Consider the following 57,671-nt stretch of genomic DNA (forward strand, 5'->3'; position numbering starts at 1 on the left):
AGCGACACCCCCGTCATCACCCTGGACGCCCGACGCCGCGACAGCGCCAAGAGCGCCCTCATCACCCTCGTCGAACACGCCCTCCTCGCCCGCCTTCGGTGAACCGGGGGCGCCGCCCGACGACGCACCACCCCACCACGCACGGCCGCGCGGCGCGGCCCGCGGACCCTCCGGTCCACGGGCCGCGCCGCGCCGTCCCCGCCCGGTGCTACACGGCGTCCGGCTCCAGGCCGGCCCGCAGCAGGCCGTGGGTGTAGGCGTCCTCCAGCGCCAGCCAGGAGGCGGCCACCACGTTGTCGGCCACCCCGACGGTGGACCAGGTCGCGGTGCCGTCGGCGGTGTCGATCAGCACCCGGGTCTTGGAGCCGGTGCCGTGCTGGCCCTCCAGGATGCGGACCTTGTAGTCCACCAGCTCCAGTGCGGCCAGCTGCGGGTAGATCCGCTCCAGCGCGGTGCGCAGCGCCCGGTCCAGCGCGTCGACCGGGCCGTTGCCCTCGCCGGTGGCGATCATCCGCTCGCCCTTGGCCCAGAGCTTGACCGTCGCCTCGTTGCCGGTGGTGCCGCCCGGGCCCTGCTCGCTGATGGTCCGCCACGACTCCAGGGTGAAGAAGCGCTCGCGGCGGCCGCGCACCTCGTCGCGGAGCAGCAGCTCGAAGGAGGCGTCGGCGGACTCGTAGGTGTAGCCGAGGCTCTCCTGCTCCTTGACCTTGGCGACCACCCGGCCGGCGAGGTCCCGGTCGGTGGAGAGGTCGTAGCCGAGCTCCTTGCCCTTGAGCTCGACGGAGGCGCGGCCGGCCATGTCGGAGACCAGCATCCGCATGGTGTTGCCGACCGTCTCCGGGTCGATGTGCTGGTACAGGTCCGGGTCGACCTTGATCGCCGAGGCGTGCAGGCCGGCCTTGTGGGCGAAGGCGGAGAAGCCGACGTAGGGCTGATGGGTGGAGGGGGTGAGGTTCACCAGCTCGGCGATCGCGTGCGAGATCCGGGTCATCTCGGCGAGGCTGCCGGGCGGCAGCACCCGGCGGTCGTACTTGAGTTCCAGGGCGCCGGCCACCGGGAAGAGGTTGGCGTTGCCGACCCGCTCGCCGTAGCCGTTGGCGGTGCACTGGACGTGGGTGGCGCCGGCGTCGACCGCGGCCAGGGTGTTGGCGACGGCGCAGCCGGTGTCGTCCTGGGCGTGGACACCGATCCGGGCGCCCGGCTTGTAGGTGGCGCAGTCGGCCAGGACGTCGGCGACGATCTCGCGCACGCCGGAGGGCAGCATCCCGCCGTTGGTGTCGCAGAGCACCACCACGTCGGCGCCGGCCTCGTGGGCGGCGCGGACCACCGAGAGCGCGTACTCCCGGTTGGCCCGGTAGCCGTCGAAGAAGTGCTCGCAGTCGATGAAGACCCGGCGGCCCCGGGAGCGCAGGTAGGCGACGCTGTCGCGGACCATCTCCAGGTTCTCGTCGAGGGTGGTGCGCAGCGCGAGCTCGACGTGCCGGTCGTGGGACTTGGCGACCAGGGTGATCACGGGGGCGCCGGAGTTCACCAGCGCGGCCAGCTGCGGGTCGTCGGCGGCGCTGCCGCCGGCCCGCCGGGTGGCACCGAAGGCGACCAGCTGCGCGTGCTTGAGCTCCAGCTCCTCGGCGGCGCGGGCGAAGAACTCGGTGTCCCGGGGGTTCGCGCCGGGCCAGCCGCCCTCGATGAAGCCGACGCCGAACTCGTCCAGGTACCGGGCGATGGCCAGCTTGTCGGCCACCGTGAGGTTGATGCCCTCGCGTTGGGCGCCGTCGCGCAGGGTGGTGTCGAAGACGTGGAAGGCGTCGTCGGGGAGGTTGGTCGCCTGGGTCATGACCCTGGGTTCTCCGTTCCGGGAGGTCGGTTACTGCTCTGCCGGTGCTGATCCGGCTCCACTGTCCAGCATCCCGCGCGCGCCCGGTGTCCCTGGGCCCCTTGTGGGGGCCTGTGGCCGGTCCGGGGAAACAAAAAGACCCCTCGCGGGTGCGAGAGGTCTGCGCGCGGGTCTGGACGCTGGTGGTCGCCCCGCATCGGGTGGTGCGGTGGCGGTCACTGCGGACCGGCGCGCCTGCTGCTAATAATCAGCGACAGCGAGGACACGCTCGCAGTGTAGGCACATCATCCGTACCGCGGCCCGCCCGTCTCGCGATCCGGGACGGGCGGGCCGTGGCGGCGGAGTCAGACGATCTTGTGCAGCCAGCCGTGGGTGTCGGGGGCCTGGCCGCCCTGGATGGCGAGCAGGGCGCGGCGCAGCTCCATGGTGACCGGGCCGGGCTCGCCGGCGCCGACGGTCCAGTCGCCGCCGTTGGACTTCACCGAGCCGACCGGGGTGATGACGGCGGCGGTGCCGCAGGCGAAGACCTCGGTGAGGGTGCCGTCGGCGTTGCCCCGCTTCCACTCGTCGGTGGAGATCCGGCGCTCCTCGACGGCGTGGCCGAGGTCCCCGGCAAGCTGCAGCAGCGAGTCGCGGGTGATGCCGGGCAGCAGCGCGCCGGACAGCTCGGGGGTGACGATCCGGGCGTTCTCGCCCTCGCCGAAGACGAAGTAGAGGTTCATGCCGCCCATCTCCTCGATCCACCGGTGCTCGGCGGCGTCGAGCCAGACCACCTGGTCGCAGCCCTTGGCGGCGGCCTCGGCCTGGGCGACCAGGGAGGCGGCGTAGTTGCCGGCGCACTTGGCGGCGCCGGTGCCACCGGGGGCGGCGCGGACGTAGTCCTCGGAGAGCCAGACCGAGACCGGCTTGACGCCGCCGGGGAAGTAGGCGCCGGCCGGCGAGGCGATGATCATGAAGAGGTAGGAGTTGGCCGGGCGGACGCCCAGCCCGACCTCGGTGGCGAACATGAACGGGCGCAGGTAGAGGCTCTGCTCCGGCTCGTTCGGGACCCAGGCCTGCTCCTGCTGGACGAGCAGCTCGACCGCCTCGACGAAGGTCTCGACCGGCAGCTCGGGCATGGCCAGGCGGCGGGCGGAGGCCTGGAAGCGGGCGGCGTTGGCCTCCGGGCGGAAGGTCGCGATCGAGCCGTCGGCCTGGCGGTAGGCCTTGAGGCCCTCGAAGATCGACTGGCCGTAGTGGAGGGTCATGTTGGCCGGGTCCATCTCGATCGGCGCGTAGGGCGCCAGCTGGGCGTCGTGCCAGCCCACGCCCTCCGTCCAGCGGATGGTGACCATGTGGTCGGTGAACACGCGCCCGAAGCCCGGGTTGGCCAGCCGGGCCTCGCGCTCCGCCGGGGAGAGCGGGTGGGCGGAGGGCTTGAGGTCGAACGTGATGGGCGCCTGGGTGGGCGTGCTCATGGCTGTGTGTCCTTCACCGTGGGGTTGGTCCGGGCCGCTCCGCCGGGTGAACGTTCCTCCCCTCGCGGGTGGAACGGACGCACGACGGCACGGCCCACTGTCGATACTCGCATCCAGAGGGCCGTGCCGAACAGCCGCGGACTCCTTGGAGATCCGCAAGCTGCCGTTATGGGGTCCGGCCCGGTGGGGGCCGGAACACCGTCTGTCGGGTTCCGGCCTCCTAGGCGGATACTCGGGCGGCCAGCGCGTCGCCGACCTGGGTGGTGGTACGGGTCCCGGTGCGCTCGGTGAGGTCCGCGGCGACCGCGTCCTCGATCCGGGCGGCCTCGGCGGGGTAGCCGAGGTGGTCGAGCAGCATGGCGACCGACAGCACGGTGGCGGTCGGGTCGGCCTTGCCCTGGCCGGCGATGTCCGGCGCCGAGCCGTGCACGGGCTCGAACATCGACGGGAAGGCGCCGCTCGGGTTGATGTTGCCGCTGGCGGCCAGGCCGATCCCGCCGGTGACGGCGGCGGCCAGGTCGGTCAGGATGTCGCCGAACAGGTTGTCGGTCACGATGACGTCGAACCGCTCGGGCTGGGTGACGAAGAAGATGGTCGCCGCGTCGACGTGCAGGTAGTCGGTGGTGACCTCGGGGAACTCCCGGCCGACCTGCTCGAAGATCCGGGTCCACAGGTGGCCGGCGTGCACCAGCACGTTGTTCTTGTGCACCAGGGTCAGCTTCTTGCGCGGACGCGCCTGGGCCCGGCGGTAGGCGTCGCGCACCACGCGCTCGATGCCGTACGCGGTGTTGAGGCTGACCTCGGTGGCCACCTCGTGCTCGGTCCCGGTGCGCAGCGTGCCGCCGTTGCCGACGTACGGGCCCTCGGTGCCCTCGCGGACGACCACGAAGTCGATCCGCGGGTCACCGGCCAGCGGGGACTTCACCCCGGGGAAGAGCCGCCCCGGACGGAGGTTGATGTGGTGGTCGAAGGCGAACCGCAGCTTGAGCAGCAGCCCCCGCTCCAGCACGCCGGACGGCACGCTCGGGTCGCCGATGGCGCCGAGCAGGATCGCGTCGTGGGCCTTGAGCTCCGCCAGGACGCTGTCCGGGAGCGTCTCACCGGTGCGGTGGTAGCGCCGGGCCCCGAGGTCGAACTCGGTGGTCTCCAGCTTCACATCGGCGGGAAGCACGGCCCCCAGGACCTTGAGACCCTCGGCCACCACTTCCTGGCCGATACCGTCACCGGGGACGACTGCGAGACGAATCGTGCGAGACATGCTCGGAGGCTACTCCGGTGTCCCACAGCCTGACATCCGCCGTCCGCCATTCGGACAAACCGGCCACTCGGTCACGTGAGGGGCGTGCGCAGATCGGCGCACGCCCCTCAGCAGGCACTACGGCAGGGGCAGCACCTGGCTGCGGTCGGCCTCCGGGTTGAGGTGGTGGAGGAGGAGCAGACGGGAGCGGTCACCCTCGGGGTGGCGGATGTCGAGGACGGTGGCGGGGTGGACGGGGGCGGCGACGGCGGTGGGGCCGCCGGGGCCGGTGCGGATGTCGACGGCGGGGTGGAGGACGTCGAACGGGAGGGTGGGCCGGATGCCCTGCAGGCCGATCGCGGAGAAGGCCTCGGCCGGGTCGGGGGCGCCGGAGCCGGTGAGGCCGGTCCACAGGGCGTAGCGGACGGTGCTGTGCCCGGGGCCGATGCCCGGCAGCACGGCCAGGCGGACCGGCAGGACCACCGCGTCGGAGTCCAACAGGGCGGTGTCGGTGTCGCCCCACCGGGCGTTCAGCGGCTGGACGTCCAGCTCGGCGCCGGTGCGGGCGTCCAGGGCGCGGGCCACCAGGACGTCGCTGCCGCGCAGCCGGTCGGCCTTGACGATCACATCGGTGGCGCCGTCCCCGTCGGTGTCCAGCGCGGCCCGGACGGCGAACAGCCCGACCGGGGTGGCGGCCGGCGCCCACACCCGGGCGCCGAGGTAGAGCCGGCCCTCGGCGAGCGGGTCGCCGGCGACGGCGGGCGCGTCGCTGGCGGCGCCGACGGCCCGCAGGTCGGCGGCCCGGTCACCGGCGTGCTCGACGCAGAGGTCCTGGAGGTGCTCCGCCTCCCCGGTGCTCCCCTCCGGGACGATGCCCGCGCCGGGTCCGACCGCCGCCCCGCTGTCCGGCGGGCAGTCGGCCCAGCGGGCGCCCTCCCCGCCGAGCGCGAAGGCGCTGACCAGGCCGGGCCCGCCGCCGGGGGCGTCGGAGCCGGTGAGGACGGCCAGCGCGCCGGTGCGGGTGGTGCGGACCGGGGCGGTGGCGGCCAGCTCGGAGGCGGCCCGCGGGGCGGCGAACAGCGGTACCCGCAGCCCGGGCGCGGCCGGGTCGTCCGGGGTGAGCAGCAGCCGGCCGGAGAGCTCGGCGCGGTAGCTGCGGGCCCGGCCGCCCTGGAGGGTGGCGGTCGTCGGGTCGGGGACGCGGCCGAGCGCGCCGGGCACCCGGAGGGTGACCCGCACCCGCGCGGCGCCGCCGGGCGGGATCTCGACCCGGTCGGGCGCGAGCTCGAAGCGGGCGCCGGGCACCTCGGTGGCGGCCGCGTAGCCGGTCCGGTAGGCGACCGGGGCGGCGGAGAGGTTGCGCACCTCGACCTCGCGGACCGGGGCGAGCGGGCCGGTGACGGCGACCGGGCCGAAGGAGACGCCGACCGCGCCCTCGACCGCGCCCTCCCCCGCCGCGTAGGCGACGGCCGGGGTGCGCACGGCGCGGTCCACGGCGGCCCGGCCGGCGCCGGTGCGCTCGGGCCCGTAGACGGGGCCGGTGCCGCCGTCGCCGAGCCAGGTGTCCCCGGCGGTGTTCATCAGCGCGGCCTTGACCTGCTCCACGGTCCAGTCCGGATGGACCGCGCGGACCAGCGCGGCCAGCCCGGCGACGTGCGGGGTGGCCATCGAGGTGCCGTCCTCGCGCTGCCCGCCGGTGCCGCTGGCGACCAGGGCGGACCAGATGGTCTCGCCGGGGGCGGCCAGGTCCGGTTTGACGACACCGGGCACGCCGATGCCGCGCGAGGTGAAGTCGGTGAGGGTGTCGAGCCGCTGCGGCTGGTCCTGGGCGGCGGTGCCGTGCAGCGGGTTGCCGGGCGCGGCGAGGCGGACCCGGACCGTACCGGCGGCGGCGGCCGCGCGCAGCCGTTCGCCGTCGGCGCGGCCGAGCAGGGCGAGCGGCACCCGGTCGTTGCCGGAGATCTCCGCGAGGTGGTCGTCGTCGGCCGCCAGCAGGGCGCCGATCGCGCCCGTCTCGGCGACATGGTCGGCGCGCGGGCCCGAGCCGCAGGCGCGCTCGGACTCGCGGGTCTTCCAGGCGAGCACCGCGATCCGCCCGGCGAGCCGCTGCCGGTCGGCCTCGGAGAAGGCCGTGCAGCCGTCCGGCTGGTCGGCGGGCAGCGCGAGTTCGCCGGCCACGTCGGCGGTGGACCAGTCCCGGTAGCGGGCGCTCCAGTGGGCCGGGAGGACACCGGCGAGCGGCGGCGGGTCGAGCACGGTGATGCCGTCGGCGTCGCCGTGCGGGTCGACGGAGGCGGCGACGGCGACGGCCCGGGCGGCGGTGCCGGGGCTGCCGCCGATGCCGTACACGTCGCCCTCGTTGCCCGCGGCGGCGACCACCACGGTGCCGAGGGCGGCGAGCCGGTCGACGGCGAGCGCGTCGGCGTCGTCGGTGGAGCCGAAGCGGCTGCCGAGCGAGAGGTTGAGGACGTCGAGGCGGTCGCTCGGGTCGCCGTCGCCGTCCGGGTCGGCGGCCAGGTCGAGGGCGTGGCCGAGCTGGTCGGTGGAGCCGTCGCAGCCGAAGACCCGGATCGCGTACAGCTGGGCGCCGGGCGCGGCGCCGGGGCCGACCTTGAAGCCGGCCGGGTCCAGTCCGGGCCGGTAGGGGCCGCGGTAGGGCTGCCCGTCGGCGGTGACGCCGAGGCCGGCGGCGGTGCCGGCCACATGGGTGCCGTGGCCGTTGCGGTCGCAGTCGATCGGGTTGTCGTCGGGGCGCGGGTCGGGCTGGTACTGCGGGGCGTCCGGGTCGGGCTGGTAGTCGTCGCCGACCAGGTCGCGGCCGCCGATCACCTTGGCGCTGGGGAAGAGCCCGGCGGGCGCGGGCCGCGCGCCGTCGACCGACCGGAACGCCTCCTCGGTGCCGGGGCCGCCGAAGTCGGCGTGGGTGTAGTCGATGCCGCTGTCGGCGACGCCGATCCGCACGCCCTGCCCGGTGGTGCCGGAGGCCCCGGCGTCGGCCGAGCCGGACGCCCAGACCGCGGGCGCGCCGGTCACCGGCACCGAGTGGGCGTTGTCGCGCCGCTTGCGGACGATCGGGTGCACGGCCGCGACCCCGGGCAGGGCGCGCAGCGCGGGCAGCCGGCCGGCCGGCGCGCTCACCGCGAGGCCGGTGACCAGGGTGCGGGTGCGGTAGAGCTCGCGGGCGCCGGGCACCGCGCCGTGCACGGCGTCGGCCAGCCGGTCCAGCGCGGTGGAGGCACGGGCCCGCTGCTCGGCGCCGGCCCGGGCGGCCTCCCGGCGGACGGCCTCCGGGGAGCGCCGCTGCCGCCGGGCCTCGTCGCCGGCCCGCCGCCAGACGGGGGCGACGGGCTCGGTGGCGAGTTCCAGCAGGACGGGAACGGGCGGCTCGGCCGCGGGGGTCGCCGGCGGGGCGCCGGCGGCCGGGGCGGCGCCGGTGAGCAGCGCCGGACCGGCCAGCAGGGCCAGCGCGAGGCCGATCCGGGCGAGCGGCCGGCGGACGGTGGGACGACGCATGGGGTCCTCTCCCCCGGCCGGGGGAACTGATCCGCATCCGGTGCCGCTGACGCCCGCCCGCGCGGCCGTCGATCACCCTTCCGGGGGTCCCAAATTAGGAATATCGCGCCGGTCGGGGCGAGCAACCTCCCCCGAACGGTGGCAAGTTGCATCCCTTGGAGTGACACTCCGTCAGCCCGTCCGGCCCAATCGGCGGATGAACGCCACCATGGACCGAAGGGGGCTCAGTGGTGGCCGGTCACGCCGCCGTTGTCCCGGCGGTCCAGCGCGCGCTGGAGCGCGGCGGCGGCGAAGGGGTTCCGCTCGGCGGCCCGGCGGCGGCGCGGGACGCGGGTCTGCGGGGCGGCGGGGGCGGAAGCGGCGTGGCGGTCGGCGGTCGGGGGCATGCCGGGGCTCCTTGGTTCGATACGCGCCGTGGGAACGGACGCGGCGGTGGGGAGGAGGGGGGAGGTACACCGGGCGGGGGTCGCCTGCCCATCGGGCGTACGGGCGCGCACGGGCCGCGCATCCTGGCTACAGGGGCGGCACACCGTACGGCTTCCACCACCGTAAGGCCCCGGTCCGGCGGTGTCTGCACGAATACTTGGATTTCCTACTATCTGAGACGACGGTCACCCGGAGGAACGCACCAGGGCCCGGACCGCCGTACGTGCGGCGGTCCGGGCCCTGGTCAGGGACGGTCTGCGGGGCTTCGCGGGGCTCAGGCGCCCAGGTCGACCGAGCGGGCGAAGCGGGCGCCGATCTCGGCCGCGATGGCCGCCAGCACCTCCTGCGGGATCTCGCTGTCCACGGTGAGGGAGGCCAGCGCGCCGCTGCCCTCACGGGCGACCTGCATGCCGGCGATGTTGATGCCGGCGTCGCCGAGGTGGCGGCCGAGGACGCCGACCACGCCCGGGCGGTCCTCGTACTTGAAGAAGGCCATGTGGTCGGTGAGCGCCACGTCCACGTCGAAGGCGTCCACGCCGACGATCTTCTGGACCTGCTTGGGGCCGGCCAGCGTGCCGGAGATGGCGATCTCCTCACCGTTGGCGAGGGTGCCGCGCACGGTGATGACGTTGCGGTGCTCGGGGCTCTCGCTGGAGGTGGTCAGCCGCACCTCCACGCCGCGCTCCTGGGCGAACAGCGGAGCGTTGACGTAGGACACCGTCTCCGCCACGACATCCTCGAACACGCCCTTGAGGGCGGACAGTTCGAGCACCTTGACGTCGTGCTGGGTGATCTCGCCGCGCACCTCGACGTCGAGCCGGACGGCCACCTCGCCGGCCAGCGCGGTGAAGATCCGGCCGAGCTTCTCGGCCAGCGGCAGGCCCGGGCGGACGTCCTCGGCGATCACGCCGCCCTGGACGTTGACCGCGTCCGGCACCAGCTCGCCGGCCAGCGCCAGGCGCACCGAGCGGGCGACCGCGATGCCGGCCTTCTCCTGGGCCTCGTCGGTCGAGGCGCCCAGGTGCGGGGTGGCCACCACATTGTCGAGCGCGAACAGCGGGGAGTCGGTGCACGGCTCCTTGGCGTACACGTCCAGGCCGGCGCCGGCCACCCGGCCGTCGCGCAGGGCGCTGAGCAGCGCGTCCTCGTCCACGATGCCGCCGCGGGCGGCGTTGACGATCCGGACGGTCGGCTTGACCTTGTGCAGCGCCTCGTCGCCGATCAGGCCGATGGTCTCCGGGGTCTTCGGGAGGTGGACGGTGATGAAGTCCGAGACCTCCAGCAGCTCCTCCAGCGAGACCAGCTTGACGCCCATCTGCGCGGCGCGGGCGGCCTGGATGTAGGGGTCGTACGCGACGATCTTCATGCCGAACGCGGACATCCGCTGGGCGACCAGCACGCCGATCCGGCCGAGGCCGACGACGCCGAGGACCTTCTCGCTCAGCTCCACGCCGGTGTACTTGTTGCGCTTCCACTCGCCGCCCTTGAGCGCGGCGTTGGCCGGCGCGATGTTGCGGGCGACGGAGATCAGCAGGCCGCAGGCGAGCTCGGCGGCGGTGACGATGTTGGAGGTCGGCGCGTTCACGACCATGACGCCGGCCTTGGTGGCGGCGGAGACGTCCACGTTGTCGAGGCCGACGCCGGCCCGGGCGACGACCTTGAGCTTGCGCGCGGCGGCCAGCGCCTCGGCGTCGACCTTGGTGGCGGAGCGGATCAGGACGGCGTCGACGTCCGCGATGGCGGTCAGCAGCTCGGTGCGGTCCGCGCCGTTGCAGTGGCGGATCTCGAAGTCGGGGCCAAGGGCGTCGACCGTGGCGGGCGAGAGCTCTTCGGCGATCAGAACTACGGATTTGCTCACGACAGTGTGTCCTTAACTGTCCGGTTCCCCCGAGCACGAAGGTGGCGTGGAGGGCGGGGGAAGGTGGCATGCCGCGTAGGTAGACGCACGACGCTGTGGGCCTGACGCGCACTCGGAAGTGTATCGACGGGCTGGATGTCCGGCTGCTCCCGTCCGGCGAAATCACCCGGACGGGAGCAGCCTAGTTGTACAAGGGCGTTACAAAATCGAGAGGGTCCGATTCAGTGCGCCCCGGGGGTCGCTCAGGCCTCTTCCTTGACCCAGCTCATCAGCTTGCGCAGCTTCTTGCCGGTGGTCTCCAGCAGGTGGTCCTCGTCGGCCTTCTTGTACTCGTTGTACTTGGGCAGACCGGCCTTGTACTCGGCGATCCAGGTGTTGGCGAAGGTGCCGTCCTGGATCTCGGCGAGGACCTTCTTCATCTCGGCCTTGGTGGCGTCGGTGATGATCCGCGGGCCGGTGACGTAGTCGCCCCACTCGGCGGTCTCGGAGACCGACCAGCGCATCTTCTCCAGGCCGCCCTCGTACATCAGGTCGACGATGAGCTTCAGCTCGTGCAGGCACTCGAAGTAGGCGATCTCCGGCTGGTAGCCGGCCTCGACCAGGGTCTCGAAACCGGCCTTCACCAGGGCGGCGGTGCCACCGCAGAGGACGGCCTGCTCACCGAACAGGTCGGTCTCGGTCTCCTCGGTGAAGGTGGTCTTGATGACGCCGGCCTTGGTGGCGCCCAGGCCCTTGGCGTAGGACAGCGCCAGGTCGAAGGCCTTGCCGGAGGCGTCCTGCTCGACGGCGACGATCGCCGGGACGCCGCGGCCCTCCTCGTACTGGCGGCGGACCAGGTGGCCCGGGCCCTTCGGGGCGACCATGCAGACGTCGACGTCGGCCGGCGGCTTGATGAAGCCGAAGCGGATGTTCAGGCCGTGGCCGAAGAACAGGGCGTCCCCGGCCTTCAGGTGCGGGGCGATGTCCGCCTCGTAGACGTCGGCCTGGATCGGGTCCGGGACCAGGATCATGATGACGTCGGCCTCGGCCGCGGCCTCGGCGGGGGTGACCACGCGCAGACCGGCCTCCTCGGCCTTCTGGCGGGACTTGGACTCCGGCTTCAGGCCGACCCGGACGTCCGCGCCCGAGTCGCGCAGGGACAGCGCGTGGGCGTGGCCCTGGCTGCCGTAGCCGATGACCGCGACCTTGCGGCCCTGGATGATGGACAGGTCGGCGTCGTCTTCGTAGAACAGCTCGGCCACGGGGGCACATCTCCTTGCGAGTGGTTTGCCTGGGTCTGCGTCGGTTCCTACCGTATGCGGACCCGGTGATGGGGCGGTGCTTCAGGGGGTGCCGTGCGCCAGCGCGCCGTTGGAGGGGCGGTGGTGGGCGACGGGCGGGTGGGACAGGACCGCGGCGCGTCAGGCGCTGCGGTCGAGGGCGCGCAGCGAGCGGTCCGTGATCGAACGGGCGCCGCGTCCGATGGCGACCAGGCCGGACTGGACCAACTCCTTGATGCCGTAAGGCTCCAGCATCCGGAGCATGGCCTCCAGCTTGTCCGAGCTTCCGGTGGCCTCGATGGTCACCGCGTCCGGGGACACGTCGACCGTCTTGGCGCGGAACAGCTGGACGATCTCGACGATCTGCGACCGGGTCTCGTTGTCGGCGCGGACCTTCACCAGGACCAGTTCCCGCTGGATCGCAGCGGACTGGTCGAGTTCGACGATCTTTATCACGTTGACGAGCTTGTTGAGCTGCTTGGTGACCTGTTCCAGCGGGAGGTCCTCGACGTTGACCACGATGGTCATCCGGGACACGTCCGGATGCTCGGTGGGTCCGACGGCGAGGGAGTCGATGTTGAAGCCCCGACGGGAGAACAGCGCGGCGATCCGGGCGAGCACGCCGGGCTTGTTCTCGACCAGGACGGACAGGGTGTGCTTGGACATGGGTCGTGGGTTCCCTTGGTCGTTCCGGAAGGGGCTCAGTCGAGGTCGTCGCCGAAGTCGGGGCGCACCCCGCGGGCGAACTGGATCTCGTCGTTGCTGGTGCCGGCCGCGACCATCGGCCAGACCATGGCGTCCTGGTGGACGATGAAGTCGATGACCACCGGGCGGTCGTCGATCTCCATCGCCTGCTTGATCACCGCGTCGAGGTCCTCGGGGCGCTCGCAGCGCAGGCCGACGCAGCCCATCGCCTCGGCGAGCAGGACGAAGTCGGGGATCCGGGTGCCCTGGGCGGGCGGCTCGATGCCGTCGTGGCCGGGGCCGGCGTGCAGCACGGTGTTGGAGTAGCGCTGGTTGTAGAACAGCGTCTGCCACTGCCGGACCATGCCCAGCGAACCGTTGTTGATGACCGCGACCTTGATCGGGATGCCGTTCAGGGCGCAGGTCACCAGCTCCTGGTTGGTCATCTGGAAGCAGCCGTCGCCGTCGATCGCCCAGACCGCGGTCTCCGGGCGGCCCGCCTTGGCGCCCATCGCGGCCGGCACGGCGTAGCCCATCGTCCCGGCGCCGCCGGAGTTGAGCCAGGTGCCCGGCTTCTCGAACCGGATGAACTGCGAGCTCCACATCTGGTGCTGGCCGACGCCCGCCGCGTAGATGGCGTCCGGGCCGACCAGCCGGCCGATCCGCTCGATGACCTGCTGCGGGGAGAGCTGGCCGCCCGCCGGGGGCTCGTAGCCCAGCGGGTAGGTCCGCTTCCACTCGTCGAGCCGCTCCCACCAGTCGCCGTAGTCGCCCTTGTGGCCGGCGTCGAACTCGGCCTGGACGGCGACGATGAGGTCGGCCAGCACCTCGCGGGCGTCGCCGACGATCGGCACGTCGGCCGGGCGGTTCTTGCCGATCTCGGCCGGGTCGATGTCCGCGTGGACGACCTTGGCGTACGGCGCGAAGCTGTCCAGCTTGCCGGTGACCCGGTCGTCGAAGCGGGCGCCGAGGGTGAAGAGCAGGTCCGCCTTCTGCAGCGCGGTGACCGCCGGGACGGAGCCGTGCATGCCGGGCATGCCCAGGTGCTGCGGGTGGCTGTCCGGGAAGGCGCCGAGCGCCATCAGGGTGGTGACCACCGGGGCGCCGGTCAGCTCGGCGAGGATCCGCAGCTCGGCCGTGGCACCCGCCTTGATGACGCCGCCGCCGACGTACAGCACCGGCCGCTTGGCGGTGACCAGCATCTTCGCGGCCTCGCGGATCTGCTTGGCGTGCGGCTTGGTCACCGGGCGGTAGCCGGGCAGCGAGGTCTCGACCGGCCAGCGGAAGGTGGTGGTGGCCTGCAGGGCGTCCTTGGCGATGTCGACCAGGACCGGACCGGGGCGGCCGGTGGCGGCGATGTGGAACGCCTCGGCGATCACCCGGGGGATCTCGGCCGGGTCGGTGACCAGGTAGTTGTGCTTGGTGATCGGCATGGTGATGCCGCAGATGTCCGCCTCCTGGAAGGCGTCCGTGCCGATCGCCTGGGAGGAGACCTGGCCGGTGATCGCGACGATCGGCACCGAGTCCATGTAGGCGTCGGCGATCGGGGTGACCAGGTTGGTCGCGCCCGGGCCGGAGGTCGCCATGCAGACGCCGACCCGGCCGGTGGCCTGCGCGTACCCGGTGGCGGCGTGGCCGGCGCCCTGCTCGTGGCGGACGAGGATGTGGCGGACCTTGGTCGAGTCCATCAGCGGGTCGTACGCGGGAAGGATGGCCCCGCCGGGGATGCCGAAGACGGTGTCCGCCCCGACGGCCTCCAGCGAGCGGATGAGCGACTGGGCGCCGGTCATGGTCTCGACGACGTGCTGCGGAGCGGGAGCGTGGGCGGCCGGGGTGTCCCCGCGGCGGGGGGCTGCGGCGTGCTCAGTCATCTGCCTGTCTCTTCTCGGTTCTGGCCGGCCCGGTGGTTGCGGGCCCCGGGGGTCGAGGGATGGGGTCCCGCTTGCGGGCCGATCGCCGGCTCTGCCCCAATCGTCCCTTTCGCGGGGCCACGGGGCCAGGGGTCTTGCAGTGGTGGAACGGCGTCGGTGCAACAAAAAACCCCTCGTGCCCAAGGGCATGCGAGGGGTGGCGCGTCGGTCTGTCACGAGCGGGGCATGGCCCGCTCAGCCGACGCGCCCGCCAAGTACGAGAATTCGGGTGCGCATGGCAATGACCTTCCTCCCGTCAAGGCCCGACTGTCAAGCAGGTGGGACGGCAGTCTCGCCATGCGGACCCGCTCCCGGACCCCGGACGGCCTGGTGTTCGGGCAGGTCGGAGGGGCTGTGGTGAGCTACGACACGTCCCTGGACACCCTCCGCGCGTCCACTCGTCCGAGGGTCCGCGGCCGGATGGGCCCGCCGGGCCGACGGCGGGCCGGGCGGCCGCGGCACCGGGTAGGCGCGGCGGGCCAGCGCGCCCCGCAGTCTGGCCTCGTCCAGCGGCGCCGAGAAGGCCGAGCCCTGCACCTGGCGGCAGCCCAACTCCTGCAGCACGCCCACCTGGCGGGGCAGGTCGACGCCCTCGGCGCCGGTGACCAGACCGAGGTCGCGGCCGAGCCGCAGGGCGTGCCCGGCGAGCGTGCGGGCGAGCGCGGAGTCGCCGAGGTCGTGGACCAGCGTGCGGTCCAGCTTGAGGCCGTCGAGGGGCAGCCGGGCGAGCGCGCCGAGCGAGCCGCCGCCGGCCCCGAAGCCGGCCAGCGCGGTGGAGACGCCCAGCCGGCGCAGCGCGGCGAGCCGGCGGCCGAGTTCGTCGGCCAGTTCGTCCGGCCCCGTCCGGGACACCTCGACGATCAGCTGGCCGCCGGGCAGTCCGCTGTCACGCAGCGCGGCGGCCACCGTCTCGTACAGGCCGGGCGCGCAGAGCCGTTCGGCGGAGAGCCGGACCGAGACCGGGACCGGCGGCAGGTCGGGGCGGCCGCGGACCGACAGGCCTCGGCGCAGCGCGGCGGCGGCGACCGCCTCGCGGACCAGCCAGCGGGAGAACCGGGCGGCGGCGTCGCCGTGTTCGATGGAACGCAGGAACTCGGCGGGGGTGAGCAGCAGCCCCCGCACGGAGCGCCAGCGGGCCTGCGCCTCGACGGCGGTGACCGCGCCGCTCACGAGGTCCACCACGGGCTGGTGGAGCAGTGCGAAGCCGCCCTCCCGGACGGCCGCCCGGAGCCGCTCGTCGAGTTCGGTGCGGCGCTCCAGGTCGGCGCGCATGGCCGGACTGTAGAGCATCACCCGGCCCTTGCCCTCGGACTTGGCGCGGTACATCGCGAGGTCGGCGTTGCGCATCAGCTCGTCGGCGCCGGCCCGCGGGTCGGCGGCCGGGCCGCGCTCGGGGCTGCCGAAGGCGATGCCGATGCTGGCGGCGACGCTGAGTTCGCTGCCGCCGATCCAGTACGGCTCGGAGAGCGCGGTGCGCAGCCGGTCGGCGAGCTCCTGGACCTGGAGACGGCCGAGCGGGCCGCAGACCAGGGCGGCGAACTCGTCGCCGCCGAACCGGGCGACGGTGTCCCCGCAGCGCACGGCGCCCTGGAGCCGGCGGGCGGCCTGGACGAGCAGCTCGTCGCCGACCTGGTGGCCGGCGGTGTCGTTGACCGCCTTGAAGCCGTCCAGGTCGAGGAAGAGCACGGCGACCCCGGCGCCGGCCTCGTCCTGCGGGCCGCGGGCGGCCAGCGCGGTGCGCAGCCGCTGGGTGAACAGCGCCCGGTTGGGCAGGTCGGTGAGCGGGTCGTGGAAGGCGTTGTGCTGCAACTGGGCCTGGAGCATGACCCGTTCGGTGACGTCGCGACTGTTCAGGATCAGGCCGTCGCGGTACCGGTCGACGGTCGACTCGACGTGCAGCCACTCCCCGGCGCCGGAGCCGATCCGGCACTCCACCCGGGCGGCGGGCAGCGGTTCGGCGCCCGGGTCGCGGTGGGCGGCGAGGCGGCCGCGGGCCAGGAAGCGGCGGACCTCCAGCAGCACCCGGTCGACGTCCTCGGGGTGGATGAGGTCCAGCAGGTTGCCGCCGACCAGTCCCTCCGGATCGCGCCCGTAGACGCCGAGCGCGGCCGGGGAGACGTAGGAGAGCACGCCGTTGGCGCCGGCGATCATGATGACGTCGCTGGAGCCCTGCACCAAGGAGCGGAAGTGCGCCTCCTTGTGGGCGAGTTCCTGGGCCAGCGAGAGGTTGTCGAGCAGCATGATGCCCTGCCGCAGGATCAGCGCGAGGCCGACGGTGCAGGCGGCCGAGGCCACCACCCGGTCCAGCGAGCGCCCGCCGAGGGCGTTGTAGAGGATCCCGGCGGTGCAGACGGCGGCGGCCGCGTACGGGGTGAGCGCGCTGAAGGTGGTGGCGACCCGGCGGCGCGGCAGGCCGCCGAGCGCGGGGTGCTCGCGCAGCGGCCGGCGCCAGCGCGGGGACCACGGCGCCCAGGCGAGCAGAAGGCTGCCGGCGAACCAGCCGGCGTCCAGCAGTTCGCCGGAGTGGTAGCTGCTGCGCAGCTCGGGCGAGGTGAACAGGGCGTCGCAGAGCACGGTGACGGCGAGGCCGACCATGGCGGTGTGGACGGCGGCCCGGTTGCCGTCGCGGCCGCCGAAGCGCAGGCCGACGACCAGCGAGACGAGCAGGATGTCCAGCACCGGGTAGGCCAGGTTGAGGGCCAGCCGCAGCGGGGAGCCGGCCTCACCGGCGGCGGTGCGGCCGAGCGCGAGGCTCCAGCTGAGGGTGAACAGCGAGCCGGCCACCAGCCAGCCGTCGAGCAGCAGACAGAGCCAGCCGGCGGCGGTGCGCGGGCGCTGGGCGAGCACCAGGACGCCGGTGATGGCGAGCGGGGCGAACAGCAGGAAGGCGTACTCGGCGAGCGAGTTCGGCGGCAGCGGGGTGCGTTCGACCAGCTCGTACCAGCCCCAGGTGCCGTTGCCGAAGGCGACCATGAGCGAGGAGAGGCCGAACAGCAGCCAGGCCGGGCGGGCGTGGCCGCCGACCGTGCAGCCGTACGCGAGACAGGAGAGCGCGGCGGCGAGGGCGGCGGCGGCCAGGCCGAAGTCGCCCATGAAGACGGCGATCTGGCGCGAGCCCCAGCCGAGGGCCGCGCCGAGGGCGTAGGCGGCGCAGAGCACGCCGAGGACGGCTCCGGGCAGCTTGCGGCTGCACAGCGCCCAGCGGAGCGGCCCCGATCCGCCGCCTGCAGGCGGTCTGCCGCCCCCGGGCGCCGGCGCGGCGGCCGCGCGGACGGCGTACCGGGACACGCCGCGCGGGGACGGGCCCGGCGGGGGCCGGACGCCGGCGGGCGCACCGGTCAAGGGCGGCGGTCCGTCCGCGAGCAGGGCGGCGTCCGGTGCCTCCGGCCGTCCGGCTCCGGGCAGCACCGCGTCGGTGGAGCTCACTCGGCCTCTCCCCCTCCGGCCCGGGACCTCGCGCCCCGGTCACGGACCACCGGCCGCGCGCCTGGTGGCCGTACGCGGTGACCTGGCGCCCCGTCACCGGGGCGGTGGCCCAGGGGGCGGGGGGCCTGCCGGCCGTCCCGCCACACCGATGTTCCCGTCCGGGACCCTACACCACTTCGGTCACTCAATGACACGCACACTCAACTTAGAGTAATGGCCCTGGAGTGGGGAATTGCGCCCGATTCCACCGGAACGGGCCGGTTGGCGGGGGCGCACGGACGGGGGCTCACGCGGCGCGCACGGGAGCACGGGGCGGCGCCTGCCCGGCAGCGGCCGGACGGGCGGCGGGGCGGCCGCGGTCCGGCGGCCGCGGGGGTGGTGGGCGGACGGCCGGCGGTCAGCGGGCGGCCGGGGCCAGATCCTCCGGGAACAGCCGCAACCGGTGGGCCAGCGCGGCGGCTTCGCCCCGGCCGGCCACCGCGAGCTTGCCGAGGATGTTGGAGACGTGCACGCTCGCCGTCTTCGGCGAGATGTACAGCTCCTCGGCGATCTGCCGGTTGGTGCGCCCCCGCGCGAGCAATCGGAGCACGTCCCGCTCACGGGGGGTGAGACCGAAGGACTCCCCCGCCGGCGGCGCCCCGGCCGATGCCGGGCGGCCCGTGACCGATGTCAGACCGGCCCGATCGGCCAGCGCGTCGACCTCGGCGCGCAGCCCGGCGTCGCCCCGGGCGGACGCCAGTTCCCGTGCCTCGCGCAGCAACCCGGCCCCGGCCTCGCGGCGTCCGGCCAGCACCTCGGCCTCGCCGGCCCGCAGCAGGGCGAGCGCCAGCGGGTACGGCAGCCCGGTCGGGCGCAGCCACTCGACGGCGGCGGCCCAGTGCTCCGCGGTGTCCGCCCCCTCGGCGCGGGCCAGTTCGCCCTCCAGCAGCCGGGCCCAGCCGTGGTGCAGCGGCGCCGTCGGGGTCAGCCCGGCCGCCACCTCGGCGATCCGGGCCAGCACCCCGGCCCGGCCCTGCTCGGCCTCCGGCAGGCCCCGGCTGTCCGCCTCGACGCCGGCGCCGTCGACCAGCAGCGGGAAGAAGTCGGCCAGGTATCCGCAGGGGAAGTCCTCCGCCAGGGCGGCCATGAGCTCGGCGCGGGCCTCCAGCGGGCGGCCCGCCAGGGCGGCGGTGCGCACCGCGAGCCGGCTGATCGGCACCGAGTGCTGGATCTGGCCGACCCGGTTGGCCGACCGGGCCTGGGCGAGCAGCGCGGCGGCGCCGGCGAGGTCGCCGCGGAGCAGCGCCAGCTCCCCGCGCAGCCGGTCCAGGAACTCGGCGTGGGTGCCGGTCGGGCTGGTCAGGTCGCCCTCGGCGAGCACCAGTTCGGCCTCGTCGATCCGCCCGAGGTCCATCAGCGCCTCGGCCAGGTTCCCGCTCAGGATGGTGCCGATGTTGCGCTGCAGGCCGTTGCGGCGGGCCGCGTCCAGCCCCTCGCGGGCCAGCGCCGCGGCCTGCTCGGCCCGGCCGAGGCCGCGCTGCAGCGAGGAGAGGTTGTTGAGGCCGCGCAGCAGCAGGTCCGGGGCGCCGAGCCGGCGGGTGGCCTCGACCGCCGCGGTCAGCTGGGCCACTGCGGCCTCCGGGTCGGCGTCCAGGTCGTTGCGCAGCCCGCCGAGCGTCATCAGGGCGTGCTGCTCGACGGTGTGCGCGCCCACCTCGCGGGCGATCCGGGCGGCCCGCTCGGCGAGCACCACCAGCTCGGCGCGGGGGTTGGAGAGCATCCCGGCGCCGGCCCCGAGGGCGAACACCTCGGCCTGGACGGCGGACGGCGGCAGGTGCTCGACCAGCCGGTGCGCGTAGGCGATCTCCGCCTCGTCGCCGGAGCGGCGCAGGTGGCCGAGCATCCGGGCGCGGTTGATCCGGAACCAGGCGGCGCGGGCCGGGTGCTCGGTCTCGTCGACGAGCTGCAGCGCCCGCTTGGCCAGGCTCAGCCCGCGCTCCCGGTCGCCGCTGCGGCGGGCCGCGACCACCGCCTCGGCCAGCACGTCGATCAGGCAGAGCCGGTCGCAGTCCTCGTCGTGCCGGTCGGCGTCGCAGGAGCAGGGCGGATAGGTCTCGGCCCAGTCGTACGGGCGCAGGGTGCCGGCCAGCAGTTCGGTGGGCACCTCGTCCCACAGCTCCAGGGCCCGCTCCAGCATGCGCAGCTGCTCGGCGAAGGCGTTGCGGCGGCGGGCGGCGCGGGCCGCGTCCAGCGCGGTCGGCAGGGCCCGGGCCGGGTCGTGCGCGTGGTACCAGTAGTTGGCCAGCCGGGCCGGCCGGACGTCGGCGCCGACCAGCTGCGGCTCGGCCTCCAGGGCCTCGGCGAACCGGCGGTTGATCCGGTGCCGCTCGCCGGGCAGCAGGTCGTCCGAGACGGCCTCGCGGACCAGCGCGTGCCGGAACCGGTAGCCGTCGCCGTCCGGGTCCGGGCGCAGGATGTTGGCGCCGACCGCCGCGCGCAGCGAGCCGATCAGCCGCTCCTCGTCCTCCAGGACGGCGGCGAGCAGGGCGTGCTCGACGGTGGAGCCGCCCTCGGCGGCGATCCGCAGCACCCGCTGGGTCTCTTCGTCCAGCGCCTCGACCCGGACCAGCAGGATGTCCCGCAGCGAGTCGGTGAGCCCGGCCGAGCAGCCCTCCCGCACGGCGGTGGCCAGCTCCTCGACGAAGAACGGGTTGCCCTCGGAGCGGCGGTGGATGCGCTCGACCAGCTGCCGGTCGGGCGCGGCGGTGCCGAGGATGCCGGCCAGCTGGGCGGCCACCTCGCCGGGGCCGAAGCGCTCCAGCTCCAGCCGGCGCACGGTGCGCAGCCGCTCCAGCTCGGCCAGGAAGGGCCGCAGCGGGTGGCGGCGGTGCAGGTCGTCGCTGCGGTAGGTGGCGACCAGCAGGACGCGGGCCCGGTGCAGGGTGCGGACCAGGTAGGCGAAGAGCTCCCGGGTGGAGCGGTCGGACCAGTGCAGGTCCTCGACGGCGAGGACGAAAGTACGGTCCGCGCCGAGCCGTTCGAACAGCCTCGCGGTGTGCTCGAACAGCCGGGCCCGGCCGTACTCGTCGTTGGGTTCGCCGTCGGCCTCGCCGAAGTCGGGCAGCAGCCGGGCGAGATGGCCCTCCATCCCGGCGGCGGCGCTCTCCAGTTCGGTGCCCAGGCAGCGGTGCAGCCGGCGCAGCGCGGTGGCCAGCGGCGCGTACGGCAGCCCCTCGGCGCCGACCTCCAGGCAGCCGCCGTCGGTGGTGAGCGCGCCCCGGTCGTCCGCCAGCCGCAGGAACTCCTCCAGCAGCCGGGTCTTGCCGACACCCGCCTCGCCGCCGATCAGCACGGTCTGCGGCTCGCCGCGCCCGGCCCGGTGCAGCGCGTCCGTCAGGTCGGTGAGTTCCGGATCGCGGCCTACGAAGACGGGACTCACCGAGATCTGCTGCATGGAGGCGAGCATGCCATAGAGGCCCCGCGCGCTCCGAGGGGTTATCGCGCCCGGCGAACGCCCGGAGGGGGAGGCGCTCCCCCGCAGCGCCTCCCCCTCCATGACCCGCTCGGCACCTCGGTGCCGGTCCGTCAGCATTCGCCGGCGCGGACGGTGCGCCGCTGGGTGCGCAGTCCCACGTTCGGCCGCCACCCGGTGCGCTTGGCGGTCTTCGCCGCGCGGACCAGTCGCTGGTGCTCGGCCACGGCCTGGAGTTCCCGCTCCTGCTGCTTGATGAGCTCGTACTCGATCACGGTGGTTCCCCTCATGGGTTCTTCGTCGGTTCCGTTCGCTGAGTAGAGACTCCTCTCCCAGGGGGGTGCCGGGCATCGGCAGGCTTCCGGATCTTCCGGGGCCCGATCGCCTTAGGAGCCCGGCCCGGGGAACGACGAAGGCCCGGCCTCACCCCTTGCAGGGGGTAAGACCGGGCCTCAGGCGGCTAAGTAGGCCTTAGATCGCCTTAGACGCCTTGGAAACTCAGGCGGAGACGCCCAGCTTCTCCGGACTGCGCCTACTGTCCTTCCACGGCGAGCCGCTCCAGGATCAGGTCCTTGACGCGAGCCGCGTCGGCCTGGCCCCGGGTGGCCTTCATGACCGCGCCGACCAGCGCGCCGACCGCGGCGACCTTGCCGTCGCGGATCTTGGCGGCGATCGCCTCGTTCTCGGCGATGGCCTGGTCGACCGCGGCGCCCAGCGCGGAGTCGTCCGAGACGACGGCCAGGCCGCGCTTCTCGACGATCTCGTCCGGCTCGCCCTCGCCGGCCAGCACGCCCTCGATGACCTGGCGGGCCAGCTTGTCGTTCAGCTTGCCCTCGGCGACCAGCGCGGTGACCCGGGCGACCTGCGCCGGGGTGATCGGCTGCTCGGCCAGCTCGGTGCCGGTCTCGTTGGCGCGGCGGGCCAGCTCGCCCATCCACCACTTGCGGGCCTGGTCGGCCGGGGCGCCGGCGGCGATGGTCTCCTGGATCGGCTCGACGGCGCCGGCGTTCAGCACCGACTGCATGTCCTTGTCCGACAGGCCCCACTCGGCCTGCAGCCGCGCCCGGCGGACCCGGGGCAGCTCGGGCAGCGCGGCGCGCAGCTCCTCGACCCACGCGCGGGAGGGCGCGATCGGCACCAGGTCCGGCTCCGGGAAGTACCGGTAGTCCTCGGCGTTGTCCTTGATCCGGCCGCTGGTGGTGGAGCCGTCCTCCTCGTGGAAGTGCCGGGTCTCCTGGACGATCGTGCCGCCGTCGACCAGCACCGTGGCGTGCCGCTGGATCTCGAACCGGGCGGCCCGCTCGACGCTGCGCAGCGAGTTGACGTTCTTGGTCTCCGAGCGGGTGCCGAAGGTCTCGGTGCCGTTCGGGCGCAGCGACAGATTGACGTCGCAGCGCATCTGGCCCTTGTCCATCCGGGCCTCGGAGACGCCCAGCGAGCGGATCACCTCGCGCAGCTCGGCGACGTACGCGCGGGCGACCTCGGGGGCCCGCTCGCCGGCGCCGGTGATCGGCTTGGTGACGATCTCGATCAGCGGGATGCCGGCCCGGTTGTAGTCCAGCAGCGAGTGGGTCGCACCGTGGATGCGGCCGGTCGCGCCACCGACGTGGCTGGACTTGCCGGTGTCCTCCTCCATGTGGGCGCGCTCGATCTCCACCCGGAAGGTCGAGCCGTCCTCCAGCTGCACGTCGAGGTAGCCGTTGAAGGCGATCGGCTCGTCGTACTGCGAGGTCTGGAAGTTCTTCGGCATGTCCGGGTAGAAGTAGTTCTTCCGCGCGAACCGGCACCACTCGGCGATCTCGCAGTTCAGCGCCAGGCCGATCTTGACGGCCGACTCCACGCCCACCGCGTTGACCACCGGCAGCGAGCCCGGCAGCCCCAGGCAGGTCGGGCAGACCTGGCTGTTCGGCTCGGCACCCAGCTCGGTCGAACAACCGCAGAACATCTTGGTCTTGGTACCCAGCTCGACGTGGACCTCCAGGCCCATCACCGGGTCGTACGACGCGAGAGCGTCCTCGTAGGAGACCAGGTTCTTGACGCTCACAGCGTCCCCTTCACTCAAAAGTCTTCGGTGGTGCGGGCCCGGCCCGTACCCCTTGAACAGCGGGGTACCGGCCGGGGCCTCAGGGGCTCGGTCAGCCCAGCAGGACGTCGTCGTCGCCGAGGCGGCGCAGCTCGCGCACCAGCAGGGCGGTGCCGGTGACCAGGGCGGCGGCGCCGACCAGGGCGTTGACCAGCTTCAGGGTGTCGCTCTCGTCGCGGGCCCTGCGGACGTCCTTGACGATGGAGATCGCGCCGAACGCGCTGGTCCCGATCGACAGCCACAGCCCGGGCTTCGAGTGCTTGAAGCCCTTGGCCTTCTCGATCTTGCTCACAGTGCCGGTGCCTCCTCCAGCAGGGGGTGCCCCCACTTGTCGTTGAGTGCGGCCTCGACGGCGCCGCCCACGCGGTACAGGCGGTCGTCCGCCATCGCGGGTGCGATGATCTGCAGGCCGACCGGGAGATTGTCCTCCGGAGCCAGGCCGCAGGGCAGCGACATCGCCGCGTTGCCCGCCAGGTTGGACGGAATCGTGCAGAGGTCGGCCAGATACATCGCCATCGGGTCGTCGGCGCGCTCGCCGATCGGGAAGGCGGTGGTCGGGGTGGTCGGCGAGACCAGGACGTCCACGCCGGCGAAGGCCGCGTCGAAGTCGCGGGAGATCAGCGTGCGCACCTTCTGGGCCGAGCCGTAGTAGGCGTCGTAGTAGCCCGAGGAGAGCGCGTAGGTGCCGAGGATGATGCGGCGCTTGACCTCGGGGCCGAAGCCGGCCTCGCGGGTCAGGGCGGTGACGTCCTCGGCGGAGCGGGTGCCGTCGTCGCCGACCCGCAGGCCGTAGCGCATCGCGTCGAAGCGGGCCAGGTTGGACGAGGCCTCGCTGGGCGCGATCAGGTAGTACGCGGGCAGCGCCAGGGTGAACGACGGGCAGGAGACCTCGACGACCTCGGCGCCCAGCTCGCGCAGCAGCTCCACCGACTCGTTGAAGCGCTGCATCACGCCGGCCTGGTAGCCCTCGCCGGCGAACTCCTTGACCACGCCGATCCGCATGCCGCGGACGTCGCGCCTCCGGGCGGCCTCGACCACGGCCGGGACCGGCGCGTCGATCGAGGTGGAGTCCAGCGGGTCGTGGCCGGCGATGGCCTCGTGCAGCAGCGCCGCGTCCAGCACGGTGCGGGCGCACGGGCCGCCCTGGTCCAGGCTGCTGGAGAAGGCCACCAGGCCGTAGCGGGAGACCGAGCCGTAGGTCGGCTTCACGCCGACGGTGCCGGTGACGGCGCCGGGCTGGCGGATCGAGCCGCCGGTGTCGGTGCCGATCGCCAGCGGGGCCTCGAAGGCGGCCAGCGCGGCCGCCGAGCCGCCGCCGGAGCCGCCGGGGATCCGGGAGAGGTCCCACGGGTTGCCGGTGGTGCCGTAGGCGGAGTTCTCGGTGGAGGAGCCCATCGCGAACTCGTCCATGTTGGTCTTGCCGAGGATGACGACGCCGGCGTCCTTGAGCCGCGAGGTCAGGGTGGCGTCGTACGGCGGGATCCAGCCCTCGAGGATCTTCGAACCGCAGGTGGTCGGCACGCCCTTGGTGGTGAAGACGTCCTTCAGCGCCAGCGGGACACCGGCCAGCGGGCCCAGCTCCTCGCCCTTGGCGCGCTTCTCGTCGACGACCCGGGCCGCGCTCAGCGCGCCCTCGGTGTCGACGTGCAGGAAGGCGTTGACCTTCTGGTCGACGGCCTCGATGCGGTCCAGGTGCGCCTGCGCGACCTCGACGGCGGAGACCTCGCCCTTGGCGATGGCGGCGGCCGTGTCGGCGGCCGTGTAACGGATCAGGTCGGTCATCTCGGTCAGTCCTCCCCGAGGATCTGCGGCACACGGAAACGCTGCTCCTCGGCGGCCGGGGCGCCGGCCAGCGCCTGCTCCGGGGTGAGCGACGGCCGGACCTCGTCCGCGCGCATGACGTTGGTCAGCGGCAGCGGGTGGGAGGTGGGCGGGACGTCCTGTCCGGCGACCTCGGAAACGCGGGCGACCGCGCCGATGATCACGTCGAGCTGCTCGGCGAAGTGGTCCAGCTCTTCGGCCTGCAACTCAAGACGCGACAGCCGAGCGAGGTGGGCGACCTCCTCGCGCGTGATGCCAGGCATGCAGCGATCCTCAGGGTGAGTTCTGGTGAGGCCCGGATCCGCCTTCCGGCGGCACCGGGCCCGGGCCGGGAGCGGCCGGTCCGGCGCTCCCGTCCTCGTGGTCTGTGGTGACCATCCTATGGGGCGCGGCCCGGCCACCGGCCAACGACCAGCGGTGGGCCCGGGTCACCACCGCCGCGCGCCGCCGCGCACCGCCGCTCACTGCGGGCGGGTCGGCGCCCAACTCTGCTGCTTGGGCGCCTGGATCTCCAGCGCGGCGGCCTGTACCGCCTGGATCACCGGCGGCAGCGCGGGCTTGATCACCGGCGGCAGCCGGTCGGCGGAGGCCGCGGCGAGCCGCTCCACCGGCGGGGCGCCGGTGCGGTGCACCCGCAGCCAGGCGGTGGCCTGCTCGGCCGGCAGCGCCGCCGACACCAGCCAGCCCTGCACGGCGTCCACGCCCATGCAGTTCAGCCGCTCCCAGGTCTCGTCGTCCTCGACGCCCTCGGCGACCACGGTCAGGCCGAGCGAGTGGGCCAGCTCGACCGAGCAGCGGACCACCGCCGCGTCGTGGTCGTCGGCGACCATCCGGGAGACGAAGGAGCGGTCGATCTTCAGCTCGCCGACCGGCAGGCTGCGCAGCCGCACCAGCGAGGAGTGGCCGGTGCCGAAGTCGTCCAGGGACATCCCGACGCCGTAGCCGCGCAGCTCGGCGAGGGTGTCGGCGGCCCGCCGGGAGTCGTCCAGCAGCAGCCGCTCGGTGATCTCCAGCTGGAGCGCGTGGGCCGGCACCTGGTGGCGCACGAGGTGGCCGGCGACCCGCTGGGCGAAGCCGGGGTTGAGCACGTCGCGCGGCGAGACGTTCACCGCGACCTGCACCTGGAGGCCCTGCTCGCGCCAGTGGGCGAGCTGGCCGACGGCGGCCTCCAGCACGTAGTCGGTGAGCCTGGGCATCAGCCCGCTGGACTCGGCGAGGCCGACGAACTCGTCCGGCGAGACCCGGCCCTGGCCGGGGCGCTCCCAGCGCAGCAGCGCCTCCAGCCCGACCACCCGGCCGTCGAAGGCCACCTTGGGCTGGTAGTGCAGCTGCACCTCGCCGGTCTCCAGGGCCCGCCGCAGGTCGCCCAGCAGGCCGATCCGGTACGGGGTGTCGGCGTCCTGCGCCTCGTCGTACTGCTCGACCGAGGTGCGGCCGCGCTGCGCGTGGCCCATCGCGACGTCGGCGCGGCGCAGCAGCGACTCGGCGTCCTGGGCGTGCTGCGGGAAGACGCAGACGCCGGCGCTGGCCTCCAGGACGAGCAGCAGGCCGTCCAGCCGGATCGGCGCGGCCAGTTCGGCGATCAGCGCCTTGGCCACCTTCTCCAGCGAGTCCGGGCAGCCGATGCCGGGCAGCAGCACGGCGAACTCGTCGCCGCCCATCCGGGCCACCATCGGGCGGCCCCGGTAGTGCCGGGGCAGGCCGGCGAAGACGTCGTCGATGGACTCGCGGGTGGCGCTGCCGGCCGCCCCGCCGGAGCGCAGGGCCCGGTGCAGCCGGCGGGCGATGTGGACCAGCAGCCGGTCGCCGGCGGTGTGGCCGAGGGTGTCGTTGAGCGATCGGAAGCGGTCGAGGTCGAGCAGGATCAGACCGACGCTGTAGCCCTCGGAGTGCTCGGCGATCGACTCCTGGGCGGCGAGGAGTAACGCCTGGCGGTTGGGCAGGTCGGTCAGCGGGTCGGTGAGCTGGTCGCGCGCCCGGTCACGGGCGATCCGCCAGGCGGCGACCAGGACGGCCAGCGGCACCGCGAACAGCGGCAGCAGTTCCGCCTCGTAGCGGTAGACCAGCACGGCCAGCGGGATGAGCGGCGCCGCGCCGGCCAGCAGCACGCCGAGCAGCAGGACGGCCCCCGCCACCCCGTGCGGCGGGCGTGTGGGAGCGCCGCCGGTCGTACGATCCATAAGCCCTGTCCTCCGTCGGGCCCGCCCCGTCAGGCCGCCTAGCGGTGAGGCACCGTACCGGTACCGGCAGCCTGCCGGGCATGGAGCGGCCCCCGGAGTCCGGCTCAGCCGGTACCCCCACCCCTGCTGACACTCTGTTGCGCTCCAGGGTATGCGCGGCCTCACCCGACGGGCAGACTTTCGGACAACCGGACATACGCCACCGCGCCCCGGTGCCGCACAGTGACACGATGCCCGTAAACACTGTGCGGCACCCGATGACGTTGCATCAGGACGATAACAAGCCGGATTCGGCGCTTCCGCGCGCGGGGTCAGTCCCCGGCGGGCTCGGCGGCGGGCTCCCCGGTGGGCTGCGTCTCCCCCTCGGCCTCCTTCGCGGCGGCGGCCTTCTTCTTCGCGGGCGCCTTCTTCACCGGCTCCTCCGGCGGCTCGGCCGGCAGCCCCAGGTGCACCCGGGCGGCGGCCGACCCCTGCTCCAGCAGGATCGCGAAGCCGTCGTCGTCGAGGACCGGCAGCCCCAGCTGGACGGCCTTGTCGTACTTGGACCCCGGGTTGTCGCCGGCGACCACGAAGTGGGTCTTCTTGGACACCGACCCGGTCACCTTCGCACCCCGCGAGGTCAGCGCCTCCTTGGCGCCGTCCCGGGTGTGCCCGGCCAGCGTGCCGGTGACGACGACCGTCAGCCCCTCCAGCGGGCGCTCGCCCTCCTCCTCGGTCGCCTCCTCGGTGAAGCGGACGCCGGCGGCGCGCCACTTCTCGACGATCTCCCGGTGCCAGTCCACCTGGTACCACTCGATGATCGACCGGGCGGTGCCCGCGCCGACGCCCTCGGTGGCGGCCAGCCGCTCCTCGCTCGCCGCGAAGATCGCGTCCAGGTCGCGGAACTCCCGGGCGAGGTCCTGGGCGGCCACCGGGCCGACGTGCCGGATCGAGAGGCCGTTGAGGAACCGCCAGAGCGGACGGTCCTTGGCCTTCTCGATGTTCTCCAGCATCAGCCCGGTGTTCTTCTTCGGCGCGCCGGCGGTGGTGGCGAAGAAGAACACCTCCTTCTCCTCGCCGGTCTCGTCGTCGAGCTTGGGCATACCGGTCTTCTGGTCGCGCACCAGCACCTTGATCGGGAGCAGCTGCTCGACCGTCAGGCCGAAGATGTCGCCCTCGTTGCCCACCGGCGCCTCGGCCGGCTCCAGCGGCTGGGTCAGCGCGGTGGCCGCGACATAGCCGAGGCCCTCGATGTCCAGCGCCGAGCGCCCGCCGAGGAAGGCGATCCGCTCGCGGATCTGGGCCGGGCAGAACCGGGCGTTGGGACAGCGCAGGTCGATGTCCCCCTCGGCCATCGCCCGCAGCTCGCTGCCGCACTCGGGGCAGTGCGAGGGCATCACGAACGCCTGCTCGGTGCCGTCCCGCAGGTCGTACACCGGGCCGAGGATCTCCGGGATCACGTCGCCGGCCTTGCGCAGCACCACGGTGTCGCCGAGCAGGACGTCCTTGGCCTTGACGACCTCCTGGTTGTGCAGGGTCGCGTACTGCACCATCGAGCCGGCCACCTTCACCGGCTCGGCGAGCACCGCGTACGGAGTGGCCCGGCCGGTGCGGCCGATGCCGACCTTGATCGCGGCCAGCTTCCCGGTGACCTCCTCCGGCGGGTACTTCCAGGCGATCGCCCAGCGCGGGGACTTCGAGGTGGAGCCGAGCCGGCCCTGCAGGGCGATCTCGTCCACCTTGACGACCACGCCGTCGATCTCGTGCTCGACCGAGTGCCGCTGCTCGCCGAAGTGCTTGATGAACGCGCGCACCTCCTCCAGCGTGCCGACCACCTTGTTGTGCCGGGCGGTCGGCAGGCCCCACTCGCGCAGCAGGTCGTAGGCGTGCGACTGGCAGTCGATGTCGAAGCCGGAGCGCGCGCCGATGCCGTGCACCACCATGTGCAGCGGGCGGGAGGCGGTGACCAGCGGGTCCTTCTGGCGCAGCGAACCGGCGGCGGCGTTCCGCGGGTTCATGAAGAGCCGGATCATCGCCCGGGGCCGCTTGCCCTCCTTGGCGCGCTCCTCGTTCTCCACCCGGCGGCGCTCGTTCTCCTCCGCGAAGGAGGCGTTGAGCGCTTCGAAGGCCTCGGTCGGGAAGTAGACCTCGCCGCGGATCTCCACCAGCGCCGGGACGTTGTCGCCCTGGAGCCGGTGCGGGATCTCCTTGATGGTGCGGACGTTGGCGGTGATGTCCTCGCCGACCCGGCCGTCGCCGCGGGTCGCCGCCTGCACCAACTGGCCGTTCTCGTAGGTGAGGTTGACGGCCAGGCCGTCCACCTTGAGCTCGCACAGGTAGTGGTACTCGATGCCGGACAGCTCGGTGGCGACCCGCTCGGCCCAGGCGGCCAGCTCCTCGTCGTCCATCGCGTTGTCCAGGCTGAGCAGCCGCTCCCGGTGCTCGACCGGGGCGAACAGCAGGGTCGGCGCGCCGCCGACCTTCTGCGAGGGCGACTCCGGGGTGATCAGCGCCGGGTGCTCGGCCTCCAACCCCTCCAGCTCGCGCATCAGCGCGTCGAACTCGGCGTCGCTGACGATCGGCGCGTCCTGCTCGTAGTAGCGGGCCCGGTGGTCCGTGATCTCGGCCGCCAGCTCGGCGTGCCGCTTGCGCACCTCCGCCGGGACGTCCTCCCAGCCCTCGACAGCCACCACCGCAAGCCCTCCGTCAATCTCTCATTCCGGGTTGTCCACCAGGCTCTGGGCCGCCTTCACGCTGAGTGACAACGCGGTGCGCGCATAAGCCGGGGAGGCCCCGGCCAGCCCGCAGGTCGGTGTCACCAGCACCCGGCGGCCCAGCAGCTCCGGGGCGAACCCGAGCCTGCGCCACAACGTCCTGACACCCTGGACACTACCGGCCGGGTCTGACAGTGCCCGGTCAGTGGAGGGGACGACACCCGCGAGGATCGCGGTGCCCGCCTCGACCGCCTCGCCGAGGTCGTCGTCCTCACGCTCGGTCAGCAACGAGAAGTCCAGCGAGACCCCGGCCACCCCGGCCCGGCGCAGCAGCGGCAGCGGCACCCGGGGTGCGCAGCAGTGCACCACCACGGGCGCGTCGAGCCCGCGGATCAGCTCGCGCAGCGCCTCCTCCGCCACCTGCCGGTCGACGGCGCGCAGCCGCTGGAAGCCGCTGGCGGTCTTCACCTCGCCGGCCAGCACGGCGGGCAGCGAGGGCTCGTCCAGCTGGAGCACCACCTCCGCGCCGGGGATCCGCTTGCGGACGTCGGCGAGGTGGCGGCGCAGGCCCTCGGTGAGCGAGCCGGCGACGTCCCGGCAGGCGCCGGGGTCGGCGAGCGCCTTCTCGCCGTGCTTGAGCTCGACGGACGCCGCCAGCGTCCACGGGCCGACCGCCTGCACCTTCAGCGCGCCCCGGTAGCCCTGGGTGAACTCCTCCAGCGCGTCCAGGTCCTCGCCGAGCCAGGAGTGGGCGCGCCGGGTGTCCCGGCCGGGGCGGTCGGTGAAGCGCCAGCCGCTCGGCTCGGTCTGCGCGAACAGCTCGACCAGCAGGCCGGCGGAGCGGCCGATCATGTCGGCGCCCGGTCCGCGGTCGGGCAGCTCCGGGAGGAACGGCAGGTGCTCCAGCGCACCGGTGGACGTCTTGGCGGCCTCCCGGGCGTCGGTGCCGGGCAGCGAGCCGACGCCGGTGGCGGCGCCGACCAGGTCGGGGAAGGGGTGTCCGTTGCTCACCCGCCCGAGCCTAGTGCGCGCCGCCGGCCGGCTCCGCTCAGCGTCCCGGGCGGACCGTGATGTCGGTGATCTCCGCGTCCCGGGAGGCGTCCAGCGCCGCCAGGACCGCCTTGGCCACCGACTCGGGCTCGATCCACTGGCCGGCGTCGTACGCCTTGCCCTCCTGCTGGTGCACCTTGGCCTGCATCGCGGTGGCGGTGCGGCCCGGGTAGACCGAGGCGACCCGCACGCCGTGGCCGTGCTCCTCCAGCCGCAGCGCGTCGGCGAGGGCCTTCAGCCCGTGCTTGCTCGCCGCGTACGCCGACCACTCGGCGCTCGCGCGCAGGCCGGCGCCGGAGTTCACGAAGACGACGTGCCCCTTCACCAGCCGCACCGAGGGCAGCAGCAGCCGGGTCAGCTCGGCGGGGGCGACCAGGTTGACGTTCAGGGTGTCCTGCCAGGCCTTGACCGGCAGGTCGCCGACCGGGCCCAGCTCGACCATGCCGGCCACGTGCAGCAGCGAGTCCAGCTCGACCGGCAGCGTCTGGTGCCCGAAGGCCCAGGACAGCTTGCCCGGGTCGGCGAGGTCGCCGACCAGGGTCCTCGCGCCGGGGAACCGCTCGCGCAGTTCGGCGGCGCGGCGGGCGTCACGGGCCAGCAGCCAGAGCTCGTCGCCGCGTTCGGCGAGACGTTCGGCGAGGACGGCGCCGATGCCGGAGCCGGCGCCGGTGATCAGATGAGAGGCCATGGTCCCGATCCTCTCAGGCCTTCAGCTGCTCGAAGACCTGGGCCGGGGTGTCGGCGAAGGTGACCAGCTCGGCGAGCGGGCGGGGCAGGAAGCCCTCGGCGTCCATCCGCTCCAGCTGGGTGCGCAGGCCCGCGTAGAAGCCCTCGGTGTCCAGCACGACCACCGGCTTGTCGTGCAGCGCGTGCTTCTTGAGCTCCAGCACCTCGGTGACCTCGTCCAGCGTGCCCAGCCCGCCGACCAGCACGACCACCGCGTCCGCCCGGGACAGCAGCATCGCCTTGCGCTCCGCGAGGTCGGCGGTGGTGACCAGCTCGTCGGCCCCCTGGTACGCCTTGTGCTTCAGGAACTCGACGGAGATCCCGACCAGCCGCCCGCCGGCCGCCTTCACGCCGTCCGCCAGCGTCCCCATCAGGCCGGCGTTCGAACCACCCCACACCAGGGTGTGCCCACCCTCCCCGAGGAGCCGGGCGAACTCGTCGGCGGGAGCGGAGTAGCGGTCGTCGAGCGAGGCGGCGGAGCAGAAGACACAGATATCCATAGTGCTATCGGTCTATCACGACGGCCGATTCGCCCACTACCCAATTGACGGGCAGCCGGCTCGGCTGTGACGACGGCTGGGTCTGCGTCCACGCCGAGGGTCAGGAGCCGTACGGGACGGGCGGCGCCAAGCCCAGCATGAACCCGAAGGGCCCGGGAACCGGGATCTCGCCGCCGGACCGGGCGAGCCCGCGGTCAGGCGGGGACCGCGGGGCGGTGGGTGGTGGCGATGGTGGCGGAGCCGATGACACGGGGGCCGTCGTAGAGGACGACGGCCTGGCCGGGGGCGATGCCGCGGGCGGGGGTGTCGAGGGTGACGTGGAGGGTGTCGTCGACGACCGAGGCGGTGACGGGGACCTCCTCGCCGTGGGCGCGGAGCTGGGCGGTGTAACGGCCGTCGGCCGGCGGCTCGGTGCCGCACCAGCGGGGGCGGATGGCGGTGAGGCCGGTGACGTCCAGGCCCTCCACCGGGCCGACCGTGACGGTGTTGTGCACCGGGGAGATGTCGAGGACGTAGCGCGGCTTGCCGTCGGCGGCCGGGCGGCCGATCCGCAGGCCCTTGCGCTGGCCGATGGTGAAGCCGTACGCGCCGTCGTGCTCGCCGAGCTTGGTGCCGTCGACGTCCAGGATGTCGCCGGTGGCGGTGCCGAGGTGCTTGGCCAGGAAGCCCTGGGTGTCGCCGTCCGCGATGAAGCAGATGTCGTGCGAGTCCGGCTTCTTGGCGACGGCCAGGCCGCGCCGCTCGGCCTCCTCGCGGATGACGTCCTTGGTGGTGTCGCCGAGCGGGAAGAGCGAGTGGGCGAGCTGGTCGGCGTCGAGCACACCGAGCACGTAGGACTGGTCCTTGGCCGCGTCGACGGCCCGGTGCAGCTCGCGCGAGCCGTCCGGGAGGTCGACGATCCGGGCGTAGTGGCCGGTGCAGACGGCGTCGAAGCCGAGGGCGATCGCCTTGTCCAGCAGCGCGGCGAACTTGATCTTCTCGTTGCAGCGCAGGCACGGGTTGGGGGTGCGCCCGGCCGCGTACTCGGCGACGAAGTCGTCGATGACGTCCTCGCGGAAGCGCTCGGCGAGGTCCCAGACGTAGAACGGGATGCCGATCACATCGGCGGCGCGGCGCGCGTCCCGGGAGTCCTCGATGGTGCAGCAGCCGCGCGCGCCGGTCCGGAAGGACTGCGGGTTGCTGGAGAGCGCCAGGTGCACGCCGGTCACCTCGTGCCCGGCTTCGACGGCTCGGGCGGCGGCGACGGCGGAGTCCACCCCGCCGGACATCGCCGCGAGCACGCGCAGGCGGCCAGTGGCGGACGGAGCGGTCGGGGCACCCGGGAAGTCAGTCATGATGCCACCAAGAGTACGTGGTCCCGGCGAGCGCCCGCCCTCGGAAAAACCTACCGCCGGACGGCCGCCAGGCCCGCGTTGCGGGCGCGCTGGACGGCCGGGGCGATCGCCTCCGCGAGGGTGGTGACGTCCTCCCTGACCGACGTGTGGCCGAGCGAGAAGCGCAGCGAGGCACGGGCCAGCAGCGGGTCGACGCCCATCGCCAGCAGCACATGGCTGGGCTGCGGGACGCCGGCCGAGCAGGCCGAGCCGGTGGAGCACTCGATGCCCTGGGCGTCGAGCAGCATCAGCAGCGCGTCGCCCTCGCAGCCGGGGAAGGAGAAGTGCGCGTTGGCGGGCAGCCGCCCCTCGGCCGCCGGGTCGCCGTTGAGCACCGCGTCCGGGACGGCGGCCAGCACCGAGGCGACCAGCTCGTCGCGGAGCGCTCCCAGCGTGACGGCGTGCTCCGCGCGCCGCTCGACGGCGACGGCCGCCGCCGCGGCGAAGCCGGCCGCGCCGGGCGCGTCCAGGGTGCCGGAGCGGACGTCGCGCTCCTGGCCGCCGCCGTGCAGCAGCGGGACGGGCGTCGCGCCGCGCGACAGCAGCAGCGCGCCGATGCCGAACGGGCCGCCGATCTTGTGGCCGGTGACGGTGAGCGCGGTGAGCCCGGAGCCGGCGAAGGAGACCGGGACCTGGCCGAGCGCCTGCACCGCGTCGGCGTGCACCGGGATGCCGTACTCGGCGGCCACGGCCGCGAGTTCGGCGACCGGCTGGACGGTGCCGACCTCGTTGTTCGCCCACATGACGGTGACCAGCGCGACCGAGGCCGGGTCCCGCTCGATCGCCTCGCGCAGCGCCGCCGGGTGGACCCGGCCGTACGCGTCCACCGGCAGGTAGTCGACGGTCGCGCCCTCGTGCTCGGCGAGCCAGTGCACCGCGTCCAGCACCGCGTGGTGCTCGACCGGACTGCACAGCACCCGGGTGCGGGCCGGGTCGGCGCCGCGGCGGGCCCAGTACAGGCCCTTGACGGCCAGGTTGTCGGACTCCGTGCCGCCGCCGGTGAGGACGATCTCGCTGGGCCGGGCGCCGAGCGACTCGGCCAGCGACTCGCGGGCCTCCTCGACCACGCGGCGGGCCCGGCGACCGGACGCGTGCAGGGAGGAGGCGTTGCCGACGACCCCCAGGTGCGCCGTCATCGCGGCGATCGCCTCGGGCAGCATCGGCGTGGTCGCCGCATGGTCCAGGTATGGCATAACCATCCGATTGTAGAGGCCCCCCGGCCGACACCGGACCGGCACGGACGGACGCGGTCCGCCGCATCGGGCCGCGGCCGACCACATCGAGCCGCACCGAACCGATCCGGCCACCGGACGCCGCGCACCGCGCCGCTGCCCGTCCGGGCAACCCCGGTACGGGGCCCGGTCCACCAGCGGTTAGCCTGACGGCCACCACCACGCGGCCGGACCGGAACCAGGGAGTTGGGGGCGGAATGTCGCAGTCCCTCGATCGCGCCCTGACCCTGCTCGGCTCGCTCGGCGACGGCCCGGTCACCCTGGGGCAGGCCGCCACCTCGATCGGCGTGCACAAGTCCACCGCGCTGCGCCTGCTGCGCACGCTGGAGGAGCACGGGTTCGTCCACCGGCTCTCCGACCGCCGCTACCGGCTCGGCGGCCGGGTGCTGTCGCTGGCGCAGCGGGCCCTGCAGGAGATCGACGTGCGGCAGGTCGCCGCGCCGTACCTGGCGGCGCTGCACGAGCGCTTCGGCTGCACGGTGCAGCTGGCGGTGCTGCAGGACGACGAGGTGCTGTACCTGGACGAGCTGACCGGGCGGTGGAGCACCGCGGCCGGTCTGCCGACCCGGATCGGACGGCGGGCGCCGGCCGCCGGGACGGCGATCGGCCGGGTGCTGCTGGCCGGGCTGCCGCAGGACGGCCGGGCGGAGGAGGAGCTGCCGGACGATCTGGCGGCGGTGCGCCGGCGGGGCTGGGCGGCGGAGTCGGCCGGGCACCTGGAGGCGGTGACCAGCGTGGCGGCGCCGGTGGCGGGCAGCGACCGGCGGGCGGTCGCGGCGTGCGCGCTCTCGGCGCCGGCGGACCGGGTGTCGCCGGCCGAGCTGGTACGGCTGGTGCCGGAGCTGCTCTGCACGGCGGAGGCGATCTCGCTGGCGTACGGCGGCTCGCCTACTCCTCGCTGGTGCGAGAACCGTTGCGGTGCCAGGCCCGTGGTGCGCGCCAGCCGTACTTGAGGGCGAGCATCCGCAGGACGAACGCGGTGAGCGCGGCGGCGGTGCCGGTGGCGGCGGTGAGGCTGTCGAGCGCGATCAGGACGGCGACCAGGGCGGCGCCGACCAGCGCGGGCACCGCGTAGATCTCGCGGTCCCAGCGGAGCAGCGAGGGGATCTCGCCGGCCAGGACGTCGCGCATCACACCGCCGCCGGCGGCGGTGACCATGCCGAGGGCGACGGCGGAGACGGCACCGAGGCCGAAGTCGTGGGCCTTGGCGGTGCCGGTGACGCAGAACAGGCCGAGGCCGAGCGCGTCCAGGGTCTGCACGGCGCGGTTGATCCGTTCGACCTCGGGGTGCAGGAAGAAGACGACCAGGGCGGCGATCAGCGGGTCGACGAAGTAGCCGAGGTTGGTGAAGGCGGCGACCGGGGTGGCCCCGATGACGAGGTCGCGCATCACACCGCCGCCGAGCGCGGTGACCTCGGCGAGCACACAGATGCCGAAGATGTCCATGTTCTTGCGGACGGCGAGCAGCCCTCCGGAGAGGGCGAAGACGAAGATGCCGACGAGGTCCAGCGACTGCTGCACGTCGGAGGGGAAGATCTGCGAGGTCACCGCACCAGTGTGACCCGGCCGAGCCTCCCCTCCGATCGGGCGGTCAGGCGGAGGCGAGCGTCTTGCCCCCCGCGGCGGCGTTCTCCGGGAAGTGGCAGGCCACCTGGTGCCCCGCCGCGGCGGCGGCGAGCGGCGGCTCCTGGCTCGCGCAGATCTCCTGGGCCTTCCAGCAGCGGGTGCGGAAGCGGCAGCCGCTGGGCGGGTTGATCGGCGAGGGCACGTCGCCCTTGAGCAGGATCCGCTCGCGCCCGGCGCGCTGCCGGCGGCGCGGGTCGGGCACCGGCACGGCGGACATCAGCGCGGTGGTGTACGGGTGCATCGGGCTGCGGTAGAGCGAGTCCCGGTCGGCGATTTCGACGATCTTGCCGAGGTACATCACCGCGACCCGGTCGGAGACGTGCCGGACCACCGAGAGGTCGTGCGCGATGATCAGGTAGGTCAGGCCGAGCTCCCGCTGGAGGTCGTCGAGCAGGTTGACCACCTGGGCCTGGATGGAGACGTCGAGCGCCGAGACCGGCTCGTCCGCGACGATCATCTTGGGCCGCAGGGCGAGCGCCCGGGCGATGCCGATGCGCTGGCGCTGGCCGCCGGAGAACTCGTGCGGGTAGCGGTTGTAGTGCTCGGGGCTGAGCCCGCACAGCTCCAGCAGCTCCTGGACGGCCTTCTTGATCCCGCCCTCGGGCTCGGCCTTCTGCAGCCGGAACGGCGCGCCGACGATGGTGCCGACGGTGTGCCGGGGGTTCAGCGAGGAGTACGGGTCCTGGAAGATCATCTGGATGTCGCGGCGCAGCGGCCGCATCGCCCCGACGCCCAGGTGGGTGATGTCGGTCCCCTCGAACTCGACCGTCCCGCCAGTGGGTTCGTCGAGCCGGGTGACCAGCCGGCCCATCGTCGACTTGCCGCAGCCGGACTCGCCGACGACGCCCAGGGTCTCGCCGGCGTGGACGGTGAAGTCGATGCCGTCGACCGCCCGGACGGCGCCGGTCTGGCGCCGCAGCAGGCCGCTGTGGATGGGGAAGTGCCGGGTCAGACCGGTCACCTTGAGCAGCGGCCGCCGGTCCGAGGCGGGCGTCTGCGCAGGAATGCCCGCCGCCTGAGTGTCCGTCATCGGTTCTCTCCAGAAAGGTGGTACGAGGCCGGGCTCACAGCCGGGGCGCGATCTCTTCGGCGAAGATGCGGTGCCGCTCGGCGAGCGCGAGGTGGCAGGCGGCGTGGTGTCCGGGCGCGACCTCGGTGAGACCCGGGGTCTCCTCGGTGGAGCGCCCGCCGGTCAGCCCGGCGTAGGGGCAGCGCGGGTGGAAGGCACAGCCGGACGGCACGTTGATCAGGCTGGGCGGGGTGCCCTTGACCGGGACGAGGCGGTCCTGCAGCTCACGGTCGAGGCGCGGCATCGAGCCCAGCAGGCCCCAGGTGTAGGGGTGCTCGGGCGCGTCGAAGAGGGTCTCGGCCGGGCCGCGCTCGACGCACTTGCCGCCGTACATGACGAGGATGTCGTCGGCGAGCTCGGCGACCACCCCGAGGTCGTGGGTGATGATGATGACGGCCGAGCCGAACTCCTCCTGGAGGTCCCGGATGAGGTCCAGGATCTGCGCCTGGACGGTGACGTCCAGGGCGGTGGTGGGCTCGTCGGCGATCAGCAGCGAGGGGTCGTTGACCAGCGCCATGGCGATCATCGCGCGCTGGCGCATGCCGCCGGAGAACTGGTGCGGGTAGTCGTCGACCCGGCGGTCGGGCTGTGGAATGCCGACCCGGTCCAGCATCTCGACGGCGCGGGCGCGGGCCTGCTTCTTGCTCGCCTGCGGGTGGTGGACCCGGTAGGCCTCGACGATCTGCTGCCCCACCGTGTAGTAGGGGTGCATCGCGGTGAGCGGGTCCTGGAAGATCATCGCCATCTGCCGGCCGCGCAGCTCGCGGACCCGGTCCGGCCCCGCCGAGATCAGTTCCTCGCCGTCGAGCCGGATCTCGCCGGTGATCCGGGCCCGCTTGGAGCGGTGCAGGCCCATGATGCCGAGCGAGGTGACGGACTTGCCGGAGCCGGACTCGCCGACGATGCCGAGGGTGCGGCCCTTGGCGAGGTCGAAGCTGACCCCGTCGACGGAGCGGACCAGGCCGTCGTCGGTGTCGAAGTGGATCCGCAGGTCCCGCACCGAGAGGAAGGCCTCCTGGCCGCCCGGGGCGGCCGCGCGGGCCGGGGTCTTCTGGAGCTCGGTCACGACAGCCTCACCCGGGGGTCGACAGCGGCGTACAGGAGGTCAACCACGAGGTTGCAGAGGACGATGAAGAAGGCGGCGAGCAGGGTGACGCCGAGGATCTTCGGCAGGTCGTTGTCGGAGATCGCCTGGACGGCGAACTGGCCGACGCCCTGGAGCGAGAAGACCTGCTCGGTGATCAGCGCGCCGCCGAGCAGCAGGCCGAGGTCCATGCCGAAGATGGTGACGATCGGGGTGAGCGCGGCGCGCAGCCCGTGCCGGGTGACGACCTTGGACTCGGCCAGGCCCTTGGCCCGGGCGGTGCGGATGTAGTCCTCGCTCATCGTCTCCAGCATTCCGGCCCGGGTGAGCCGGGCGTAGAGCGCGGAGTAGAGGAAGGCCAGCGAGATCCACGGGAGGATCAGGTTGCGGGCCCACATCAGCGGGTTGTCGGTGAAGTCGACGTACTGGAGGTTGTCCAGGATCGGCCACTCGTAGCTGAACACGGTGAGCAGCAGCGCGCCGGTGAAGAAGACCGGCAGCGAGACGCCGGCGAGCGCGATGCCCATCGAGAGCCGGTCGAAGATCGAGCGCGGCTTGAGCGCCGAGATCACACCGGTGGTGACGCCGGAGGTCAGCCAGACCACCGCGGCGCCGATGGCCAGCGAGATGGTGACCGGGATCCGCTTGGTCAGCTCGGGCCAGACCTCCAGGTGGTTCTTGAAGGAGTAGCCGAAGCAGGGCACGTGGCAGGTGGCCGGTTCCGGGCCGAACTTGTACTCGGCGCCGGTGACCAGGGCCTTGAGGAAGTTCCAGTACTGGGTGTACAGCGGCTGGTCGAGGCCGAGGTTCTGCTTGACCGCCTGGATCGCCTCGGGAGACGGGTTCTTCCCGATGTACTGGGTGGCCAGCTGGTCGACCGTCTCGCCGGCGAGGCGCGGGAGCAGGAAGAAGATCGCGAAGGTGACCGCGCTGACGACCAGCAGCAGCACCGCGGCCGCGAGGATCCTGCGGATGATGTAGGCAAACACAGTTGGTCGGCTCCGGCCGCCCGCCGCCGTCCGGGGTCCTCCGGACGGCGGCGGGCGCCGCTGCCTTCACCTGCCTTCAGGGATGCGGAGCCAGGCTCTTACTTGGTGGTGCCGATGTTCAGGTAGTCGTACTCACCCGAGAAGGCCGGCGTGGACACGAGGTTGGTGGCGTTCTCCGGGCGGTACAGGAAGACCTTGAAGTCGGTCAGCGGGACGTAGACCGCCTGCTCCATGACCTTCTTGTCGATGTCGCCGTAGATCTTCTCGCGGGCCGCCCGGTCCGGGTTGGTGGCGGCCTCGTCGAGCAGCTTGTTGATCGTGGGGTCGTTCAGCGACGCCAGGTTGCTGTTGCCGGAGGCCTTGATCGCGCGGCCGTCGACGATCTGCTGCAGGAAGCCGTAGCCGGTCGGCCAGTCGGCGCCCCACTGCATCATCATCAGGCCGATGTTGTGCTCCTTGGCGAACGCCGGAGCACCGGCGCTGTCGGCCAGGTACTTGCCCTGCGGGAACTGCTGGATCTCGGCGTTGATGCCGACCTTCTTCAGCGCGGCCTGGATCGAGGTGGCGGCGGCGACCTCGGTGGCGCGCTCGGTGCGGGCGGAGAGCACGGTGTTGATGCTGTCCTTGCCGCAGGCCTTCAGGGCCTCCTTGGCCTTGGCCTCGTCACCCTTGTTGTCCTTGGTCTCCCAGACGTTGAAGTCCTGGTGGCCCGGGATGTCCGGCGGGAGCACGGTGTTGGCGACCTGGCCGCGGACCGGGCCGCCGAGCGCGGTCTGCACCGAGACCTTGTCGACCGCGTACTGGACGGCCTTGCGGCACTCGATGTTGTCGAACGGCGCCACATCGGTGTTGATCGCCATGTAGACCAGGCGGCCGCCGTAGGCGTTGTCGGTGTTGGCCTTCAGCTTCGGGTTCTGCAGGATCTGCGCCTGGGTCTGCGGGTCGACACCGCCGCCCACCAGGTCGACCTGGGCGTTGCCGGCCAGCAGGTCCTTGTCGATGGTGGCCTGGTCGATGTTCATCCGCAGCACGATCTTGTCCGGCAGCTGCTTGCGGATCGGGTCGGTGGCCGGGTCCCAGTTGGTGTTCGGGACCAGGACGGCCTGCTTGCCGTCCTCGTAGGACTCGAACTTGAAGGAGCCGGAGGAGGCGATCTTCTTGACGTACTCGGCGCCGGTGTCCTTGGCCTGCGGGACCGGGGCCGTCTGCGGGGCGCTGACCAGGTAGTCGAAGTCGGCGAAGGCGTGCTTCAGGTGGAAGACGATGGTGAGGTCGTCGGGCGTCTCGATCGACTTCAGGTCGCCGGTCTTGTCCTTGTACGGACCCGCGTACGGCGCGTCCGGGTTGTCGACCAGCAGCTCCTTGAAGTACGTCGGGCCGTTGGAGTTGACGTCCGGCGCGAAGTTGGAGCGCTCGACGGCGTACTTGACGTCCTTCGAGGTGATCGGGGTGCCGTCGTCGTACTTCAGGCCCTTGCGCAGCTTGTACGTCCAGGTCAGGCCGTCCGCGCTGACCTGGCCGAGCGACTCGGCGAGGTCCGGGACCAGCTTGTTGCCCGCCTCGCCGGCGCCCGGCTGGAAGGTGGTGAGCGGACGGCCGTACAGGCGCGAGAAGTTGTAGATGTACGCGTAGTACGTGTTGCCCGGGTCGAGCGAGTCCGGGGCACCCTTCATCTCGAAGGTGACCGTCCCGCCCTTCTTGTCCGAGGCGTTGACGATGTTCTTGGTGGCCGCGTTGGCCCCGGAGCCGCCGCCGGCCTCGGTGCCGCCGGTGGCGGTGGACTTGGCGTCGTCGCTCTTCGAGCTCGACGAGCAGCCGGTGACGACCAGCACCGCGGAGGCGGCGAGGGCGGTCAGCGCGACGGTACGGGACCTACGCATGGGTGAGATCAACCCCTTGAGGAAGTGGTGGCCGAACGAGGGATCCTGACGCTTGGTCAGTTGCTCTTGGGATCGAGGGCGTCACGCAGCCCGTCGCCGAGCAGGTTGAAGGCGAGCACGGTGAGGAAGATCGCCAGACCGGGGACCACCATGTACTGGGGGTCCACCTGGTAGTACCGGATCGCGTCCTGGAGCATGCCGCCCCAGGAGGCCTGCGGAGGCTGGATGCCGACGCCGAGGAAGCTCAGCCCGGCCTCGAAGAGGATGTTGGTCGGGATCAGCAGGGTCGAGTAGACCAGGATCGGACCGACCAGGTTGGGCAGCAGTTCCTTGAACAGGATGAACGGCCCCCGGGCGCCCAGGCTGCGGGCCGCGTAGACGAACTCGCGCTCGCGCAGGGAGAGGGTCTGTCCGCGCACGATCCGGCCGATGTAGGGCCAGTTGAAGAAGCCGATCACGAAGATCAGCACCATGATGTGCAGCGGGAGGCCGTGCAGGCCGAACGCGCCGCCCTGCAGCGAGGTCGAGATCGCGATGGCGAAGAGCAGCAGCGGGAAGGCGAGGAAGACGTCCATCACCCGGCTGATCAGGGTGTCCACCCAGCCGCCGTAGTAGCCGGCCATGATGCCGAGCACGGTGCCGATGGTGTTGGACAGCACGGTCGCGCCGAAGGCGACCAGCAGGGAGACCCAGGAGCCCTCGATGACCCGGGTGAGCAGGTCGCGGCCCTGCAGCGGGTCGACGCCGAGCGGGTGGTCCCAGCTCATGCCGCCCCAGTCGCCCATCGGCAGTCCGCCGAGGTCGGCGTCCAGCAGGTCCTGGTGGAGGGCGTCGGGGTCCAGGCCGAAGACCGACTCGATCGGCTTGGCCAGCACGGCGAGCAGGATCAGCAGGATCACCACGATGCCGCCGGCGACGGCGGCCTTGTCCCGTTTGAAGCGGGTCCAGGCGATCTGGCCGAGCGAGCGGCCCTCGATCTTCTTGGCCGGGCTCGCGGCGGCGTCTGCCCCCGGTGCGTTGCCGGCGGTCTTGATGGGTGCGGTCATGGTCAGTTCGGTCCCCTCGCCGACGGTGGCCGGCCCACGGGTGCCGGACGCCGGGATCGGCGGCTCGGCTGGTGCGGACGTGCTTGGGTGCGGACATGCGGAAGTGCAGGTACGGGGGTGTTCCCAGCGGTACGACGTGCTCAGTACTGCTGCCACGCGGGATGGGCGTCACGTGGATGATGCGGCCCGTCAGCGCGTCCGCCTTTGTGAGGCGCCAACCACGCGCGGTGGGCTGTTGCAGAACTCTCTGCCATCCGAACTGGCTTACGCCAGCCCTGACAACCGACAGATGCCCAACTGTGATCTGTCCGCATGCACCTCCACGATCTTCGGCATATCCCTCTTCACACAGCTGTAACAGCCATGTCAAGATGTCTGCCACCCACTTCGGCGAGATCGTCCGGAAAAACGCCGAAACCGGCCTGACAAGGTGTCAAGCCGGTTCCGGTGGTCGGCGTTTGGCGCGTTCGTCCGGTCAGCGACCGGGGTAGCCGGGCCACGGCTGCTGGGGCGGCGGCTGCTGCCCGGGCCAGCCCGGTGCCGGCGGATGCGTGCCGTAGCCGAAGCCCTGACCCTGGGCCGGGCCCTGCTGCGAGGCGTACGGCGGCGGGGGCACCGGCGGGTACGGGCCCGTCTGCGGCCGGCCGTGCCCGGCCGCCTCCCGGTCGTAGAACGGGCGCGCGTTGGCCCGCATCCACAGCGCCACCGGGTCGTACTCGTCCGCCATCGCCACCGTCGAGACCGCGAGGCCCTCCGGCGCGACCGCGATCGCCCGCTGCATCAGCGCCCGCACGGCCTCCACCGTGGGCGGCGAACTCTCGTACAGGTCCAGACCGATGGCCAGGTACGGCTCGCCCACCGACGGGCGCACCCAGGCCCGGCGCAGCGCCTTCACCGCGCGCACCTCGGCCGCCTGCCGCTCCAGCAGCGCGAAGAACTGCTGCGCCGGCACCTGCGGCTCGCTCAGCTTCAGCGGCCCGGCCGGCAGGCGGTCCAGGCCCGCCGCGACCCGCCGCAGGTCCGCCCACGGCACGCCCACCCCGCCGCCCGGGGCGTGCGGGTTCAGCCACAGGCCCCACCGGGTCCGGTACAGCGAGGCCGCGATCTCCCGGCCGGTGATCACCTCGTGCGCCCGCGCCCAGCCGGACGCCGCCAGCTGCTCGGGCGAGGTGACGGCCGGCGCGTAGCCGTGACCGCTGATCTCCATGTTCCCGTACTGGGCGTCCGGACTGCCCGGCGTGCCGTGCCAGAGCAGCATCCAGACCCGGCCCTCGGCGAGCGCGTGCAGCATCGTCTCGTAGGCCTCGTAGCGCTCCGGCGCCACCTCGCGCAGCGCGCGTTCCAGCGCGCCCGGATCCGGGCGTCCGGTGGGCGCCTGGCCCCAGGGCCCCGGTGCACCGCCAGCTACCGATCCCGCACTCATGCGCCCACCTCGCTGCGCTTCTTCGTTCCTCGTCCGTCACCGGCGGCCCGGCGGCCGTCAGCACGCACCCTATGGGGCGGCCGCCGACCGCCGCCACGCCGACGTGCCAGGGTTCGTACCGCCGCCGGATCAGCCCCGCACGTAGAACGGCGCGACCCGGTTCACCAACCAGTCGACCACCGGATCGTCCGCGAGGTCGAGCAGTACGAGGTGGACGCCGCCGGGCAGCGGCGCGGTTCCCAGCGCTCGCCCCAATGCCTCGTTCACCGCGGCCGGGTCGGCCGGGGCCCCCGGGTCCAGCTGGACGCCCACGAACATCACGGTCGGCTCGCCCTCGACGCTCGCCAGCGCCCGCCGCGCGGTCAGCACCCCCGGCAGCGCCGCGAGTTCGCCGCGGCAGGCGGCCAGGAACGCCTCCGGGTCCTCCCCCGGCACCGGCTCGCGCAGCGCCACCCGGCCGCCGCCCTCCGGCGCGTCCGGGGCGGCGTCCCAGCGGTCCTCGCGCGGCCCGCGGCGCAGTTCGGCCACGCCCTCCGGCGGCACCGGGATGCCCACCGCCGCCTCGGGGTTCACCGCGATCCCCACGCCCAGCGGCAGGCCGCGGGCGAACTCCCACACCGGGGCGACCGCGAACGGCATCCCCGGCGCCTGCTGGAGGAAGACCTCCTGGGAGGAGAACACCGGGACATAGGGGTCGCCGGCCAGTTCGATGATCGGCAGGTCCAGTGACTGCCCCTGCGGGTCGCCGCCCGACGGCAGCGGGATCCAGACCTGGCTGCGCGCCAGCACCTCGATCACCCGGGGGGTGGCGCCCGGGTCGCCGAGCGCGGCGGTGAGCACCTGCTCCAGCTCATTGGCCGGCCACGCGCCGCCCGGCGGCATCGCTTCCGCCCCGCCCCACCCCTGCTGCTCCACCGGGTACCCCATGCGCCGCCGTACCGCCCTCTGCTCGCCGATGCCCGCAGCCTAGCGTTTCGGCCCCTCCCCCCGACGGGCGAGGCGGCACCCGGCGAGCGAGCCTGCGGGCCGCGCCGGGTCGGAGCGGCCCGCAGGCGAGCCGAGCGCACCCGGCGAGCGAGCCGAAGGGCCGCGCCGGTGCCGAAAGGGAGGAGCGACAAGCGAGCGACGGAGGAGGGAGTGCCGGAGCGAGGAGCGTCGGCGCCGGGTCGGAGCGGCCCGGAGGCGAGCCGAGCGCACCCGGCGAGCGAGCCGAGCGCAGAAAGAGGCCCGCGTGATGGAGGGCCCCCTCCCCTTGTTCCCGTGGACGTGCCATGATGTGCGCGTCTGCGGTGGCATCCACCCAGGCCCCGTCAACTCCATACCGGCCGCTCGAACCCGCGCGGGAGAGTCCGGAGCGCCCCCGTCAGGAGGCGCAGCCGGCGCCGAAGGAGCAAGTCCTCCCCGGAATCTCTCAGGCACCCCTACCGCACGGGTTAGGCACATCTGGAAAGCGGCGAACGGCCCTGCCGTCCGCCCACCCACGGTGCAAGCCGCCATGCTGTCCTCACAGGGCAGTGGACGGTGAAGCTCTCAGGTTCGACGACAGATGGGGAGACCCAGCCGCCGCATGCCCGCGTGCAGGGTCCGCCGCCCTCGAAACGGGGCCGGTCCCGGCGCGCGCACCCCTGAGTGCCCCGACCGAGGAGTTCCTGGCCATGTCGTCCCTCCGCCTCACCGCGCTCGACGCGCTGCACCGCGCCCTCGGCGCCACCATGACCGACTTCGCCGGCTGGGACATGCCGCTGCGCTACGGCAGCGAGCGCGAGGAGCACCTCGCCGTCCGCACCAAGGCGGGCCTGTTCGACCTCTCCCACATGGGCGAGATCACCATCACCGGCCCGCAGGCCGGCGAGATGCTGGACCACGCCCTGGTCGGCTTCGTCTCCGCGCTCGGCGAGCTGCGCGCCCGCTACACCATGATCTGCGCCGAGGACGGCGGCATCCTGGACGACCTGATCGTCTACCGCCTGCGCGAGGACGCCTTCCTGGTCGTCGCCAACGCCTCCAACGCCCAGCTGGTGCTGGACGAGCTGATCGCCCGTGCCAAGGGCTACAACGCCGTCGTCTCCGACGACCGCGACGCCTACGCGCTGATCGCCGTCCAGGGCCCGGAGTCCACCGCGATCCTGGCCGGCACCACCGAGGCCGACCTGCCCGGCCTGAAGTACTACGCGATCCTCCCGGCCCAGGTGGCCGGCCGCGACGTGCTGCTCGCCCGCACCGGCTACACCGGCGAGGACGGCTTCGAGATCTTCTGCAACCCGGGCGACGCCGAGCAGATCTGGCAGGCGCTGACCGAGGCCGGCGCCGACCGCGGTCTGATCCCCTGCGGCCTGTCCTGCCGCGACACGCTGCGCCTGGAGGCCGGCATGCCGCTGTACGGCCACGAGCTGTCCACCGACCTGACCCCGTTCGACGCGGGCCTCGGCCGGGTGGTCCGCTTCGACAAGACCACCAACGAGGGCGCCTTCGTCGGCCGCAAGGCCCTGGAGCGGGCCGCCGCCGAGGCCGAGGCCAACCCGCCGCGGGTGCTGGTCGGCCTGGTCTCCGAGGGCAAGCGGGTGCCGCGCGCCGAGTACACCGTGGTCTCCGCCGACGGCGAGCCGATCGGCCGGATCACCTCCGGCGCGCCCTCCCCCACCCTGGAGAAGCCGATCGCGATGGCCTACGTGGACGCCGCCCACGCCGCCCCCGGCTCCACCGTCGCGGTGGACGTGCGCGGCAAGCACGAGCCGGTCCAGGTCGTGGCGCTGCCGTTCTACAAGCGCGCCCGCTGACCCGTCCCCCACCTGTTTCCCCGCGAGGAACGTCCGCGCGCCGGGCCGCTTCGTCGTACCCGCTTCCCATCCTGGAGAATGACGCCATGAGCAACCCCCAGCACCTGCAGTACACCGCGGAGCACGAGTGGCTGACCGCCGCCGACGCCGACGGTGTGTCCACGATCGGCATCACCCAGCACGCCGCCGACGCCCTCGGTGACATCGTCTACGTGGAGCTCCCCGAGGTGGGCGCCACCGTGACCGCCGGTGAGACCTGTGGCGAGCTGGAGTCGACCAAGTCGGTCAGCGACCTGTTCTCGCCGGTGACCGGTGAGGTCACCGAGGTCAACGAGGACGTCAAGAACGACAACAGCCTGGTCAACGGCGAGCCGTTCGAGGGTGGCTGGCTGTTCAAGGTCCGCGTCGAGTCGACCGGTCCGCTCCTGAGCGCCGACGAGTACACCGCGCTCACCAACCCCTCGGCCTGAGCCACCGCCGGGGGCGGCCGCCGCACCCGCGGCCGCCCCCTGGCCAAGCCTCCCCCTCTCCTCCCGGGAAGACCCCACCATGACGGTTCTGAACCAGTCCCTGCACGCCCTCGACCCGGAGATCGCCGCCGCGGTCGACGCCGAGCTGCACCGCCAGCAGACCACCCTGGAGATGATCGCCTCCGAGAACTTCGCCCCGGTGGCGGTCATGGAGGCCCAGGGCTCGGTGCTGACCAACAAGTACGCCGAGGGCTACCCCGGCCGCCGCTACTACGGCGGCTGCGAGCACGTCGACGTGGTCGAGCAGATCGCGATCGACCGGATCAAGGCCCTGTTCGGCGCCGAGCACGCCAACGTCCAGCCGCACTCCGGCGCGCAGGCCAACGCCGCCGCGATGTTCGCGCTGATCAAGCCGGGCGACACCATCCTGGGCCTGAACCTGGCCCACGGCGGTCACCTGACCCACGGCATGAAGATCAACTTCTCCGGCAAGCTCTACAACGTGGTGCCGTACCACGTGAACGACAAGAGCGGCCAGGTCGACATGGAGGAGGTCGAGCGCCTCGCCAAGGAGCACCAGCCGCAGCTGATCATCGCCGGCTGGTCCGCCTACCCGCGCCAGCTCGACTTCGCCGAGTTCCGCCGGATCGCCGACGAGGTCGGCGCGCTGCTGATGGTCGACATGGCCCACTTCGCCGGCCTGGTCGCCGCGGGCCTGCACCCCAACCCGGTGCCGTTCGCGGACGTGGTCACCACCACCACCCACAAGACCCTGGGCGGCCCGCGCGGCGGCGTCATCCTCTCCAAGGCCGAGCACGCCAAGAAGATCAACTCCGCGGTCTTCCCCGGCCAGCAGGGCGGCCCGCTGGAGCACGTCATCGCCGGCAAGGCCGTCGCCTTCAAGGTCGCCGCCTCGGAGGACTTCAAGGAGCGCCAGCAGCGCACCCTGGACGGCGCCCGGATCCTCGCCGAGCGCCTGCTCCAGGACGACGTCACCGAGGCCGGCGTCTCCGTGCTGTCCGGCGGCACCGACGTCCACCTGGTCCTGGTCGACCTGCGCAACAGCGAGCTCGACGGCCAGCAGGCCGAGGACCGCCTGCACGAGGTCGGCATCACGGTCAACCGCAACGCCATCCCGAACGACCCGCGCCCGCCGATGGTCACCTCCGGCCTGCGGATCGGCACCCCGGCGCTCGCCACCCGCGGCTTCCAGGCCGAGGACTTCCGCGAGGTCGCCGACATCATCGCCGAGGCCCTGAAGCCGGCCTTCGACGAGGGCACCGCCGAGGCGCTCAAGGCCCGGGTCACCGCCCTGGCCGAGAAGTACCCGCTCTACCCGAACCTGTAAGTCCTGTCGTTCGGCCTCCGGTGACCGGGCTCACGCCGCCCGGACACCGGGGATTCCGGGGCACCGCGCACACTGGAGAGTGCGCGCGGTGCCCCGTCCCGTGTCGCCGCCCGACCGACCCGTCCAGCCACCGCCGTCCTCCCCTCCCTGCCGGCACCACCCACGAGACCAGACAAGGACGTCACTCCGTGGCCATCAGCGTCTTCGACCTCTTCTCCATCGGCATCGGTCCGTCGAGTTCCCACACCGTCGGCCCGATGCGCGCCGCCCGGATGTTCGCCCGCCGCCTGAAGTCGGAGGGCCTGCTGACCGAGGTGACGGCCGTCCGCGCCGAGCTGTACGGCTCGCTGGGTGCCACCGGCCACGGCCACGGCACCCCCAAGGCGGTGCTGCTGGGCCTGGAGAACGCCTCCCCGCGCACCGTCGACGTCGACCAGGCCGACCGCGACGTCGAGCGGATCACCGCCGAGAAGCGGATCAACCTGCTCGGCGTCCACGCCATCGACTTCGACCCGGACAGCCAGCTGGTGCTGCACCGGCGCCGCTCGCTGCCGTACCACGCCAACGGCATGACCCTGTGGGCCTTCCGGGCCGACGGCTCCACCGTGCTGGAGAAGACCTACTACTCGGTCGGCGGCGGCTTCGTCGTCGACGAGGACGCCATCGGCGCGGACCGGGTCAAGCCCGACGACACCGTGCTGAAGTACCCCTTCCGCACCGGCGAGGAGCTGCTGCGGCTCACCCGGGAGACCGGCCTGTCCATCTCCGGCCTGATGCTGGAGAACGAGAAGGCCTGGCGCAGCGAGGAGGAGATCCGCGCCGGACTGCTGGAGATCTGGCGGGTGATGCAGGAGTGCGTCCGGGCCGGCATGTCCCGCGAGGGCATCCTCCCGGGCGGCCTCAAGGTGCGCCGCCGCGCCGCCGCAGCCGCCCGCGCGCTGCGCGCCGAGGGCATCGGCCCGGCCAACGCGATGGAGTGGGTGACCCTCTACGCGATGGCGGTCAACGAGGAGAACGCCTCCGGCCGCCGGGTGGTCACCGCCCCGACCAACGGCGCGGCCGGCATCATCCCCGCCGTCCTGCACTACTACCTGAACTTCATCCCGGGCGCCGACGAGGACGGCATCGTCCGCTTCCTCCTGGCGGCCGGCGCGATCGGCATGCTCTTCAAGGAGAACGCCTCCATCTCCGGCGCCGAGGTCGGCTGCCAGGGCGAGGTCGGCTCCGCCTGCTCGATGGCCGCCGGCGGCCTCGCCGAGGTCCTCGGCGGCTCCCCCGAGCAGGTCGAGAACGCCGCCGAGATCGGCATCGAGCACAACCTCGGCCTCACCTGCGACCCGGTCGGCGGCCTGGTCCAGATCCCCTGCATCGAGCGCAACGGCATGGCCTCCGTCAAGGCCGTCACGGCCGCCCGGATGGCCCTGCGCGGCGACGGCCGCCACCACGTCTCCCTCGACAAGGCGATCAAGACCATGAAGGAGACCGGCGCCGACATGAAGATCAAGTACAAGGAGACCTCGCGCGGCGGCCTCGCCGTCAACGTCATCGAGTGCTGACACCGCCCCCGCCGACGCCCGCGCCCCCGCCCTCCCGGCGGGGGCGCGGGCGTTTCAGGGCCCAGCCGGCCAGAACGATCGCCCGCACGCCGGCAGGTCGGCGAAGGCCGCCGAGGCGTCGGTGGTCACCACCGTCCGAGCGGTCGCCGGCGCCGTGGCCGCGGTGATCAGGTCGTGGGCGCCGCGCGGGCGGCCCTGTCGACGGACCCGGGCCATCAGCCGCGCGTCGACCCGCCGACCGCGCGCTCACTCGCAGGAGTGAACCATTCCGCATCCGGCCCGTCCGGGGTTCCGGCGCCTGCCATCGTGGCCGGACCGACACCCCCACCAGCCCCCGGAGCACGGATGAAGAACACCCGAACCGGCCTCCGCGCCCTCACCGCCCTGCTGCTGGCCACCGCCGTCGGCGTGGCCGGTGCCGGGCCGGCGGCGGCCCGCGCCGCGTTGCCGGACGCCACCGACGCGGCCTTCGCCGACGACTGCCTGCGCGCCCACAACGAGTACCGCGCCCGTCACGGCGTCCCGGCGCTGACCCCGGACCCCGCCGTCCAGGAGCACGCCAGGGCCCGGGTCGCCCGGCTCTCGACCTCCGAGGGCCTCTCCGGCGGCCACGACGGCCTCGACCCCGCGTACGGCGAGAACCAGTCCTGGTTCGGGAACGGCTCCGCGGTCCGGGCCGGCTGCCGCCAGGCCGTGGACGCCTGGTACGCGCAGCACAGGGACTACGACTACGACCGGCCCGACTACTCCGCCTCCACCGGCCTGTTCACCCAGGTGGTCTGGAAGTCCTCCACCCGCCTCGGCTGCGCCCGCGCCTTCGGCCGCGGCGGCACCTGGTACGAGACGTACATCGTCTGCGACTACGGGCCGGCGGGCAACGTCCTCGGCCAGTTCCCCCAGAACGTCCTCCCCCCGCGCACCTGACCGGCGGGTCAGCCGGCGGACACCCGGCGCAGGAGTTCGTCCGGCGTGAGGTCCTCCAGGTGGGTCAGGAAGATCCACACATGGCCCGAGGGGTCCTTGAGGACGGCGGTGCGGTCGCCGTGGAACATGTCCGTCGGCGGCTGCAGCACCTCCGCGCCGGCGGCCGCGGCCCGCTCGACGAGGGCGTCCACGTCCGGCACGTAGACGTGCAGGGCGACGCTCGTCCCCCCGAGCACGGCCGGGGCGGTGAACGGCGCGCCGTCCCCGGCGTCCCCCAGCATCAGCACGGACCGCCCGATGCTGACCTCCGCGTGCAGCACCCCGCCCCCGGGCCCGTCGATCCGGATGTCCTCCCGGGCCCCGAACGCCCGTACGTAGAAGTCGATCGCCGCACCGGCGTCGTCGACCATGATGTGCGGAACGGCCGCGTACCGGTAACGCCCGGGAACGACGCCGTCGGTGCCGGTCATGGTGGGATCCCCCTCCGTGGACGCCGCCGGCCGACTCACCGGCGGTCTGGGGATCACGGTAGGAATTGAAGCGGACTTCAGGTCAAGCGACGGCGCTCCGGACGGTCACAGATCGTTCCGATCATGAATAATCTCAGGCTGTGGCGTGAACCTATGCAAATTCCCAAGGTGAACTAGGTTACAAACCTTGAAATCCAAGCCACCTGGTTTGCCCACATGCTGAGATCCATGCGATAGTCGAAGCGTCCGACGGCGGGCGCCACCGACTGGCGCGCCTCGCCGTGGGCGACGGAGAAACTTCGGCCGGCCCGACCTGGCACGGCCGACGTCCATCGCGCGGCACGCACCCCCTTGGCCGGCGCGATGACTTGCAGGGGCCCCCAGCCACCGGACCACGGTGATACCGGGGGCCCCGCGTGTTTTCCCCGGACGGGGCCCGGGCCCGGCTCAGACCCGCTCGCGGACCTTCAGCTCGAACCAGACGCCCTTGCCGCGCGGCAGCAGGTCGGCGCCCCAGCGGTCCGCCAGGTCGTCGACCACCTGGAGCCCGCGCCCGCGCTCGTTGACCGGCAACGGGTCCGCCAGGACCATGCACGGCAGCGCCCGTGAGGAGTCCCGCACCTCCACCCGGACCCAGCCCGGCTTGCGCACCACGTGCAGTCCGATCGTCCGACCGGCGGCATGCCGCACCGCGTTGGCGACGAGCTCGCTGGTGAGTAACTCGCCGACCTCCAGGTGCTGGTGCAGGTCCCAGGTCTCCAGGGCCGCGAGCACCAGCCGGCGCGCCAGCGGGCCGGTCGCGGGCCGGGACGGCAACCGCACCTCCCGCGGCGCGTCCCGGTCGCACAGTCTCCCGACGTACAACTGCTCCAGCTCGTCGGAGCTGAGCCGCTCCAGTGCCACGAGGGCGTCCTGGAACGGCGCCCACGACGCGTCAGCGACCAAGCTGGATCCCGGAAGTGATGACTGATCTGTTTCGCCCCAACCCGCCATGCGGACCATCATTGCGGAACGCAAGCGGCCGCGTACGGACAATGAGCAAACGATCACTGGGTGTTTCGGCATATGCCGCATGCAACCCGAACCCGCGTTCGGGCAGGTCCGGGCCGTGCGACGGGCCGGCGGCTACCAGGCGCTCCAGTCGAGGTTCCAGCCGCCGAGGCCGTTGTCCGGCGCGACCCGGCCGCGGTCGGAGTTCTGCACGGTGACGATGTCCCCGATCAGCGAACCGTCGTAGAACTTGCCCGCCGAGGTGCCCGGACCGCCGCCCTCGACGTCCCTCAGGCCCACGCAGCCGTGGCTGACGTTGGTCTTGCCGAAGGGCAGGGGGTCGGCCCAGTAGTTGCCGTGCACATAGGTGCCGGAGTCGGTGAGCCGCATGGAATGCGGGGCCTGGAGGTCGTAGGGGGCGCCGGTCATCCCGGGCAGGGTGCTGGAACGCATCCGCACCACGCCCTCCTTGGACATGACGACCATGGTGCCGTTCCAGGTCGGGTACTCGGGCGAGCCGGAGGTGATCTCCACGACCGAGCTCTGGCCGTCCTGGTCCACCGTCATCCGGTGGGTCCTGGCGTCAACCGTCGAGATCTGGGATCGCCCGATAGTGAAGGGCTCGTCCCGGTCGACTCCCCCGTAGACGCCCGGCGCGATCTCCACGCTCTTCAGCCGGTACTGGACGGTGACCTGCGTGCCCGGGGTCCAGTACTTCTCGGGACGGAAGTCCAGCCGGCGGTTGCCGAACCAGTGGCCCTTCACCACGGTGCCGTCGCTGGTCCGGAAGGTGACGCCCTTCGCCACCGCCTCCTTGTTCTTCACGTCCTTGTCGAAGGAGACCGAGACGATCATGCCGACGCCGTAGGTGGCGCCGTCCTCGATGTTGTCGCTCGCCTTCGCCTCGCGCTCGGGCGTCAGCGTGGTGAAGCTGCTGTCCGCCGAGGCGACCACGCCGCCGGCGTCCGCCGCCAGCGCGCTCACCTGATAGGCGGTGCCGACCGCCAGCGGGCCGGACGGGGTCCAGCTCGAACCGTCGGCGGCCATCGTGCCGGCCACCTCCCGGCCGGCCTTGTCGCTCACCTTGACGGTCGTCAGCCTGCCCCCGGAGACCGCGACCTTGAGCGCGCCGTCCGGGGCGACGTCCACCGTGCCGGACTTCGGCTGGATGTCCACCACGGCCTGCGAGACCTCGGGCGCGGCGCTCGTGGCACCCGGAGCGGGCGCCCCCGGCGCCGCCGGGGCCGTGCCCGGGGCGGACGGCGCCGACGAGGCCCCCGCGGCCCCGCCCGCGCCCAGCTCCGCCTTGGCGGCGCTCCCGCTCCCTCCGCCGCCACCGCCGCAGGCGCTGGTCAGCAGCAGCGCTCCCCCGACCAGACCGGCGGCCACCACCGTGCGTATCGACCTCATCGTCGACTCCCTCCCTCGTCTCCGGTGTCCGACAGTTACACGCACCGCCCCCGGGAAAGGTTGCGCTGTTCGGAGCACTGACCGCGCGGAGAACGCGACCGGCCCGACCCCAACGAGTGAGGATCGGGCCGGTCGTCGCCGCGCCGGGGCCGCGAGGGCCTACCGGCGGGTAGGGTCTACCAGTTCGCCCAGCCGAGGTTCCAGCCGCTCAGGCCGTTCTCGGGGGCGACGGTCTTCTCCTTGGAGTTCTTGACGATGACGACGTCGCCGATCATCGAGTCGTTGAAGAACTTGCCCGCCACCGAGCTGTCGCTGCCGCCCTTCACGTCCTGCATCGAGATGCAGCCGTGGCTGGCGTTGGTCTTGCCGAACGGGTTGGCCCAGTAGTTGCCGTGCACGAAGGTGCCCGAGTTGGTCAGCCGCATCGCGTGCGGCACGTCCGGGATGTCGTACTCCTCGCCGAGGTTGACGGTCTGCGAGTTCATCCGGGTGACCTTCTCCTTGGACATGACCACCATGGTCCCGTTCCAGGAGGGGTTCTTCTCGTCGCCGAGGGTCACCGGCACGGTGTGGCTCGCGCCCGACCTGGTCACCGTCATCTGGTGGCTGGCGGAGTCGGCCACCGAGACCTGGGAGCGGCCGATGGTGAACGGCTCGTCCTTGTCGATGTCGCCGTAGATGCCCGGGGAGACCTCGACGTTCTTCAGCCGGTACTTGATGGTGACCTTGGTGCCGGGCTCCCAGTACTTCTCGGGGCGGAAGTCCAGGCGGTCCGAGCCGAACCAGTGGCCCTTCACCGTCGTGCCGTTGCTGGTCTCGAAGGTGATGCCCTGGAGGACGGCGTCCTTGTTCTTGACCGCCTTGCTGAACTTCACCGAGACGATCATGCCGACGCCGTAGGTGGCGTTGTCGGCGATGTTGTCGTTGGTGGAGACCTTCTTCGCGGGCGTCAGCGTGGTGAACGTGGTGGTGGACGCGGCCACCAGGCCCTCGGTGTCGGTGGCCTGGGCGTTCACCTTGTACGCCATGCCGACGGCCAGCGCGGCGTCGGGCTTCCAGCCGCTGCCGTCGGCGCTGATGGCGCCCGCGACCGGCTTGCCCTCCTTGTCGGTCACCTCGACCGCGGTGAGCTTGCCGTTGGTCACGCCGACCTTGAGCGCGCCGTCCGGGGCGACGTCCTGGGCGCCGTCCTTCGGCTCGACGTTGAGCACGGCGGCCGAGGTCTTCGGCGTGGTCGCGCTCGGGGCCGGCGTGGCGCCGTTGCCGGCGTCCCCCGTGCCGTTGGCCCCGGCGGTGGCGGCCGCCTCGCCGCCCCCGGTGTCCTTCTTGTCGTCGCCGCCGCCACAGGCCGCGGTGAGCAGCAGCACCCCGCCCATCGCCAACGCCACCGCGCTCTGACGCACGCGGCGGCGGGTGACGGTGGTACGTATCGCGGCGTCGGCCGCCCTAACCGGCTTCACGGTTTCTCCCCTCCCGGTGTTCATCCTGATGGACGCACTGTTCGCCCGGACGGGTTGCACCGGACCGGCGATCATTCGCGCCGGGCTTCGGCGCGGCAAGCAGGATAGCTGGGCCGAACGGGTGAATCCTGGGGAGGCTGCCGGTGAACGCCGGTGAAGATCATCCGCACATGGTCGTCAGGGGGCGGCCGTCGGGGACGGACTCGCGGACGGGCTCGGGAACGGGGCCGGAGAGGGGGCCGGAGAGGGGGCCGGAGAGGGGGCCGGAGAGGGCGCGGGAGCCTGGCTCACCACCGCTCCGGCGGCCGGGGCGGCGGAGGGGCTCGCGCCGCCCCGGAGGGCGCTTCCGGCCTCCCACTGCGCCCAGGACAGGTTCCACCCGTTCAGCCCGTTGTTCGCCGGCACCACGTCCCCCGTGGAGGCCCGCACCTCGAACACGTCCCCCGGGATCGTGTGCTCGAACAGCCAGCCCGCCGGGGTCTCGCCGCTCGCCCCGCCCTTGGCGTCCGCCAGGCCGATGCAGCCGTGGCTGGTGTTGGCGGTGCCGAACACCGACGGGTCGGCCCAGTAGTTGCCGTGCACGAAGGTGCCCGAGGTGGTCAGCCGCATCGCGTGCGGCACGTCCTTGATGTCGTACTCGTCGCCCATCCCGACGGTCTGCGAGTTCATCCGGGTGACCTTGTACTTCTCGGACACCACGAGCACGCCCCGGTACGTCGGGTGCTTGGCGTCCCCGGCGGACACCTGGAGGGCGCGCAGCACCTTGCCGCCCTGGCCGGCGCGGACGGTGAGGGTGCGGGCGTCGAGGTCGACGGTGGACACCTGGGCCCGGCCGACGGTGAACCGGACGTCCTTGTGCTGGGTGCCGAACTCGCCCGGCGCGCCCTGCACGTCCTTGAGCCGCAGCGCCACCGTGACCCTGGTGCCCGCCGCCCAGTACTGCCGGGGGCGGAAGTCCAGGCGCTGGCCGCCGAACCAGTGCGCGGCCACCTCCACCGGCGGGTCGGCGGTCACCGCGATCGCGCGCTCCACCGCGGCCCGGTCGGTGATCGGGCGGCTGAACCGCAGCGAGACCGGCATGCCGACGCCGACCGTGGAGCCGTCCTCGGGGGTGAAGAAGGCGGCGAAGGTGTGCAAGGGGGCCATCGTCGAGAACTCGGTGTGCTGGGCCGCCCGCAGGCCCTGGTCGTCCTCGGCGACGGCGTCCAGGGTGAACGCGGTGGCCAGCGGCAGCGGCCCGTCCGGGGTCCAGCCCGCGCCGTCCGCGGCGAGCGAGCCGGGGACCTCGCCGCCCCGGGTGTCGGCGAGCCGGACGGAGACCAGCCGGCCCTGGGCGACCGTCACCCGGACCGGGCCCTCGGGCGGGAGGTTCTGGGTGTCGTCGGCGGGCAGCGCGGTGATCGTCGCCCGGGACGCGGGCGGCGGGGCGGCCGGGCCGCTCGCCCCGGCGGCGTCCCCGCTCGCGCCCGCCGGCGCCCCGCCCCCGCCGGCGCACCCGGCCAGCACCGCCAGGCAGCAGCCCAGCGCCGCCAGCCGCCGTACCCACATCCGGGGCCTCCCACCCTCACCGTCCGATACCCCCACAACGAGGCCGCTCCCCCCAGGACACGCCGCCGCCCCGGGCCCCGGTGGACGCTCCTCCTCCCCCACGCGGAGCGGGACGGGGCCGGCCCCGAGGGAGTGCGCCCGGGCGCCATCTGCCGGTAAGACGGTGTTCAGCCGCTTCCGTCCGGCGCGAACAGGGAATGAGAGACCGCACGGGGTCCGGGACACCCCGCCAGGGAGGGCACCGCCATGGCGTCAGGGCAGGAGTCGGCGACCGCCGTACGCGCGCAGCCCGGCGGCGCGGTGCCGTGGCCGGGCAGCCGGCAGCCGCTCGGCGCCCGCTTCCACCCCGGCCCGGACGGCCGCCCCGGCACCAACTTCGCGCTCTGGGCCGCCGGCGCCGAGGCCGTCGACCTCTGCCTCTTCGACGAGGACGGCCGCGAGAGCCGGCTGCGCCTCACCGAGCAGGACGCCCAGACCTGGCACGGCTTCGTCCCCGGCGTCCTGCCCGGCACCCGCTACGGCTACCGCGTGCACGGCCGCTGGGACCCGTGGACCGGCGCCCGGTGGAACCCCGCCAAGCTGCTGCTCGACCCCTACGCCCGGGCCGTCGACGGCGCCTACACCTCCCACGACGCCGTCTGCGCCGCCGTCCGCGGCTGGCCCGAGGCGGACGTCGCCGACACCGTCCGGGACAACCGCGACTCGGCCCCGTACGTACCCCGGTCCGTCGTCGTCCGGGACGACGACGACTGGTCCGACGACCACCGCCCGAAGACGCCCTGGGCCGAGACCGTCCTCTACGAGCTGCACGTCCGCGGCTTCACCCTGCGCCACCCCGACGTGCCGCCCGCCCTGCGCGGCACCTACGCCGGCCTCGCCCACCCCGCC

General features: G+C 73.1%; 43 protein-coding genes, 1 pseudogene and 1 riboswitch (1 of these 45 running past the window's edge). Of the genes and pseudogenes, 8 read left to right on the forward strand and 36 right to left on the reverse strand.

Annotated features, from left to right (window positions below; translation table 11 throughout):
* Positions 1–102: pseudogene (locus ABTX81_RS26480) on the forward strand (ATP-binding protein); the annotation flags it as partial.
* A 106-nt stretch (positions 103–208) separates the two neighbouring features.
* On the opposite strand, the gene cimA reads toward ABTX81_RS26480, so the two are convergent.
* From cimA to ABTX81_RS26595, 23 genes are all read right to left on the reverse strand, one after another.
* Complete coding sequence (gene cimA / locus ABTX81_RS26485; protein WP_350550147.1) at positions 209–1,834, reverse strand: citramalate synthase; 1,626 nt, start codon at positions 1,832–1,834, stop codon at positions 209–211.
* 344 nt (positions 1,835–2,178) lie between these two features.
* Positions 2,179–3,291: a branched-chain amino acid aminotransferase gene (locus ABTX81_RS26490; RefSeq protein WP_350550150.1), complete on the reverse strand. Its 1,113-nt coding sequence runs from the start codon at positions 3,289–3,291 to the stop codon at positions 2,179–2,181.
* Between the two features lie 220 nt (positions 3,292–3,511).
* Positions 3,512–4,549 carry a 3-isopropylmalate dehydrogenase gene (locus tag ABTX81_RS26495; protein ID WP_350550152.1) on the reverse strand — a complete coding sequence of 346 codons (1,038 nt, stop codon included), beginning with the start codon at positions 4,547–4,549 and terminating at the stop codon, positions 3,512–3,514.
* Positions 4,550–4,666: 117 nt separating this feature from the next.
* A complete protein-coding gene (locus ABTX81_RS26500) occupies positions 4,667–8,041 on the reverse strand; it encodes a S8 family serine peptidase (protein ID WP_350550154.1) in 3,375 nt (1,124 codons plus the stop codon).
* Between the two features lie 224 nt (positions 8,042–8,265).
* The gene (locus ABTX81_RS26505; RefSeq protein ID WP_350550157.1) at positions 8,266–8,427 is read right to left on the reverse strand and encodes a hypothetical protein; all 162 of its coding nucleotides are present in this window, start codon (positions 8,425–8,427) and stop codon (positions 8,266–8,268) included.
* A gap of 314 nt (positions 8,428–8,741) precedes the next feature.
* Positions 8,742–10,325, reverse strand: a complete 1,584-nt coding sequence (gene serA, locus ABTX81_RS26510; protein ID WP_350550160.1) for a phosphoglycerate dehydrogenase — start codon at positions 10,323–10,325, stop codon at positions 8,742–8,744.
* Between the two features lie 242 nt (positions 10,326–10,567).
* Positions 10,568–11,566, reverse strand: a complete 999-nt coding sequence (gene ilvC, locus ABTX81_RS26515; RefSeq protein WP_350550163.1) for a ketol-acid reductoisomerase — start codon at positions 11,564–11,566, stop codon at positions 10,568–10,570.
* Between the two features lie 159 nt (positions 11,567–11,725).
* Entirely contained in the window at positions 11,726–12,250 is a 525-nt protein-coding gene (gene ilvN / locus ABTX81_RS26520; RefSeq protein ID WP_030302941.1) for an acetolactate synthase small subunit, read from the reverse strand.
* 35 nt (positions 12,251–12,285) lie between these two features.
* Positions 12,286–14,139 carry an acetolactate synthase large subunit gene (locus ABTX81_RS26525; protein WP_350550167.1) on the reverse strand — a complete coding sequence of 618 codons (1,854 nt, stop codon included), beginning with the start codon at positions 14,137–14,139 and terminating at the stop codon, positions 12,286–12,288.
* A 309-nt stretch (positions 14,140–14,448) separates the two neighbouring features.
* On the reverse strand, positions 14,449–17,373 hold the full coding sequence (locus ABTX81_RS26530; protein ID WP_350550339.1) for a putative bifunctional diguanylate cyclase/phosphodiesterase: 2,925 nt from the start codon (positions 17,371–17,373) through the stop codon (positions 14,449–14,451).
* A gap of 628 nt (positions 17,374–18,001) precedes the next feature.
* Positions 18,002–21,037 carry a helix-turn-helix transcriptional regulator gene (locus ABTX81_RS26535; protein ID WP_350550170.1) on the reverse strand — a complete coding sequence of 1,012 codons (3,036 nt, stop codon included), beginning with the start codon at positions 21,035–21,037 and terminating at the stop codon, positions 18,002–18,004.
* A gap of 131 nt (positions 21,038–21,168) precedes the next feature.
* A complete protein-coding gene (locus ABTX81_RS26540; RefSeq protein ID WP_350550172.1) occupies positions 21,169–21,345 on the reverse strand; it encodes a hypothetical protein in 177 nt (58 codons plus the stop codon).
* Between the two features lie 242 nt (positions 21,346–21,587).
* A complete protein-coding gene (gene gatB / locus ABTX81_RS26545) occupies positions 21,588–23,099 on the reverse strand; it encodes an Asp-tRNA(Asn)/Glu-tRNA(Gln) amidotransferase subunit GatB (RefSeq protein ID WP_350550175.1) in 1,512 nt (503 codons plus the stop codon).
* A 91-nt stretch (positions 23,100–23,190) separates the two neighbouring features.
* A complete protein-coding gene (locus ABTX81_RS26550; RefSeq protein ID WP_350550178.1) occupies positions 23,191–23,430 on the reverse strand; it encodes a hypothetical protein in 240 nt (79 codons plus the stop codon).
* Positions 23,427–24,920: an Asp-tRNA(Asn)/Glu-tRNA(Gln) amidotransferase subunit GatA gene (gatA, locus tag ABTX81_RS26555; protein ID WP_350550180.1), complete on the reverse strand. Its 1,494-nt coding sequence runs from the start codon at positions 24,918–24,920 to the stop codon at positions 23,427–23,429. The genes ABTX81_RS26550 and gatA overlap by 4 nt, the downstream gene beginning before the upstream one ends.
* A gap of 5 nt (positions 24,921–24,925) precedes the next feature.
* The gene (gene gatC, locus ABTX81_RS26560; protein ID WP_035845952.1) at positions 24,926–25,222 is read right to left on the reverse strand and encodes an Asp-tRNA(Asn)/Glu-tRNA(Gln) amidotransferase subunit GatC; all 297 of its coding nucleotides are present in this window, start codon (positions 25,220–25,222) and stop codon (positions 24,926–24,928) included.
* 198 nt (positions 25,223–25,420) lie between these two features.
* Positions 25,421–27,139, reverse strand: coding sequence for a putative bifunctional diguanylate cyclase/phosphodiesterase (locus ABTX81_RS26565; protein WP_502892864.1), 1,719 nt, complete (start codon positions 27,137–27,139; stop codon positions 25,421–25,423).
* Positions 27,140–27,450: 311 nt separating this feature from the next.
* A complete protein-coding gene (gene ligA, locus ABTX81_RS26570) occupies positions 27,451–29,808 on the reverse strand; it encodes an NAD-dependent DNA ligase LigA (protein ID WP_350550342.1) in 2,358 nt (785 codons plus the stop codon).
* Between the two features lie 24 nt (positions 29,809–29,832).
* The gene (locus ABTX81_RS26575) at positions 29,833–30,843 is read right to left on the reverse strand and encodes a methionine synthase (RefSeq protein WP_350550184.1); all 1,011 of its coding nucleotides are present in this window, start codon (positions 30,841–30,843) and stop codon (positions 29,833–29,835) included.
* A gap of 37 nt (positions 30,844–30,880) precedes the next feature.
* Positions 30,881–31,570 (reverse strand): SDR family oxidoreductase, encoded by a 690-nt coding sequence (locus ABTX81_RS26580; RefSeq protein WP_350550187.1) that lies wholly within the window; start codon positions 31,568–31,570, stop codon positions 30,881–30,883.
* A gap of 13 nt (positions 31,571–31,583) precedes the next feature.
* On the reverse strand, positions 31,584–32,108 hold the full coding sequence (locus ABTX81_RS26585) for an LOG family protein (RefSeq protein WP_350550189.1): 525 nt from the start codon (positions 32,106–32,108) through the stop codon (positions 31,584–31,586).
* A 194-nt stretch (positions 32,109–32,302) separates the two neighbouring features.
* A complete protein-coding gene (gene mnmA / locus ABTX81_RS26590; protein WP_350550192.1) occupies positions 32,303–33,442 on the reverse strand; it encodes a tRNA 2-thiouridine(34) synthase MnmA in 1,140 nt (379 codons plus the stop codon).
* Positions 33,443–33,492: 50 nt separating this feature from the next.
* The gene (locus tag ABTX81_RS26595) at positions 33,493–34,674 is read right to left on the reverse strand and encodes a cysteine desulfurase family protein (protein WP_350550195.1); all 1,182 of its coding nucleotides are present in this window, start codon (positions 34,672–34,674) and stop codon (positions 33,493–33,495) included.
* A gap of 236 nt (positions 34,675–34,910) precedes the next feature.
* Here ABTX81_RS26595 and ABTX81_RS26600 point away from each other — a divergent pair, with 236 nt between their 5' ends.
* The gene (locus ABTX81_RS26600; RefSeq protein ID WP_350550197.1) at positions 34,911–35,666 is read left to right on the forward strand and encodes an IclR family transcriptional regulator; all 756 of its coding nucleotides are present in this window, start codon (positions 34,911–34,913) and stop codon (positions 35,664–35,666) included.
* Here ABTX81_RS26600 and ABTX81_RS26605 read toward each other — a convergent pair.
* The 8 genes from ABTX81_RS26605 to ABTX81_RS26640 form a co-directional block, all read right to left on the reverse strand.
* Positions 35,602–36,261, reverse strand: a complete 660-nt coding sequence (locus tag ABTX81_RS26605; RefSeq protein WP_350550200.1) for a trimeric intracellular cation channel family protein — start codon at positions 36,259–36,261, stop codon at positions 35,602–35,604. The genes ABTX81_RS26600 and ABTX81_RS26605 overlap by 65 nt on opposite strands.
* 43 nt (positions 36,262–36,304) lie before the next feature.
* A complete protein-coding gene (locus ABTX81_RS26610; protein WP_350550203.1) occupies positions 36,305–37,369 on the reverse strand; it encodes an ABC transporter ATP-binding protein in 1,065 nt (354 codons plus the stop codon).
* A 34-nt stretch (positions 37,370–37,403) separates the two neighbouring features.
* Positions 37,404–38,474 carry an ABC transporter ATP-binding protein gene (locus ABTX81_RS26615; RefSeq protein WP_350550205.1) on the reverse strand — a complete coding sequence of 357 codons (1,071 nt, stop codon included), beginning with the start codon at positions 38,472–38,474 and terminating at the stop codon, positions 37,404–37,406.
* On the reverse strand, positions 38,471–39,481 hold the full coding sequence (locus ABTX81_RS26620) for an ABC transporter permease (protein ID WP_350550208.1): 1,011 nt from the start codon (positions 39,479–39,481) through the stop codon (positions 38,471–38,473). The genes ABTX81_RS26615 and ABTX81_RS26620 overlap by 4 nt, the downstream gene beginning before the upstream one ends.
* A 98-nt stretch (positions 39,482–39,579) precedes the next feature.
* Complete coding sequence (locus ABTX81_RS26625; protein ID WP_350550211.1) at positions 39,580–41,361, reverse strand: ABC transporter substrate-binding protein; 1,782 nt, start codon at positions 41,359–41,361, stop codon at positions 39,580–39,582.
* 56 nt (positions 41,362–41,417) lie between these two features.
* A complete protein-coding gene (locus ABTX81_RS26630; RefSeq protein WP_350550214.1) occupies positions 41,418–42,407 on the reverse strand; it encodes an ABC transporter permease in 990 nt (329 codons plus the stop codon).
* A 475-nt stretch (positions 42,408–42,882) separates the two neighbouring features.
* Positions 42,883–43,830: an enhanced serine sensitivity protein SseB gene (locus ABTX81_RS26635; protein ID WP_502892865.1), complete on the reverse strand. Its 948-nt coding sequence runs from the start codon at positions 43,828–43,830 to the stop codon at positions 42,883–42,885.
* Positions 43,831–43,959: 129 nt separating this feature from the next.
* Positions 43,960–44,757, reverse strand: coding sequence for an enhanced serine sensitivity protein SseB (locus ABTX81_RS26640; RefSeq protein ID WP_350550217.1), 798 nt, complete (start codon positions 44,755–44,757; stop codon positions 43,960–43,962).
* 403 nt (positions 44,758–45,160) lie between these two features.
* Positions 45,161–45,267, forward strand: a riboswitch (glycine riboswitch).
* A 218-nt stretch (positions 45,268–45,485) separates the two neighbouring features.
* Between ABTX81_RS26640 and gcvT the strand changes: the two genes are divergently transcribed.
* The 5 genes from gcvT to ABTX81_RS26665 all read left to right on the forward strand — a co-directional run bounded on the left by gcvT (position 45,486) and on the right by ABTX81_RS26665 (position 50,905).
* On the forward strand, positions 45,486–46,607 hold the full coding sequence (gene gcvT, locus ABTX81_RS26645; protein WP_350550220.1) for a glycine cleavage system aminomethyltransferase GcvT: 1,122 nt from the start codon (positions 45,486–45,488) through the stop codon (positions 46,605–46,607).
* Positions 46,608–46,693: 86 nt separating this feature from the next.
* Positions 46,694–47,077: a glycine cleavage system protein GcvH gene (gcvH, locus tag ABTX81_RS26650; protein ID WP_350550222.1), complete on the forward strand. Its 384-nt coding sequence runs from the start codon at positions 46,694–46,696 to the stop codon at positions 47,075–47,077.
* A gap of 79 nt (positions 47,078–47,156) precedes the next feature.
* Entirely contained in the window at positions 47,157–48,425 is a 1,269-nt protein-coding gene (gene glyA, locus ABTX81_RS26655; protein ID WP_350550224.1) for a serine hydroxymethyltransferase, read from the forward strand.
* Positions 48,426–48,613: 188 nt separating this feature from the next.
* Complete coding sequence (locus ABTX81_RS26660) at positions 48,614–49,981, forward strand: L-serine ammonia-lyase (RefSeq protein WP_350550226.1); 1,368 nt, start codon at positions 48,614–48,616, stop codon at positions 49,979–49,981.
* A 345-nt stretch (positions 49,982–50,326) separates the two neighbouring features.
* Positions 50,327–50,905 carry a CAP family protein gene (locus ABTX81_RS26665; protein ID WP_350550229.1) on the forward strand — a complete coding sequence of 193 codons (579 nt, stop codon included), beginning with the start codon at positions 50,327–50,329 and terminating at the stop codon, positions 50,903–50,905.
* A gap of 8 nt (positions 50,906–50,913) precedes the next feature.
* Here ABTX81_RS26665 and ABTX81_RS26670 read toward each other — a convergent pair whose 3' ends face one another.
* The 5 genes from ABTX81_RS26670 to ABTX81_RS26690 all read right to left on the reverse strand — a co-directional run bounded on the left by ABTX81_RS26670 (position 50,914) and on the right by ABTX81_RS26690 (position 56,783).
* Positions 50,914–51,375, reverse strand: coding sequence for a VOC family protein (locus tag ABTX81_RS26670; protein WP_350550232.1), 462 nt, complete (start codon positions 51,373–51,375; stop codon positions 50,914–50,916).
* Positions 51,376–51,822: 447 nt separating this feature from the next.
* Positions 51,823–52,380: an ATP-binding protein gene (locus ABTX81_RS26675; protein ID WP_502892866.1), complete on the reverse strand. Its 558-nt coding sequence runs from the start codon at positions 52,378–52,380 to the stop codon at positions 51,823–51,825.
* Positions 52,381–52,500: 120 nt separating this feature from the next.
* Positions 52,501–53,775, reverse strand: coding sequence for a L,D-transpeptidase (locus ABTX81_RS26680; protein WP_350550237.1), 1,275 nt, complete (start codon positions 53,773–53,775; stop codon positions 52,501–52,503).
* 176 nt (positions 53,776–53,951) lie between these two features.
* On the reverse strand, positions 53,952–55,235 hold the full coding sequence (locus ABTX81_RS26685; RefSeq protein ID WP_350550240.1) for a L,D-transpeptidase: 1,284 nt from the start codon (positions 55,233–55,235) through the stop codon (positions 53,952–53,954).
* Positions 55,236–55,412: 177 nt separating this feature from the next.
* Complete coding sequence (locus ABTX81_RS26690) at positions 55,413–56,783, reverse strand: L,D-transpeptidase (protein WP_350550243.1); 1,371 nt, start codon at positions 56,781–56,783, stop codon at positions 55,413–55,415.
* Between the two features lie 246 nt (positions 56,784–57,029).
* Here ABTX81_RS26690 and glgX point away from each other — a divergent pair, with 246 nt between their 5' ends.
* A protein-coding gene (gene glgX, locus ABTX81_RS26695; RefSeq protein WP_350550246.1) for a glycogen debranching protein GlgX crosses the window boundary here: on the forward strand, positions 57,030–57,671 show its 5' portion. The gene runs 1,569 nt beyond the window's last position; only the first 642 of its 2,211 coding nucleotides appear in the window; it begins with the start codon at positions 57,030–57,032; the stop codon falls past the right edge of the window.

Origin of the sequence: Kitasatospora sp. NPDC097605 (assembly GCF_040302725.1) — a bacterium.
In the GTDB taxonomy this organism is placed as follows: domain Bacteria; phylum Actinomycetota; class Actinomycetes; order Streptomycetales; family Streptomycetaceae; genus Kitasatospora.

Excerpts from the sequence above, each read along its gene's own strand:
- glyA (WP_350550224.1), top strand. The coding sequence starts at position 47,157 with ATGACGGTTCTGAACCAGTCCCTGCACGCCCTCGACCCGGAGATCGCC.
- ABTX81_RS26505 (WP_350550157.1), bottom strand. The coding sequence starts at position 8,427 with ATGCCCCCGACCGCCGACCGCCACGCCGCTTCCGCCCCCGCCGCCCCG.
- ABTX81_RS26490 (WP_350550150.1), bottom strand. The coding sequence starts at position 3,291 with ATGAGCACGCCCACCCAGGCGCCCATCACGTTCGACCTCAAGCCCTCC.
- gcvH (WP_350550222.1), top strand. The coding sequence starts at position 46,694 with ATGAGCAACCCCCAGCACCTGCAGTACACCGCGGAGCACGAGTGGCTG.
- ABTX81_RS26690 (WP_350550243.1), bottom strand. The coding sequence starts at position 56,783 with ATGTGGGTACGGCGGCTGGCGGCGCTGGGCTGCTGCCTGGCGGTGCTG.
- ABTX81_RS26675 (WP_502892866.1), bottom strand. The coding sequence starts at position 52,380 with ATGATGGTCCGCATGGCGGGTTGGGGCGAAACAGATCAGTCATCACTT.
- mnmA (WP_350550192.1), bottom strand. The coding sequence starts at position 33,442 with ATGACTGACTTCCCGGGTGCCCCGACCGCTCCGTCCGCCACTGGCCGC.
- gatA (WP_350550180.1), bottom strand. The coding sequence starts at position 24,920 with ATGACCGACCTGATCCGTTACACGGCCGCCGACACGGCCGCCGCCATC.
- ABTX81_RS26670 (WP_350550232.1), bottom strand. The coding sequence starts at position 51,375 with ATGACCGGCACCGACGGCGTCGTTCCCGGGCGTTACCGGTACGCGGCC.
- ABTX81_RS26680 (WP_350550237.1), bottom strand. The coding sequence starts at position 53,775 with ATGAGGTCGATACGCACGGTGGTGGCCGCCGGTCTGGTCGGGGGAGCG.
- ABTX81_RS26610 (WP_350550203.1), bottom strand. The coding sequence starts at position 37,369 with ATGACGGACACTCAGGCGGCGGGCATTCCTGCGCAGACGCCCGCCTCG.
- cimA (WP_350550147.1), bottom strand. The coding sequence starts at position 1,834 with ATGACCCAGGCGACCAACCTCCCCGACGACGCCTTCCACGTCTTCGAC.
- ABTX81_RS26500 (WP_350550154.1), bottom strand. The coding sequence starts at position 8,041 with ATGCGTCGTCCCACCGTCCGCCGGCCGCTCGCCCGGATCGGCCTCGCG.
- ABTX81_RS26665 (WP_350550229.1), top strand. The coding sequence starts at position 50,327 with ATGAAGAACACCCGAACCGGCCTCCGCGCCCTCACCGCCCTGCTGCTG.
- ABTX81_RS26635 (WP_502892865.1), bottom strand. The coding sequence starts at position 43,830 with ATGAGTGCGGGATCGGTAGCTGGCGGTGCACCGGGGCCCTGGGGCCAG.
- ABTX81_RS26585 (WP_350550189.1), bottom strand. The coding sequence starts at position 32,108 with ATGGATATCTGTGTCTTCTGCTCCGCCGCCTCGCTCGACGACCGCTAC.
- ABTX81_RS26565 (WP_502892864.1), bottom strand. The coding sequence starts at position 27,139 with ATGGATCGTACGACCGGCGGCGCTCCCACACGCCCGCCGCACGGGGTG.
- gatC (WP_035845952.1), bottom strand. The coding sequence starts at position 25,222 with ATGCCTGGCATCACGCGCGAGGAGGTCGCCCACCTCGCTCGGCTGTCG.
- ABTX81_RS26595 (WP_350550195.1), bottom strand. The coding sequence starts at position 34,674 with ATGCCATACCTGGACCATGCGGCGACCACGCCGATGCTGCCCGAGGCG.
- ABTX81_RS26600 (WP_350550197.1), top strand. The coding sequence starts at position 34,911 with ATGTCGCAGTCCCTCGATCGCGCCCTGACCCTGCTCGGCTCGCTCGGC.
- ABTX81_RS26580 (WP_350550187.1), bottom strand. The coding sequence starts at position 31,570 with ATGGCCTCTCATCTGATCACCGGCGCCGGCTCCGGCATCGGCGCCGTC.
- ilvN (WP_030302941.1), bottom strand. The coding sequence starts at position 12,250 with ATGTCCAAGCACACCCTGTCCGTCCTGGTCGAGAACAAGCCCGGCGTG.
- ABTX81_RS26540 (WP_350550172.1), bottom strand. The coding sequence starts at position 21,345 with ATGAGGGGAACCACCGTGATCGAGTACGAGCTCATCAAGCAGCAGGAG.
- ABTX81_RS26525 (WP_350550167.1), bottom strand. The coding sequence starts at position 14,139 with ATGACTGAGCACGCCGCAGCCCCCCGCCGCGGGGACACCCCGGCCGCC.
- ABTX81_RS26495 (WP_350550152.1), bottom strand. The coding sequence starts at position 4,549 with ATGTCTCGCACGATTCGTCTCGCAGTCGTCCCCGGTGACGGTATCGGC.
- ABTX81_RS26625 (WP_350550211.1), bottom strand. The coding sequence starts at position 41,361 with ATGCGTAGGTCCCGTACCGTCGCGCTGACCGCCCTCGCCGCCTCCGCG.
- ABTX81_RS26630 (WP_350550214.1), bottom strand. The coding sequence starts at position 42,407 with ATGACCGCACCCATCAAGACCGCCGGCAACGCACCGGGGGCAGACGCC.
- gcvT (WP_350550220.1), top strand. The coding sequence starts at position 45,486 with ATGTCGTCCCTCCGCCTCACCGCGCTCGACGCGCTGCACCGCGCCCTC.
- ABTX81_RS26535 (WP_350550170.1), bottom strand. The coding sequence starts at position 21,037 with ATGCAGCAGATCTCGGTGAGTCCCGTCTTCGTAGGCCGCGATCCGGAA.
- ABTX81_RS26640 (WP_350550217.1), bottom strand. The coding sequence starts at position 44,757 with ATGGGGTACCCGGTGGAGCAGCAGGGGTGGGGCGGGGCGGAAGCGATG.